Origin of the sequence: Marinobacter sp. ANT_B65, from assembly GCF_002407605.1 — a bacterium.
In the GTDB taxonomy this organism is placed as follows: Bacteria; Pseudomonadota; Gammaproteobacteria; order Pseudomonadales; family Oleiphilaceae; genus Marinobacter.
Genome location: NZ_NXGV01000001.1, coordinates 1,143,349 through 1,201,019 on the forward strand (window position 1 = coordinate 1,143,349; position 57,671 = coordinate 1,201,019).

At 52.8% G+C, this 57,671-nt stretch carries 45 protein-coding genes and 4 tRNA genes (1 of these 49 running past the window's edge); 36 read left to right on the forward strand and 13 right to left on the reverse strand.

Annotation, left to right across the window (positions count from 1 at the left end; translation table 11 throughout):
• Positions 1 to 69: 69 nt before the first annotated feature.
• The 4 genes from putP (at position 70) to CPA50_RS05405 (ending at position 5,655) form a co-directional block, all read left to right on the forward strand.
• The gene (gene putP / locus CPA50_RS05390) at positions 70 to 1,563 is read left to right on the forward strand and encodes a sodium/proline symporter PutP (protein ID WP_096781417.1); all 1,494 of its coding nucleotides are present in this window, start codon (positions 70 to 72) and stop codon (positions 1,561 to 1,563) included.
• A 164-nt stretch (positions 1,564 to 1,727) separates the two neighbouring features.
• On the forward strand, positions 1,728 to 2,735 hold the full coding sequence (locus CPA50_RS05395; RefSeq protein ID WP_096781418.1) for a TAXI family TRAP transporter solute-binding subunit: 1,008 nt from the start codon (positions 1,728 to 1,730) through the stop codon (positions 2,733 to 2,735).
• A complete protein-coding gene (locus CPA50_RS05400; RefSeq protein ID WP_096781419.1) occupies positions 2,735 to 4,912 on the forward strand; it encodes a TRAP transporter permease in 2,178 nt (725 codons plus the stop codon). The genes CPA50_RS05395 and CPA50_RS05400 overlap by 1 nt, the downstream gene beginning before the upstream one ends.
• The gene (locus tag CPA50_RS05405) at positions 4,909 to 5,655 is read left to right on the forward strand and encodes a sulfite exporter TauE/SafE family protein (protein WP_096781420.1); all 747 of its coding nucleotides are present in this window, start codon (positions 4,909 to 4,911) and stop codon (positions 5,653 to 5,655) included. The genes CPA50_RS05400 and CPA50_RS05405 overlap by 4 nt, the downstream gene beginning before the upstream one ends.
• A 94-nt stretch (positions 5,656 to 5,749) precedes the next feature.
• Here the strand turns inward: CPA50_RS05405 and CPA50_RS05410 are convergent, their stop codons facing one another.
• Positions 5,750 to 8,344: a bifunctional aconitate hydratase 2/2-methylisocitrate dehydratase gene (locus tag CPA50_RS05410; protein WP_096782340.1), complete on the reverse strand. Its 2,595-nt coding sequence runs from the start codon at positions 8,342 to 8,344 to the stop codon at positions 5,750 to 5,752.
• A gap of 193 nt (positions 8,345 to 8,537) precedes the next feature.
• Between CPA50_RS05410 and CPA50_RS05415 the strand changes: the two genes are divergently transcribed.
• The gene (locus tag CPA50_RS05415) at positions 8,538 to 9,164 is read left to right on the forward strand and encodes a tRNA-(ms[2]io[6]A)-hydroxylase (RefSeq protein WP_179397153.1); all 627 of its coding nucleotides are present in this window, start codon (positions 8,538 to 8,540) and stop codon (positions 9,162 to 9,164) included.
• Between the two features lie 3 nt (positions 9,165 to 9,167).
• Here CPA50_RS05415 and CPA50_RS05420 read toward each other — a convergent pair whose 3' ends face one another.
• Entirely contained in the window at positions 9,168 to 10,052 is an 885-nt protein-coding gene (locus CPA50_RS05420; protein WP_096782342.1) for a LysR substrate-binding domain-containing protein, read from the reverse strand.
• 144 nt (positions 10,053 to 10,196) lie between these two features.
• On the opposite strand from CPA50_RS05420, the gene CPA50_RS05425 reads away from it, so the two are divergent.
• Entirely contained in the window at positions 10,197 to 10,967 is a 771-nt protein-coding gene (locus CPA50_RS05425) for a ferredoxin--NADP reductase (protein WP_096781421.1), read from the forward strand.
• Between the two features lie 96 nt (positions 10,968 to 11,063).
• On the opposite strand, the gene CPA50_RS05430 is transcribed toward CPA50_RS05425, so the two are convergent.
• From CPA50_RS05430 to CPA50_RS05445, 4 genes are read right to left on the reverse strand one after another with little or no spacing between them, the layout of a single operon-like run.
• Complete coding sequence (locus tag CPA50_RS05430; protein WP_096781422.1) at positions 11,064 to 12,485, reverse strand: NAD-dependent succinate-semialdehyde dehydrogenase; 1,422 nt, start codon at positions 12,483 to 12,485, stop codon at positions 11,064 to 11,066.
• Between the two features lie 23 nt (positions 12,486 to 12,508).
• A complete protein-coding gene (locus CPA50_RS05435) occupies positions 12,509 to 14,287 on the reverse strand; it encodes an acyl-CoA dehydrogenase (RefSeq protein ID WP_096781423.1) in 1,779 nt (592 codons plus the stop codon).
• Between the two features lie 11 nt (positions 14,288 to 14,298).
• Positions 14,299 to 15,048 (reverse strand): acetoacetyl-CoA reductase, encoded by a 750-nt coding sequence (gene phbB / locus CPA50_RS05440; protein ID WP_096781424.1) that lies wholly within the window; start codon positions 15,046 to 15,048, stop codon positions 14,299 to 14,301.
• 28 nt (positions 15,049 to 15,076) lie between these two features.
• Positions 15,077 to 16,444: a malonyl-CoA decarboxylase gene (locus tag CPA50_RS05445; protein WP_096781425.1), complete on the reverse strand. Its 1,368-nt coding sequence runs from the start codon at positions 16,442 to 16,444 to the stop codon at positions 15,077 to 15,079.
• Between the two features lie 150 nt (positions 16,445 to 16,594).
• Between CPA50_RS05445 and CPA50_RS05450 the strand changes: the two genes are divergently transcribed.
• The 4 genes from CPA50_RS05450 (at position 16,595) to CPA50_RS05465 (ending at position 19,847) form a co-directional block, all read left to right on the forward strand.
• Positions 16,595 to 17,026: a MaoC family dehydratase gene (locus CPA50_RS05450; RefSeq protein WP_096781426.1), complete on the forward strand. Its 432-nt coding sequence runs from the start codon at positions 16,595 to 16,597 to the stop codon at positions 17,024 to 17,026.
• 14 nt (positions 17,027 to 17,040) lie between these two features.
• Entirely contained in the window at positions 17,041 to 17,586 is a 546-nt protein-coding gene (locus tag CPA50_RS05455; protein WP_096781427.1) for a hydrolase, read from the forward strand.
• Positions 17,587 to 17,681: 95 nt separating this feature from the next.
• Entirely contained in the window at positions 17,682 to 19,202 is a 1,521-nt protein-coding gene (locus CPA50_RS05460; protein WP_179397154.1) for a PAS domain-containing sensor histidine kinase, read from the forward strand.
• Between the two features lie 6 nt (positions 19,203 to 19,208).
• A complete protein-coding gene (locus tag CPA50_RS05465; protein ID WP_096781429.1) occupies positions 19,209 to 19,847 on the forward strand; it encodes a response regulator transcription factor in 639 nt (212 codons plus the stop codon).
• 69 nt (positions 19,848 to 19,916) lie between these two features.
• Here CPA50_RS05465 and CPA50_RS05470 read toward each other — a convergent pair whose 3' ends face one another.
• The gene (locus CPA50_RS05470) at positions 19,917 to 20,360 is read right to left on the reverse strand and encodes an acyl-CoA thioesterase (RefSeq protein WP_096781430.1); all 444 of its coding nucleotides are present in this window, start codon (positions 20,358 to 20,360) and stop codon (positions 19,917 to 19,919) included.
• A gap of 874 nt (positions 20,361 to 21,234) precedes the next feature.
• Between CPA50_RS05470 and CPA50_RS05480 the strand changes: the two genes are divergently transcribed.
• From CPA50_RS05480 to CPA50_RS05510, 7 genes are all read left to right on the forward strand, one after another.
• Positions 21,235 to 22,641, forward strand: coding sequence for a hypothetical protein (locus CPA50_RS05480; protein WP_202971737.1), 1,407 nt, complete (start codon positions 21,235 to 21,237; stop codon positions 22,639 to 22,641).
• A gap of 45 nt (positions 22,642 to 22,686) precedes the next feature.
• Positions 22,687 to 24,312, forward strand: coding sequence for an AMP-binding protein (locus CPA50_RS05485; protein WP_096781432.1), 1,626 nt, complete (start codon positions 22,687 to 22,689; stop codon positions 24,310 to 24,312).
• A gap of 307 nt (positions 24,313 to 24,619) precedes the next feature.
• Positions 24,620 to 25,513 carry a hypothetical protein gene (locus CPA50_RS05490; RefSeq protein ID WP_227519495.1) on the forward strand — a complete coding sequence of 298 codons (894 nt, stop codon included), beginning with the start codon at positions 24,620 to 24,622 and terminating at the stop codon, positions 25,511 to 25,513.
• Between the two features lie 262 nt (positions 25,514 to 25,775).
• Positions 25,776 to 26,801 (forward strand): amino acid ABC transporter substrate-binding protein, encoded by a 1,026-nt coding sequence (locus tag CPA50_RS05495; protein ID WP_096781434.1) that lies wholly within the window; start codon positions 25,776 to 25,778, stop codon positions 26,799 to 26,801.
• A gap of 90 nt (positions 26,802 to 26,891) precedes the next feature.
• The gene (locus CPA50_RS05500) at positions 26,892 to 28,079 is read left to right on the forward strand and encodes an amino acid ABC transporter permease (RefSeq protein WP_096781435.1); all 1,188 of its coding nucleotides are present in this window, start codon (positions 26,892 to 26,894) and stop codon (positions 28,077 to 28,079) included.
• Complete coding sequence (locus tag CPA50_RS05505; protein WP_096781436.1) at positions 28,079 to 29,164, forward strand: amino acid ABC transporter permease; 1,086 nt, start codon at positions 28,079 to 28,081, stop codon at positions 29,162 to 29,164. Before CPA50_RS05500 ends, CPA50_RS05505 begins: the two co-directional genes overlap by 1 nt.
• 10 nt (positions 29,165 to 29,174) lie before the next feature.
• Positions 29,175 to 29,954 carry an amino acid ABC transporter ATP-binding protein gene (locus tag CPA50_RS05510; protein WP_096781437.1) on the forward strand — a complete coding sequence of 260 codons (780 nt, stop codon included), beginning with the start codon at positions 29,175 to 29,177 and terminating at the stop codon, positions 29,952 to 29,954.
• Between the two features lie 123 nt (positions 29,955 to 30,077).
• Here CPA50_RS05510 and CPA50_RS05515 read toward each other — a convergent pair whose 3' ends face one another.
• Together CPA50_RS05515 and CPA50_RS05520 are read right to left on the reverse strand one after the other, a co-directional pair.
• Positions 30,078 to 30,803: a UDP-2,3-diacylglucosamine diphosphatase gene (locus CPA50_RS05515; RefSeq protein ID WP_096781438.1), complete on the reverse strand. Its 726-nt coding sequence runs from the start codon at positions 30,801 to 30,803 to the stop codon at positions 30,078 to 30,080.
• Complete coding sequence (locus CPA50_RS05520) at positions 30,800 to 31,309, reverse strand: peptidylprolyl isomerase (protein ID WP_096781439.1); 510 nt, start codon at positions 31,307 to 31,309, stop codon at positions 30,800 to 30,802. The genes CPA50_RS05515 and CPA50_RS05520 overlap by 4 nt, the downstream gene beginning before the upstream one ends.
• 134 nt (positions 31,310 to 31,443) lie before the next feature.
• Here CPA50_RS05520 and CPA50_RS05525 point away from each other — a divergent pair, with 134 nt between their 5' ends.
• The 3 genes from CPA50_RS05525 (at position 31,444) to CPA50_RS05535 (ending at position 36,836) form a co-directional block, all read left to right on the forward strand.
• Positions 31,444 to 33,114, forward strand: coding sequence for a glutamine--tRNA ligase/YqeY domain fusion protein (locus CPA50_RS05525; protein WP_096781440.1), 1,671 nt, complete (start codon positions 31,444 to 31,446; stop codon positions 33,112 to 33,114).
• Positions 33,115 to 33,130: 16 nt separating this feature from the next.
• The gene (gene cysS / locus CPA50_RS05530) at positions 33,131 to 34,519 is read left to right on the forward strand and encodes a cysteine--tRNA ligase (RefSeq protein WP_096781441.1); all 1,389 of its coding nucleotides are present in this window, start codon (positions 33,131 to 33,133) and stop codon (positions 34,517 to 34,519) included.
• A gap of 136 nt (positions 34,520 to 34,655) precedes the next feature.
• The gene (locus CPA50_RS05535; protein WP_096781442.1) at positions 34,656 to 36,836 is read left to right on the forward strand and encodes a malate synthase G; all 2,181 of its coding nucleotides are present in this window, start codon (positions 34,656 to 34,658) and stop codon (positions 36,834 to 36,836) included.
• Positions 36,837 to 36,916: 80 nt separating this feature from the next.
• Here CPA50_RS05535 and folD read toward each other — a convergent pair whose 3' ends face one another.
• Positions 36,917 to 37,774 carry a bifunctional methylenetetrahydrofolate dehydrogenase/methenyltetrahydrofolate cyclohydrolase FolD gene (folD, locus tag CPA50_RS05540; RefSeq protein WP_096781443.1) on the reverse strand — a complete coding sequence of 286 codons (858 nt, stop codon included), beginning with the start codon at positions 37,772 to 37,774 and terminating at the stop codon, positions 36,917 to 36,919.
• A 226-nt stretch (positions 37,775 to 38,000) separates the two neighbouring features.
• Here folD and CPA50_RS05545 point away from each other — a divergent pair.
• The 10 genes from CPA50_RS05545 to CPA50_RS05590 all read left to right on the forward strand — a co-directional run bounded on the left by CPA50_RS05545 (position 38,001) and on the right by CPA50_RS05590 (position 47,351).
• Positions 38,001 to 38,077, forward strand: a tRNA-Pro gene (locus tag CPA50_RS05545).
• A 32-nt stretch (positions 38,078 to 38,109) separates the two neighbouring features.
• Positions 38,110 to 38,186: transfer RNA gene (locus CPA50_RS05550), tRNA-Arg, on the forward strand.
• Between the two features lie 94 nt (positions 38,187 to 38,280).
• A tRNA-His gene (locus CPA50_RS05555) sits at positions 38,281 to 38,356 on the forward strand.
• Positions 38,357 to 38,428: 72 nt separating this feature from the next.
• Positions 38,429 to 38,513 (forward strand) — tRNA-Leu (locus CPA50_RS05560).
• 281 nt (positions 38,514 to 38,794) lie between these two features.
• Positions 38,795 to 40,099, forward strand: a complete 1,305-nt coding sequence (tig, locus tag CPA50_RS05565) for a trigger factor (RefSeq protein WP_096781444.1) — start codon at positions 38,795 to 38,797, stop codon at positions 40,097 to 40,099.
• 189 nt (positions 40,100 to 40,288) lie between these two features.
• Positions 40,289 to 40,924 carry an ATP-dependent Clp endopeptidase proteolytic subunit ClpP gene (clpP, locus tag CPA50_RS05570; protein WP_096781445.1) on the forward strand — a complete coding sequence of 212 codons (636 nt, stop codon included), beginning with the start codon at positions 40,289 to 40,291 and terminating at the stop codon, positions 40,922 to 40,924.
• A 78-nt stretch (positions 40,925 to 41,002) separates the two neighbouring features.
• Positions 41,003 to 42,286: an ATP-dependent Clp protease ATP-binding subunit ClpX gene (clpX, locus tag CPA50_RS05575; RefSeq protein ID WP_096781446.1), complete on the forward strand. Its 1,284-nt coding sequence runs from the start codon at positions 41,003 to 41,005 to the stop codon at positions 42,284 to 42,286.
• Between the two features lie 170 nt (positions 42,287 to 42,456).
• Positions 42,457 to 44,874 (forward strand): endopeptidase La, encoded by a 2,418-nt coding sequence (gene lon, locus CPA50_RS05580; RefSeq protein WP_096781447.1) that lies wholly within the window; start codon positions 42,457 to 42,459, stop codon positions 44,872 to 44,874.
• Between the two features lie 237 nt (positions 44,875 to 45,111).
• Positions 45,112 to 45,384, forward strand: a complete 273-nt coding sequence (locus CPA50_RS05585; RefSeq protein WP_044386154.1) for an HU family DNA-binding protein — start codon at positions 45,112 to 45,114, stop codon at positions 45,382 to 45,384.
• A gap of 116 nt (positions 45,385 to 45,500) precedes the next feature.
• Entirely contained in the window at positions 45,501 to 47,351 is a 1,851-nt protein-coding gene (locus CPA50_RS05590) for a SurA N-terminal domain-containing protein (RefSeq protein ID WP_096781448.1), read from the forward strand.
• Positions 47,352 to 47,430: 79 nt separating this feature from the next.
• Here the strand turns inward: CPA50_RS05590 and hexR are convergent, their stop codons facing one another.
• On the reverse strand, positions 47,431 to 48,309 hold the full coding sequence (hexR, locus tag CPA50_RS05595; RefSeq protein WP_096781449.1) for a transcriptional regulator HexR: 879 nt from the start codon (positions 48,307 to 48,309) through the stop codon (positions 47,431 to 47,433).
• A 215-nt stretch (positions 48,310 to 48,524) separates the two neighbouring features.
• Here hexR and zwf point away from each other — a divergent pair, with 215 nt between their 5' ends.
• Genes zwf through CPA50_RS05610 form a run of 3 tightly spaced genes read left to right on the forward strand, consistent with a single transcriptional unit; the run spans position 48,525 to position 51,397 of the window.
• Positions 48,525 to 50,012 (forward strand): glucose-6-phosphate dehydrogenase, encoded by a 1,488-nt coding sequence (gene zwf / locus CPA50_RS05600; protein WP_096781450.1) that lies wholly within the window; start codon positions 48,525 to 48,527, stop codon positions 50,010 to 50,012.
• Complete coding sequence (pgl, locus tag CPA50_RS05605; RefSeq protein WP_227519496.1) at positions 49,999 to 50,718, forward strand: 6-phosphogluconolactonase; 720 nt, start codon at positions 49,999 to 50,001, stop codon at positions 50,716 to 50,718. The genes zwf and pgl overlap by 14 nt, the downstream gene beginning before the upstream one ends.
• Positions 50,719 to 50,746: 28 nt before the next feature.
• Positions 50,747 to 51,397, forward strand: coding sequence for a bifunctional 4-hydroxy-2-oxoglutarate aldolase/2-dehydro-3-deoxy-phosphogluconate aldolase (locus CPA50_RS05610; RefSeq protein ID WP_096781451.1), 651 nt, complete (start codon positions 50,747 to 50,749; stop codon positions 51,395 to 51,397).
• Here the strand turns inward: CPA50_RS05610 and pyk are convergent.
• Positions 51,390 to 52,838, reverse strand: coding sequence for a pyruvate kinase (pyk, locus tag CPA50_RS05615; protein WP_096781452.1), 1,449 nt, complete (start codon positions 52,836 to 52,838; stop codon positions 51,390 to 51,392). The genes CPA50_RS05610 and pyk overlap by 8 nt on opposite strands.
• A 143-nt stretch (positions 52,839 to 52,981) precedes the next feature.
• Between pyk and edd the strand changes: the two genes are divergently transcribed.
• From edd to CPA50_RS05630, 3 genes are read left to right on the forward strand one after another with little or no spacing between them, the layout of a single operon-like run.
• Complete coding sequence (edd, locus tag CPA50_RS05620; protein ID WP_096781453.1) at positions 52,982 to 54,802, forward strand: phosphogluconate dehydratase; 1,821 nt, start codon at positions 52,982 to 52,984, stop codon at positions 54,800 to 54,802.
• Positions 54,799 to 55,803, forward strand: coding sequence for a glucokinase (gene glk, locus CPA50_RS05625; protein WP_096781454.1), 1,005 nt, complete (start codon positions 54,799 to 54,801; stop codon positions 55,801 to 55,803). Before edd ends, glk begins: the two co-directional genes overlap by 4 nt.
• A gap of 10 nt (positions 55,804 to 55,813) precedes the next feature.
• Positions 55,814 to 56,425: a uracil-DNA glycosylase family protein gene (locus CPA50_RS05630; RefSeq protein WP_096781455.1), complete on the forward strand. Its 612-nt coding sequence runs from the start codon at positions 55,814 to 55,816 to the stop codon at positions 56,423 to 56,425.
• On the opposite strand, the gene glpD is transcribed toward CPA50_RS05630, so the two are convergent.
• Positions 56,380 to 57,671: the 3' portion of a glycerol-3-phosphate dehydrogenase gene (gene glpD, locus CPA50_RS05635; RefSeq protein ID WP_096781456.1), read on the reverse strand. The gene runs 214 nt beyond the window's last position; the window shows 1,292 of its 1,506 coding nt (coding positions 215-1,506); the start codon falls outside the window, past its right edge — the gene reads right to left on this strand; the stop codon is at positions 56,380 to 56,382. The genes CPA50_RS05630 and glpD overlap by 46 nt on opposite strands.

Sequence of the window (57,671 nt, forward strand, 5' to 3'; positions counted from 1 at the left end):
TGGCATTCGTTGTCAGGCCTGTGCTTTGAGAGCGGATATAATCCGACTCATTAAAACCGGAGGAATTCCATGGCTATTGGTGTTTGGATCAGTCTATTTGCTTATTTTGCGCTCATGATTGCCATCGGCATTTATGCTATGCGCACATCTACTTCGTCATCCGAAGATTACATGCTTGGCGGCAGGGGGCTCAGTCCAAAGGTAGCTGCTTTGTCTGCCGGCGCCTCCGATATGAGCGGTTGGTTGCTTCTGGGGCTTCCGGGAGCGATGTATGTGTCTGGCCTTGCTTCAGCCTGGATCGGGGTTGGTCTTTTTGTCGGGGCGTTTATCAACTGGGTTATCGTTGCCCCACGCTTGCGCGCTCAGACTGTTCACTATGGTAATGCGCTGACTATCCCTGCCTTCCTGGCGAATCGTTTTCCTACTCAGGCACTGCCGCTGCGCACTGTATCGGCAGTTGTTATCGTACTGTTCTTCGCTGTTTATACCGCTTCAGGCCTGGTAGCGGGCGGCAAGCTGTTTGAAAGTGCGTTCGCCGGAATTTTCAGCTTTGGTGGTTTGAGTGATTACAGTGTGGGCATCATCATAACCCTCGGTGTGGTACTGGCTTACACTGTTGTTGGCGGGTTCCTGGCCGTGAGCATGACTGACTTTGTTCAGGGTTGCATCATGATGGTTGCCCTGGTTCTCATGCCCGCGGTTGTTCTTTTTGGAGAGGGCGGCGGAGGTTTCGCGCAAGCGACCCAAACGCTGAATGAGGTGGATCCGAAACTACTGTCCTGGACTCAGGGGCTGACATTCGTTGGATGGCTTTCAGCTGTAACCTGGGGTCTGGGTTATTTCGGGCAGCCTCACATCATTGTCCGCTTCATGGCGATCCGTTCGGTGAAAGAGGTGCCGACAGCTCGGAACATCGGTATGTCCTGGATGGCTATTTCATTGATCGGCGCGATCGGGCTGGGTATTTTTGGCCGGGCTTATGCGGTACGAAATGGAATGGATATTGCCGATCCTGAGACTATCTTTATCATTCTCGCTGATTTGCTGTTCCACCCACTGATTACAGGTTTCCTGTATGCCGCTCTGCTGGCAGCGGTGATGAGTACTATTTCCAGCCAGCTGCTGGTGTCCTCATCTTCTCTTACAGAAGATTTCTACCGCCTTTTCCTGCGTAAGGAAGCGGGTGACCGGGAGTGTGTCAACGTTGGCCGTGTATGCGTAGTGCTTGTTGGCCTTGTTGCTGCAGTCATTGCTTCAGACCCCAACTCTCAGGTTCTGGCTCTGGTTGGTAACGCATGGGCAGGCTTTGGCTCTGCCTTTGGTCCGCTGATTATCCTTGCTCTCATGTGGCCTCGTACTAATGGTGCTGGTGCTCTGGCAGGCCTGATCGTTGGTGCCGGTACGGCGATGATCTGGGTATCCCTGGGCTGGAATGGTGAGTTCATGGGCGGCCCTGGCGTCTATGAGATCATTCCGGGCTTCATTGCTTCCTTTATCGCCATCGTGGTTGTGAGTCTGGCAACTTCCGATGCAGACGAATATCAGGCAGTGGATCACAGCTAAAACAAGGGCAGAAATGCTTGGTATCGAAGGGCTCCTTGAGGAGCCCTTTTTTGTTTGTGTGCCGGGCATTGATACTCGACTGGTGAATCCGGTAGCGTACAGCTATCTTTAGAAGGTTACCTATTCAGGTGTGAATCAGAATAATGATAAAAAGGATCCGTTTCATGAGTAAAAACAGAGTTTTGAAATGTGCCTCGGGGCTGTTGGCAGCTGCAGTGGTGTCTTTTTCTGCCGGTGTTCAGGCGGAAGGTAATTATGTAATGGGCACAGCCACAACGGGTGGAACCTATTATCCCGTAGGTGTCGCCATTTCAACGCTTATCAAAGTCAAGCTTGAGCCTTCTACCAATATATCGGTTTCTGCGATCAGTTCGGCGGGCTCTGGTGAGAACCTCAAGCTTATGGATGAAGACCAGATTCAGTTCGGTATTCTTCAGGGACTTTATGGCGCTTACGCCTGGAATGGCTCAGGGCCGGTTTCCAAGGCATACAAAAACCTCCGGTCAGTTTCCATGCTCTGGCAGAATGTGGAGCACTTTGTTGTTACCCGGAAAGTCATGACAACTGGCACTATCGACGATATGGCCAACCTGTATGGCGAGAGCTTTTCTATCGGTGCAAGGAACTCGGGCACTGAAGGGTCAGGCCGCTTTATTCTCGGAAAAGTAGGTATTGATCTGGAAAAGGTAAACCTCGCATACCAAGGCTATGGTCCGAGTGCTGATGCCTTGCAAAATGGCAATATCGATGGCATGAACATACCGGCCGGTGTGCCCGCTGCAGCGGTAACAAGAGCTTATGCCAATATGGGGGATAAAATCACCACGCTGAATTTCACCCAGGATCAGGTTGCCCAGGTGAATAGCGATTTCGAACTCTGGACACCCTATACTATTCCTGCCGGAACCTATCCGAAGCAGGAGGAAGATATCAATACTATTGCCCAGCCCAATATTCTGGCCGTTCGTGATGACGTTCCGGAGAATGATGTTTATGAGATCACCAGGACCATCTACGAAAACCTTCCGTTTCTGAACAATATTCACCCTGCCACCAAGGCGATGGCTCTTGAGAAAGCCATTGCAGGCCTCCCGTTGCCGCTTCACCCGGGCGCTGCGCGCTTCTATAGAGAGCAGGGCGTGGATATTCCCGAGCGGTTGATTGCACAATAATGGTAGCTGGAAATACGCAAAACGAGCCTCTCATCGCGGTATGCGATGAGAGTGCCAGTGAGGCGAGTGAGCGTCTGGAGCACCGGCTGATCGGGCCGGTGGTCTTCTGGCTTGCTATCGGTACAGCACTCGTCCATCTCTATTTCAATACAATTTCCACACTGTCTGAACTGTGGAGTTCGGCTTTGCACTTCGGTCTTTTTGGCCTTATCTGCACCCTCACCACCCCCATGCTACGGCCCCGCTCTGCCAGAGGGCAGCGGTTCGTGCTGGGTGTTGATGTTATGTTGGGGCTGGCTGCTCTTGGTTGTGCTTTTTATCTGATTATCTTTGAGGATGATCTTTACCAGCGCGGTTTTAACTTCGATACGGGTGACTGGTTTGTCTCAATTGTTTCAGTAGCACTGATACTGGAGTTTGCCCGTCGTACTGTTGGCTGGTTTATTCCCGTTCTTTGTGTGGTTGCACTGACCTATGTGGCGTGGTGGGGGCAATATGTTGACGGTATTTTCAATTTCCCGGGACTGTCTTGGGAAACGGTTCTTTATCGCTCCTATATTGGCGGTCAGGGAATGCTGGGGTCCATCGCCCGGATTTCCTGGACCTATGTATTCATGTTTATCCTGTTCGGGGCCTTCCTGGTAAAGTCCGGGGCGGGGGACTTTATTATCGAGCTGGCGCGCTGTGCCGCAGGGCGGTTTGTGGGCGGCCCCGGGTTTGTAGCTGTGTTTGCCTCAGGCCTGATGGGCTCAGTCTCTGGTTCCAGTGTGGCAAACACGGTTTCTACCGGCGTGATTACCATACCGCTGATGCGTAAAGCCGGCTTCCCGGCAAGATTTGCTGCCGGCGTGGAAGCTGCGGCCTCTACGGGCGGGCAGCTCATGCCACCGGTGATGGGTGCTGGAGCCTTCATCATGGCCTCCTATACCCAGGTCTCCTATCTAACCATAATCAGTGTTGCTGCATTGCCGGCCCTTCTCTATTTTATTTCAGTAGCGATGTTCGTGCGTATCGAGGCGAAGCGCAGCCATGCGGTCAAGCTGGAAGACGATGCCGCGCCTTCGCTCAAAGAGGTCCTTAAAGGCGGCTGGCATTTCCTGTTGCCTCTGGTTGTTCTGGTCGCAGCGCTTGTTTATGGGTTCACACCGACCTACGCGGCGGGAATCGCCATTCTGTCGGTTGTTGTTGCGTCCTGGCTTTCGAAGCATCCAATGGGGCTTCGCGACATTCTCGATGCACTTGTGATGGGGACACGAAACATAACGACCACCGCGATTCTGCTTATCACAGTCGGGCTGATTGTAATGGTTGTATCTACCACAGGTATCGGCAATACCTTCTCTATCATGATTACTGACTGGGCGGGCGGGAGCCTGCTGTTAACGATCTTTCTGGTTGCTCTGGCGTCGTTGATTCTGGGAATGGGGCTGCCGGTAACTGCAGCATATATCGTGCTGGCCACACTCTCAGCACCGGCGATATACAACCTGATAGCGCAAAGCCAGTTGGTTGAGATGATGGTTAACGGGAACCTGCCAGAGCAGGCGAAAGCTATTTTCATGCTGGCCGCACCTGACAGATTCTCTTTGCTGGATGCGCCCATGGATGCAGCAACTGCGCAGCAACTGCTCTCTCTGGTGCCAGATACCTTCAGTAGTCAGCTTTTGGAGCAGGCGTTATCACCAGAAGCTCTGTCCATGCTGCTTGTGGCTGCCCATATGGTTATCTTCTGGCTGTCACAGGATTCAAATGTCACACCGCCTGTTTGTCTTACTGCGTTCGCAGCTGCTGCGATTGCAGGAACGCCTCAGATGCGAACGGGTTTTACCGCCTGGAAGCTGGCCAAGGGCCTGTATATAGTGCCGCTTCTGTTTGCCTACTCACCTCTTATTACTGGTGATTTCACTGAAATGATCCAGGTATTCTGTTTTGCTCTGTTTGGTATTTACGCGATCATTGCAGGCCTTGAAGGTTATCTGGAACACAAACTCAATCTTCTTGTCCGGGTACTTATGTTCCCTGTTGGTGCGCTGATGCTATGGCCCCACGGAAATCTGTTGCTGGATGGAGCCGGGTTGGTTATTTTTCTGTTTGTTCTTATCTGGAGTAGCCGTTGCGGAAAGCGTTTGGGTGGTGGTCACGCAGGTAGCAGTACAGGAATATCGAGTACTGAATGAATGTGACTGAAATAGCAGCGCTGCTTGCGCTGGGTGGCATAGCCGGGTTCATAAATGTGCTTTCTGCAGGCGGGTCGATGTTGACCCTGCCGCTTCTGATGTTTCTGGGGTTGCCCCCGCAAGTGGCAAACGGCACCAACCGGGTTGCAATCATTCTGCAGAGTACAACCGCTGTTGCGGGTTTCAGGCGCCTTGGACACGGCAACCTCCGGGTAAGTCTGCATCTGGCTGTGCCGGCAGTTCTGGGGTCGTTGTTGGGTGCCTGGATAGCGACATGGGTGCCAGATGCGGTCTTTGAGCTGGTGCTGATCAGCGCAATGATTGGTGCTTCGATATTCATGCTGCTGCCTCAGCCCAAACTGGATACCAATCCTTTGACCCCCGAGCGGCTTGGCCCGGTAATTTATGTCGCCATGTTTCTGATTGGCGCGTATGGGGGGTTTATTCAGGTAGGTGTTGGTGCGTTGTTTATCGTGGTGCTGTACCGCGTGCTACGTATAGATCTGCGCCAGGTCAATGTCTTCAAGGTGTCCATCATCCTGCTTTATACAGTACCCGCGTTGGCGGTTTTTGCGATTAACGGACAGGTTCGCTGGGGTATGGGGCTGATTCTTGCCGTCGGGAATATCGCAGGCGCATTTGTTGCTGTGAGGGTTAATCTGAGTGAGAAAGGTGGCCAGTGGGTCAAGTGGATTACCCTCGTTATGGCTGGGGCAATACTTATTCGCCTGATCATTTATTGACCAGAAATGCGGGGCTTGTTTCAACGCTTGAGCATAAAAAAACGCCAACCCGGAGGTTGGCGTTTTTACACAGCTACACCTTAAAGGTCAGTGCTCAAGCAACGTTCGCTTCAGCTGCCTTCTTGATGTATTTATCCATCTGGTCGAAGTTCAGATACTTGTAGATCTCTTTCGACATGCTGTTCAGATCTTTGGCGTACTCCATGTACTCCTGAGGAGTCGGGAGTTTGCCAAGTATCGCACCTACTGCCGCCAGTTCCGCAGAAGTCAGGTACACATTGGCACCATCGCCCAGGCGGTTCGGGAAGTTACGGGTAGAGGTAGAGAGAACCGTAGACTTCGCAGCCACACGTGCCTGGTTACCCATGCACAGTGAACAGCCCGGCATTTCGGTGCGCACACCAGCTGTGCCGTAGATGTTGAAGTAGCCTTCTTCCATCAACTGAGCCTGATCCATCTTGGTAGGTGGAGACATCCACAGGCGGGTTTTCAGAGGTGCCTTGTTCTGCTCAAGCAGCTTGCCAGCTGCACGGAAGTGACCGATGTTGGTCATGCAGGAACCGATGAATACTTCGTCTACCTTGTCGCCAGCCACTTCGGACAGGAAGCGGGCATCGTCCGGGTCGTTCGGGCAGCAAACGATGGGCTCTTTGATGTCTGCCAGGTCAATCTCGATAACGTGAGAGTACTCTGCATCCTTGTCAGCACGCATCAGCTTGGGATCTGCAATCCAGGCTTCCATCTGCTGTGCACGACGTTCCAGTGTACGTGGGTCGCCGTAACCTTCGGCAATCATCCAGCGCAGCATGGTGATGTTTGAGCGCAGGTATTCGGCAACAGACTCTTCAGACAGGTTGATGGTACAACCAGCAGCAGAACGTTCTGCAGATGCGTCGGAAAGTTCGAATGCCTGCTCAACGGTCAGTTTCTCAAGGCCTTCGATTTCCAGGATGCGGCCCGAGAATTCGTTGATTTTACCTTTCTTCTCAACGGTGAGCATGCCTTGCTTGATACCGTAAAGAGGAATGGCGTGTACCAGGTCACGCAGCGTGATACCGGGCTGCATTTCGCCTTTGAAGCGAACCAGTACAGACTCTGGCATATCCAGTGGCATAACGCCTGTGGCCGCCGCGAATGCAACCAGACCTGAACCTGCCGGGAAAGAAATGCCCATCGGGAAACGGGTGTGGGAGTCACCACCGGTACCGACAGTGTCGGGCAGCAGCATGCGGTTCAGCCAGGAGTGGATGATGCCGTCGCCAGGGCGCAGGGCAACACCGCCACGGTCACGCATGAAGTCCGGCATGGTGTGCTGCATTTCCACGTCGATGGGCTTCGGATAAGCTGCTGTGTGGCAGAAAGACTGCATGACCAGATCAGCCTGGAAACCGAGGCAGGCCAGATCTTTCAGTTCATCACGGGTCATTGGGCCGGTGGTGTCCTGGGAGCCCACAGTGGTCATATGAGGTTCGCAGTAGGTGCCTGGGCGAACACCTTTACCTTCTTCCAGGCCGCAGGCCTTGCCGACCATCTTCTGGGCCAGAGTGAAGCCTTTGGTACCGGCTTCCGGATCGTGAGGCAGACGGAACATGTCCGTGGCACCCAGACCCAGAGCGGTACGTGCCTTGGCAGTCAGGCCACGGCCGATGATCAGAGGAATACGGCCGCCAGCCTGAACTTCGTCCAGAATGACGTCAGATTTGAAACCAAACTCGGAGATGGTTTCTCCGGCTTCGTTCAGGATTTTGCCTTCGTATGGACGGATTTCGATCACGTCGCCCATGTTCATGTTGTCTACAGGTGCTTCGAATACCAGCGCACCGGCATCTTCCATGGTATTGAAGAAGATCGGGGCAACCTTGTTGCCAATGCACACACCGCCAGCGCGCTTGTTCGGCACGCCAGGGATATCGTCACCGAAGAACCACAGAACGGAGTTGGTAGCAGACTTACGGGAAGAACCAGTACCTACAACGTCACCGACAAACGCAACGGGCAGGCCTTTGGCTTTGATTTCATCAATCTGGCTCATCGGGCCGGTAACGCCGGGCTCTTCCGGCTTCAGACCATCGCGTTCCATTTTATAGGCAGCGCGGGCGTGCAGCGGGATGTCCGGGCGGGACCATGCATCCGGAGCCGGAGACAGATCATCGGTGTTGGTTTCGCCGGTAACCTTGAAAACCACCATTTTGGTGCTTTCCGGTACCTTGTTCCTGTTGGTGAACCACTCAGCGTTGGCCCAGGATTCAACGACAGATTTGGCAACTGCATTGCCAGCGTCCATCTTTTCTTTGACGTCGTTGAATGCGTCGAACATCAGCAGGGTGTGCTTGAGTTCTTTACCGGCCAGTTCGGCCAGTTCGGCGTTATCCAGCAGATCAACCAGAGTGGCGATGTTGTAGCCACCCTGCATCATGCCCAGCAACTGAACGGCTTTTTTGTTGTCGATCAGTGGGGAAGAGGCCTCACCTTTGACAATCGCGGTCAGAAACGCAGCTTTAACGTAGGCAGCTTCGTCTACACCCGGCGGGATACGGTTTTCCAGCAGGTCAACCAGAGTTTCTTCTTCGCCTGCCGGCGGATTTTTCAGCAGCTCAACCAGAGCGGCGGTCTGTTCAGCATTCAGCGGCTTGGGGGGAATATTCAGAGCCGCACGTTCTGCAACGTGTTCACGGTAGGCTTCTAACACGATCTGGACCCTCATCAGTTGGTATGTCCCGCGCTCTGACAATGCGCCTGGCGGGAGTTTATTGGCGGAAAGACCTTTAGTTGGCGCTGTATTCTATAGGAAACCCCTTATAAAGTTAAGTTGGACAGAGGTCGGAGAAGTCTGTTAGCTACGTTATAATCCTGCACCCAATTTATTGATATAGCGGCTCATCATGAATAACAAAACAGGTACTGTGGCCCAGGCGCTGCAAGAGATTCACGAATTTCTGCCTTGCGCTACACCGCAACAGTGGATTGATAACGCTCTGGCCAATCAGGATCTGATGCTGATAGATCATGCCCACTGCGAAAAAAAAGCGGCATCCACTGCACTCAGCCTGATGTACCGGTATGTAGAAAACACCAACCTGCTTAACAAAATGTCTCGCCTGGCCCGGGAAGAGTTGCGTCACTTCGAGCAGGTACTGGCCATTATCAACAAGCGGGAGATCGTGTATTGCCACCTGACTCCTGCGCGCTATGCTGCAGGGTTGCGCAAGGACGTGCGTACGGATGATCCGGGCCGTTTGGTGGATGTCATGGTGGTTGGCGCCATCATTGAGGCCCGTTCATGCGAGAGGTTTGCCGCACTGGTCCCGTTTCTGGATGATGAACTGGCAGATTTTTACAGTAGCCTGCTCAAGTCCGAGGCCCGCCATTATCGTGACTACCTGGCTCTGGCCGAACAGGCTAACTGTGGTCCCGTGGATGAAAGGGTTGCAGAGTTTCTGTCCATTGAAGAAAAGCTGATTCTGGAGCCGGATAGTGAGTTCCGGTTCCATAGCGGACCCGTTGGCTGAGCTTCAGTCGAGTGCGCGGCACAGGCCAATCCATGCGTCAATTCCGGCACTCCGGTATTTCTGTTTGTGCAGAATGAAATAGAACTGCCGCTCAAAATTCCTGTTTTCGGGCGTTTCCAGAGGCACCAGACTGCCGCGTTTAAAGGCGTCGGCGAGGACGACCTCTGACAGGCATCCTATGCCCAGGTCGGCTTCCACCGCCCGCTTTATTGCTTCGGTGTGTTCCAGTTCAAGAAGTACGTTCAGGTCCGGAAGCAGGCCGTGCATGCCCCTGTCAAAGCTCTGACGGGTTCCTGAGCCCTGTTCTCTCATGATCCAGGTAGCCTTCCTGAGGTCTTCGTCCGATACCTTCTTTTTTGCCGCCAGAGGGTGAGTCGGGGAGCAGAATACCACCAGTTGATCGCCTCGCCAGGGTAAAACCTCAAGTTCCGGGGATTGCAGTTCACCTTCAATCAGGCCGATATCCAGTTCGTAGTCCTTGACTCGCCGGGCGATGGTGCTCGTATTGGCAACTTCAAGGGACACACGTGGCCGGGTAGGGGTATTCATGTATTGGGCCATAACGCCTACGGCCAGATAGTTACCTATGGTTAAGGTGGCGCCGACTTTCAGGGCACCTACTTCAGAATGTTTACTGAAAGCCTGTTCAAGCTCGGTTGCCTGGGCAAGAACAGCTTCCACTTTGGGCCGGTAGAGCCGCCCGAGTTCGTTCAGTTGCAAGCGTTTGCCAACACGGTCGAATAACTGGATATCGAATTGGTTTTCCAGTTCCTTGAGCGCGCTGCTGGCAGCCGACTGGGACATGGACAGTGATTCCGCGGCCCGGGTAATGTTCTGGAATTGTGCTGCCGCCAGGAAGACTTCGAGTTGTCTGAAGCTGTATTTCATAACAAAACGCTCTAAATCGATATAGTCGAATAAGGTTATGGGAATAACCTGTTTCATCGATAGGTTAGTGATGGGATAAGCTTCAGGCAATTCATATTTGCAACATTCGCCGTCGAAAACGTACTGAATGGGCTAGAGACTTAAATGAGCAACCTGATAAAAGAAACTGTAACCAGTGTACACCACTGGAACGATACTCTGTTCAGCTTCAAGACCAGTCGCGACCCGGGGTTCCGTTTCAAAAATGGCCACTTCGTGATGATAGGTCTGGAAACTGACGGCAAGCCATTGATGCGCGCATACAGTATCGCCAGCGCGAATTATGAAGAGGAGCTGGAGTTCTTCTCCATCAAGGTGCAGAACGGTCCGCTTACGTCCCGTTTACAGAAGATCCAGGTTGGCGATGAGATTCTGGTCAGCCGCAAACCAACCGGCACCCTGATTCTGGATAATCTTCTGCCAGGTAAAAACCTCTGGTTGATCAGTACGGGCACGGGTCTTGCTCCTTTTATGAGCATTATCAAAGATCCGGAAGTTTACGACGCCTTTGATAAAGTCATCCTGACCCACGGAGTGCGTTACGTTTCAGAGCTGGCCTATAAGCATGAGATTGAAGAATTACCCGAAAACGAATTTTTCGGTGAGATGGTGAAGGGCAAGCTTGAGTACTATCCCACGGTTACCCGGGAGCCATTCCGTAATGAGGGCCGGCTGACGGCGGCCATGGAAAGCGGCAAGATAACCCGCGAGTTGGGCCTGCCGGACTTCGATCCCGAAAATGACCGGTTCATGATCTGTGGCAGTCCCAGCATGCTCAAGGATACCTGCGCCATACTGAACAAGATGGGCTTCAAGGAAGCCCGTGGTGGTGAGATGGGGCATTATGTGATTGAAAGGGCTTTCGTGGAGAGCTAGGAAGCACGGAACGTTATGCCTGTACCAAGAGGGGGCAGGGTGTCGCCCCCTCTTGGTCCTGAGCGTTATCTGTAATGCTGGCTTCGGGCCGGCCCGTCAGATGGCCAGTCCGCCCAGTTTGGTTTCGAGATATTCTTCTATACCTTCCTGGGCGCCTTCACGGCCAAGGCCGCTGTTCTTCATACCGCCAAACGGCGCTGCAGCGCTGGTCGGATTGATGTCGTTAATACCAATAATGCCGAAGTCCAGTGCTTCAAACGCCCGCATAGCCGTTGTCATGTTGTTGCTGTAGATGTACGCCGCCAGGCCGTACTCTGTGTCGTTGGCCATGGCGATTACATCGTCTTCCGAGCGATAGGTGATCACCGGAGCGACCGGGCCAAAGGTTTCTTCCCGGTAGATTTTCATGTCCGGCGTTACACCGGATAGCACGGTTGGTGCGTAGAAATAACCGTCTGACAGGCCGTTGTCCATCAGTCTCTGGCCACCGGTTTCTATCTTTGCGCCTCTGGCAACGGCGTCTTTCACCTGGCTTTCAACCTTCAGAATGGCCTGTTCATTGATCAACGGGCCAATGCCCACGCCTTCGGACATACCGTTGCCGGCCACCAGACGGCTGGCGCGGCTGGTGAGTTCTTTAATGAACGGTTCAAGGTGATCTTCGTGTACGAAAATACGGTTGGGGCTGATGCAGGCCTGGCCAGTGTTCAGGAACTTCACCAAAGACAGGCCTTTGGCTGCATGCACCGGATCCGCATCAGGGAAGACAACGGCCGGTGCGTGGCCGCCAAGTTCCATAGATACACGCTTCATGTTGGCTGCCGCCAGGCCGTTGAGCTTTTTGCCTACAGGGGTAGAGCCGGTGAAGGTCAGCTTGCGGACTCTCGGGTCGGTACAGAAAGCATCACCCACCCTGGAAGGGTCCTGCACGGTCAGCATGTTAACCACGCCGGCCGGAAAGCCTGCTTCGGCAAAGATCTCTATCATGGCTTTAGCGCACAAGGGTGTGCTTTCAGCCGGTTTCAGGATCACGGTACAGCCAGCCGCCAGTGCGGGTGCGAGCTTGCGGGTAATCATGGAGATCGGATAGTTCCAGGGCGTAATCGCGCCGACCACACCGACCGGAGACTTCTGCACTATAAAGCGCTGGTTTTCGCGGGAGGAAGGGATACTTTGCCCGTAAACGCGTTTGGCTTCTTCGGCGAACCATAGCAGGAAATCTGCGCCGTACTGAACTTCGTTGAGGGATGCTTTCAGGGGTTTGCCCTGTTCCCGGGTCATCAGCTCAGCCAGTTCGCGCTTTTGCCTGATCATCAGTTCCCAGGCCCGGTAGAGCAATTGGGAGCGGTGATAAGCGGTAGTTTTTTTCCATTCTTTAAAAGCACAATTGGCGGCCGTAATGGCCGCCTCAATATCCTGGTCTGTGCAGTCGGGGATCTGCCCGATGATTTCACCCGTTGCCGGGTTTGTTACCGGGAACTCAGCGCGCCCGGTTAACCATTCTCCGTTAATGTACATGAGGTTTTACCTCTTGGCTGTTATTAAAATTCTGTCTCTGGCAGCGCCATGATAGCGTCGTCACCTGAACGTAACGCGCTCAGGTGCGCTGAACAGCGCGGCAGAATGTGGTCCATGAAAAAGTTCGTGGTCGCCAGTTTATTGGCAGCAAATGAACTCTGGTCAGTCTGCTGGTTCGCGGCCGCAGTAGAAGCTTTCAGCATCAGCCATCCCGCAGTCACGATAGAACTCAGCATCAGGTAGTCGAAGGCAACAGCTCCAGTAAACTGGTCGTCATCACCACGCTCCAGAATCATTCTGGTGGCATCTTCAAGGAAGGCGACCCCTTGGTCAAATCTGGCCTGGCGCTCTGCTGTGAGCACTGAGCTGCTTTGTAGCGGTCCGGTGAGCGGGCGCATATCATCAATCAGCTCGGCCATCGCCTTACCATGGTCACGAACGGTTTTCCGGCCGATCAGGTCAAGGGCCTGAATGCCGTTGGTGCCCTCGTATATCGGCAGGATGCGGGCGTCACGGTAGTGCTGTGCTGCTCCGGTCTCTTCAATAAAGCCCATGCCGCCATAACATTGGATGCCCAGAGAAGTGACTTCCTGGGCGATTTCTGTGCACCAGCCTTTAACCAGCGGTGTCAGCAGGTCGGCCCGGCGCCTGTAGCGGTCTTTAATGTCATCTGGCAGGTTGTCTGCGTTAGCGTAATCAACGGCCACGCAGCCTGTGTAGGCGAGCCCGCGGGCTGCCTCGGTCAAGGTTTTCATGATCATCAGCATGCGGCGCACGTCCGGGTGCCTGATGATCGGGGAAACACCCTGTTCGCCGGGGGCTGTGCCTTGAGTTCGCTCGAAGGTATAGCCCCGCGCATGCTGGTAAGCGCGTTCGGAAATGGAAACACCCTGCAGGCCTACAGTCAGCCGTGCATTGTTCATCATGGTGAACATGCAGGCCAGGCCGCGATTCTCTTCGCCTACCAGATAACCGATGGCGCCTTCATTATCGCCATAACTCATGACGCAGGTGGGGCTGGCGTGGATGCCGAGCTTGTGCTCCAGCGAGACCGCCTGGCAATCGTTTCTTTTTCCGGGTTCCCCGGAGGCATCCGGCAGATATTTGGGTACCGCAAACAGTGATATACCTTTGACGCCGGGAGGGGCGTCGGGCAAGCGAGCGAGTACAAGGTGGATAATGTTCTCCGCCATGTCGTGCTCACCCCAGGTAATGAAAATCTTTTGGCCTTTTATCCGGTAAGCATCGCCATCCGGGCGGGCCTGGGTGCGAATGCCTGACAGGTCTGAACCGGACTGTGGTTCGGTCAGGTTCATGGTCCCTGTCCATTGCCCGGAAATCATTTTGGGCAGCAACTGCTCTTTCAGCACATCGCTGGCGTTCTCGGAAAGTGCTTCTACGGCGCCTTGAGACAACAAAGGACAGAGCCCCCACGCCATGTTGGCGGCATGCCACATTTCCTGAACCGGAATGGCCAGAGAGAATGGCAGGCCCTGACCACCGAACTCCGGGTCAAACTGCAGACTGGCCCAGCCGCTTTCAGCGTATTGCTGGTAAGCCTCCCTGAAGCCTGCTGGTGTGACCACCTTGTGGTCAGAATCCAGCCGCACACCGGTTTGGTCACCGGTGACGTTGGTTGGGGCGATGACTGAACCGGCAAAGCGGGCAGCTTCTTCAAGAATGGCTGCAACAACATCCTCGGAGGCATCTTCGTAGCCACAGGCTTTCGCCATTTCTGAAAAGCCGGCGACTTGCTGCAGGGTAAACGCCATCTCACGGGTGGGTGCTCTGAACTCTGTCATGATTTACTCCCTCAGGCCATGTATTGGCCGCCGTTAACCGACATATTAGTGCCGGTCACGAAGCTGGCTTCATCAGCCGTCAGGTAGGCTACTGCTCTGGCGATGTCTTCAGGCTTGCCAAGGTGGCCAACCGGGATGCCCGCAACAATATTGTTCAGTACTTTTTCAGGTACCTGACGAACCATTGGTGTGTCGATGTAGCCCGGGGAAACCGAGTTGGCGGTTACACCTTTTCGGGCACCTTCCTGAGCGATGGACTTGGTGAAGCCATAGATACCGGCTTTCGTGGCCGCATAGTTGCACTGGCCGAACTGACCCTTCTCACCATTCAGGGACGAAATGTTCACGATACGGCCAAAACCGCGCTCGCACATGTTTTCGAACACTTGCTGACACATGTTGAACATGGAGGTCAGGTTCACGTTGATGACCTGGTTCCACTGTTCTGGCCGCATTCTCTTCAGCGGTGCATCGTTGGTGATGCCTGCGTTGTTAACCAGAATGTCGACAGGGCCCAGATCCTGCTCAACAGCGGCGACGAATGCTTTGCAGCCTTCAAAGTCGGTGACGTCCAGCGGGTAGATGGCTACGTCGATGCCTTCTTCACGCATAGTGGCCTGCCAGTCATTAGCCTGGGCTGTGAAGTCTTCACCGGGCAGGTGGGTGCCAACCACTTTACGGCCCTGAGCTGCAAGCGCCTTGCACATAGCGGTACCCAGACCACCGGTTGCTCCGGTCACAACTGCGATGCGATTCGTCATGGTGTTCTCCTTCCTTTTGGTGGATGGTTTATTTCAAGAGTTTCTTGATATTGGATGACTGGGAAATGATTCCCTGTGAGGTGTACTGGTTACTGCGCTGAACAATTTTGGGAAGCTCATACAGGTAGTTGACCATCAGTCCCGCGGATTGCTTGAGCCCTTTTTCAGCTGTGTCTGCCATCCAGTTGAGCCGTGCAATCTGGGCGCCGTTGCTCAGATGGAAGTGCCCCACAGGATCGTTGGCGCGGGAGGTACCTGGTTTAGTTGAGCACAGGTAGGCTGCTGCCAGCTTCATGATGGCTTCTTGCTGGACCCCGGTGGTGTCAGCCTGGCTTACCCGCACCGGATCACGCGGTGGCGGGGAATTAAGCCACTGTTCGCCACCAGGCATCTTGATCAACTGATCAGCCGGCGTGTTTTCCAGCCAGCGACGGAAGCCCGGAATAGGTGACAGGGTGGCGAACTGCTTCAGCTGAGGGAATTCCACCTGCAGCTTGCTCACCACTTGCTTGATCAGAAAGTTACCGAAGCTGATACCGGCCAAGCCTTGCTGGGCGTTGGAAATCGAGTAAAAAATTGCCGTGTCAGCCTTGTCGATGTCCTGAGTCGGGGCCTGCTCGTCCAGCAGCTTCTGAACGTTGTCAGCCAGGCCGTTAACCAGGGCCACTTCTACGAAAATCAGTGGCTCGTCGGGCATGTTCGGGTGAATAAAGGCGAAACAGCGGCGATCGAAATCAAGCCGGTTCTTCAGGTCGCTCCAGCTCTTGATTGCGTGCACAGCTTCATAGGCAATCAGCTTTTCAAGCATGGCGCCGCTGGAATTCCAGCTGATCTCTTCCAGTTGTAGCAGACCGATGTCGAACCAGGTGGCGAGCAGGTCACGGAGGTCGGTTTCCAGTGGCTTCAGTTCCGGATAATCCTTACAAAGCCGAAGCAGTTCTTCGCGCATGTCCACCAGAAACTTGACCCCGGACGGTACGCCGTTGAATTGTTTCAGAAGGGCCGTTCGGCTGGGAATCAATGCCTTGCGTAAAGACTGGGCGGCCCGGGTTTTCTCGCTGGCCTTGGCGTTGTGCCATTGATCGATGGCACTTTCTACGCTGGCTTCATCTACACCATAGTGCTCTGCAAGCAGGCCCAGGAAGCGGGTTCTCCCGGTAGCAGACAGCTTCAGATAAGCGCGTCCCAGAAGTGCCGCCCGCTTGCGGGCTTCTACCTGACCGCCGTTTTCGGAAAGACAGTCGTCTATCCATTCTCTGACGATAACGACATCAGGCTCCGGAAGGTCTTCGGCAATGTTCATTATGTCTGAACCGCGACGGCCTGCGGATTCCAGTCCGCCCGGAACCAGTTTCTTGAAGGCTCTTTCAAAAATGCTTACAGGTTGCCTCTGCATAACCGTGATTCCCTATGTACAAAGCGGTGTTGTCTTTGTGAATGAAAGAAGGCTACCAGAGCAATTTGGAAAAACCAAGTAAAAGTACTTGGTTTGGTGGATACAAACCAGTAATGTAGTCGGCGTATTGATCAACTAGAGGGAAATGCTATGCAAGAACTACACGGTTATTACCTGGAAGACCTGGAAGTGGGAATGGAGGCGCTCTACGCCAAGACCATTACTGAAGCAGATGTGGTGTTGTTCGCCGGTATCAGCGGTGATGACAACCCGGTACATATTAATGCCGAGTATGCCAAGACCACGCCCTTTAAAGAGCGGATTGTTCACGGCATGTTCAGCGCGGCCCTGATTTCTGCAGTGCTGGGTACACGCTTGCCAGGCCCCGGTGCTATCTATATAGACCAGCAAATCAAATTCAAAGCGCCGGTTCATATTGGTGACACAGTTGTTGCGTCTGCCAAGGTTATTGAAATCAATGCAGAGCGTCGCCGGGTAAAACTGGAGACCATCTGTAAAGTAGGTGACACAGTGGTTGCAGAAGGTGTTGCTACGAATATGGTTGATCGCCGTCCGGCGTAAGTCTGGAGAAATTTATGTTAATGGATCAAGAGAATTGCATCGTTGCCGTGATCGATGTGCAGGCCCGGTTATTGGGGGGGGTGCATGAAAACGAGAAACTGGTAAACAACTGCAGCTGGCTGGTGCGCCTGGCTGAGTTGATGAATGTGCCTGTGCTTGGGTCCGAGCAATATCCTGATGGTCTGGGCCATACGGAAGAAGGACTGCGCGAACTGGTGGGACCCGCTAACATATACGGCAAAACCTTCTTCGCGTGCATTGACGATCCTGGCTTTGAAAAAGCATTTGAGGCTCAGGGTCGCAAACAGGTTGTCCTGTGTGGCATGGAGTCGCAGGCTTGTGTGATGCAATCCACGATCAGGATGCTGGAGAAAGGGTTGGAGGTTTTTGTGGTAGCGGATGCCGTTTCCGCACGTAACTCTTATGACACTGAAGTAGCACTGCGTCGGATGGAGCAGGCGGGGGCCAGAATTGTCACTAAAGAAATGGTCGGGTTTGAATGGCTTCGACGTTCCGATGCGGCTCAATTCAAGGCATTCAGCAAGGAATTCCTGCGCTAGTAAGTCGCGGGGCCCTGGCTCCTGTGGTCAAGGGCCCCGGAGACCGTCAGAATAGAGTTGGTTAACGCAACCGAGCTCCCGGGACTCCCATTGTCATGAAAAACCGCACACCGGAAGAAGGGCTGACCGCTCTGACCGACGACGCCGAACGTAACCGTCTGCTGGCGGAAATGGCGGAACAATCCACCGATATGATCTCCCGACATACGCCGGAAGACTGGCGGTTTATCTATGTATCCCCTGCGGTTACGCATTTGCTTGGGTACACAGTCGAGGAGATTGTTGGTATCTCGGCTTACGATCTCTACCACCCCGATGATGTAGAAGATTTCCGGTTGCGGGCGCCTACAGTGAATTATGACCGGGGCCTGTATACCCATACCTATCGATTTCGCTGCAAAGATGGTCACTACACCTGGCTGGAAAGTACCAGCCGGACAATCCGTGACCCTGAGACCAACGGTATTCGGGAGATCCTGGTAGTTTCCCGGGATGCTTCCCACAGAATCAAGGCCGATAAAGCAAACCGCCGGTTGGCACGAGTGCTGGAAAGTACCCAGGATCTGGTTATCTTCGCAAATCTGGACTTTACCGTTTCACATCTGAACGAAGCTGCCCGAACTGCTCTTGAGCTGGAACATACGGATTACAGCGCGTCTCCTCTTTCCTGGTTTGTGACGGAGAAAGGTTTAGCTTTATTGATGGACGAGGGCTTTCCCGCAGCGAGACAAACGGGAAGTTGGCGGGGAGAGCTGGCCATGCGCAGCCTGAATGCCGTCCGCATACCTGTCATGCTTGAACTTCTGGCTCACCGTTCCCTGCACGGGGATATTGAGTACTTCTCGCTGGTTGCCCATGATCTCACTGAGAAAAAAGCCGCAGAAGAACAGCTCAAGCAGTACCAGGCCGATATTGACCACGCCAGCCGCCTGGTCACTATGGGTGAGCTGGCATCTAGCCTGGCCCATGAGCTGAACCAGCCGCTGGCGGCAATGGTGAACTATCTCCGGGGTATTGAGCGGCGTTTTGCCCATAAGCCCACGCTCTCATGGAGCGACGTGGAGTTACCCATCAGCCGCAGTATCCGGACAGCGTTGAGGGCGGGTGAGATTATCCATCGGATGATGGACTTCACCCGTAAACAGGAGCCGGTTATTACCAGCCTCAATTTAACGGAATTGATTCGTGAAATGGTCGATTTCTGCGAAAGCATGGCGGAGCGGAATAACGTGCGCATGGCTTTTGAGCCGCCCTCCGACCTGCCAGCAGTCAGGGGGGACAAGATTCAGTTGGAGCAGGTGTTATTGAACCTTATTGTTAATGCCATAGAAGCCAGCGCCTCATCCGAAGATGAAGATGTTGCCACAGTACAGATCCGTGTTGAGCCCTGTGGAAGTAGTCAGCTGCGGGTTGAGGTGGAAGATCAGGGGCAGGGTATTTCGGATGCGGACATGTCCCGTCTTTTTGACCGCTTTTTCTCAACCAAGGACACTGGGCTTGGAATGGGGCTGGCCATCAGTCGTTCATTGGTAGAGAATCTTGGGGGCGAACTCTGGGCAGAAAATATACCTGCAGGCGGGGCTCGTTTTTCATTTACGCTAAATATTACTGACTGACCACCCATGACTTCTAAAAACGATGCACAGACAGTTTTTGTCATTGATGACGACACGGACGTAAGAGATTCTTTGCAGTGGTTGCTTGAGTCTGTCGGCCTTAAGGTTCAAACCTACGAGAATGCATTGGCATTTTTCGAGGGTTTCGATACAGGCTCCAGCGGTTGCATTGTGATGGACGTGAGGATGCCGGGGCTCAGCGGGATTAACGCCCAGAAAAAATTGTCAGAGTACAACATTGATCTGCCGGTAATCATGATTTCGGCCCACGGCAATGTGGACATGGCTGTGACAGCCCTGACTCAGGGCGCTGTAACGTTCATCGAAAAGCCGTTTGATGATCAGGTACTGATTGACCACGTTCATGATGCCCTGGAGAAAGATCGGGCTCGATTTGTTCAGCGCCTTTCACAGTCTCGTATCCGGGAACGTTACGACAGCCTGACACGAAGAGAACGCCAGGTTCTGGAACTGATCGTTAAGGGGCTTTCGAACCAGGAAGCCGCTGATGAGCTCGGCATCAACAGGAAAACAGTTGAGGGCCACCGGGCGAACATGACTGCAAAAATGAAAGTGGATTCGTTTGCGGAACTGGTGCAGGTAGCTATAGCGCTGGGATTGGTAAAGGGTGTTGCGAAGCCCTGAGCCCGGCTGCTCAGGGGGCACAGCCGGGTTGTCATTTAATCGGGCAACCGGGTACGGCAAAACCGTAACTTACAACCCGCTTGCCGCTTTCAGGTGAGAGAGGTTTTGCCGGGAAGCATCGGGTAAAGAAATCGGCTTCTGGGTGTTATTGTCAATGCAAACAATCACTGATTCAGCGGTTGCACAGCACACGCCGTTTTGAAAGATACCTTGATATAGCTGTATGGAGCTGTTGCCGACGCGTGTGACAGCTGATCCGATATCTACAGTCCCAGGCCAGTGAATTTCAGCGCGCAGCTGTATGTTGATGTTGACGATTACGAAGGAGGTGTCGGGAGTGACAAGTGGTGCTTCTGAATCGTAGATCAGTTCAACCCGACCCGTTTCAAGAAAGGTTGAAAATACTGCATTGTTAACATGACCCTGCCGATCTGTGTCTGCGTAGCGTAGTTTGTCATATGTACGAAACGGGAACTGATCCAGAGTCCAGTCTTTGGTCGCGCCAGCTGGCATTTCTGATTTCCTCTTTGTATTTGTAGGCTAACGGGAGACGAGCATTGCGCACGGCAGTGAGTATGTCAAATTCCCATTCCGAGCGATTATTCCCGGCCTGACCTGATACCAGCTCAAGCTGGCGCAGACAGTTCTGTGCGCGGTACTTCAGAAACCAGAGTATTCCCCAAACCGTGCTGGTCGACAGGGCTGGCGCTCTTTTTTCACTGCGCGGCCCAGCTCAGGTCCTTGTCGCTTTTGGCTAAGGCCAGGTGGATATACGGTTTAGTCGAGTAAAAATAATTGATTAAGTTTCAAAAAACCAAGTATACATACTTGGTTTTGGTCTATGCTGTTCTTTCCAAATAACAAAATCAAGGGGTTCGGCCTATGACAACTGAGCACGCGACTAAAAGGACGCTTACCAGCAGCTGTCACAGAAGGTCGTGATGAAGGCCAGTGGTTAAAAGTATTTTACGATGAAACCCGGGAAAAGGCCGGTCATAGCGGCATTGACCTACCGAGCTTTGAGGACTTCAACGCGAAGGGCTGGTTTGAAAACTCGATGCCGAAAGAACCTCAGATTCTGATGAAAGCCTTCCGTGAGGACCCTGTGGGCAACGCTCTTCGAACGCCCAGTGGGAAAATAGAGATTTTTCTGAGACTGTCGCGGGCTTTAGCTATGAAGAATGCCCGGGCTTTCCGTTCTGGAGATGCCTTCTCGCCGCCGGTAATCAGCAGTGAATGTCGGTGATACCTACAAAATAAGCAAGTAAATATACTTGTTTAACCAAGTAATAACCATTGATTATGTGAGTTGCAGGACCTAGTATTGAGCTGGGGGTAATTCCTCCCTTCGTAATTTTTAAATTCAGTTGGATGGAGAATAAAAACAATGTCCTTGAAAAAAAGACCAACGGGCGGTGAGCAGCCGTCGGCGTTAGGGGCGTTACACTTACGCGTCCCCTTCGTGCACTACAAAATTGAAATCCCGGATATTCTGCAGGGCGCAATTCTGTGCGTTGTTCCCTTGAGCATCACGGCTCTTATGACTTCCGTATTGGGTATTCCTTTCGAGATTGCGGTTGCCTTTGTGCTGCTGAACAACATGCTTTACCTGGTGCATACACACTTTGGTGATCCTACCGTTGCGGGCTGGATCACTGCAGGTATTCCTCTTTATATCGCATTCCTGATGGGCTACCCGGAGGGGGAGGCCAGAATACTGGCGCTCATTGCATTGCAGTTAACCGTCGCTGTGGTTTTCCTTGGATTGGGGGTCTTCAAAGGTGCCGACGCCCTGGTACGCAAGATGCCTATGTCACTCAAGTCGGGCATTCTTATCGGCGCAGGTATTTCTGCAGTGATGGGTGAGTTCGCTGCTGACGGCCGTGTCTGGACCATGCCTGTCACCATTCTGACCGGTGCGGTTCTCGGTTTCTTCATGCTGTTTTCTGAAACGGCGGGTCCGCTGCGTGCGCGTTACGGTTTCTTCCGCTTTGTAGCTCAGTACGGCATCGCCGTGCCCTTCCTGATCGCTTATGTGTTCGGCCTGCTTATTGGTGAGGTTGAGATGCCGGTCATTGAGTGGGGCTTCACTTCCATACCACTGGGTACGATCCTTCGGGAATACAGTGTGATCGGGTTGGGTATGCCGCCACTGCAATACTTTATTGATGCTATCCCGCTGGCGTTGGCTGCCTACATTATTGCATTCGGCGATATTCTGGTTATGGATTCACTGTTCAAAAATGCCGACAGTGTCCGTAAGGATGAAAAGCTGGTCTTCAGCCCGCGTCGTAACAGCATTATCGTAGGTATTCGTAATGCAATTCACGGCCTTTTTGCACCATTTATCAGTTTGTCTGGACCTGCCTGGACGGGTGGCCAGGCTCTGGTCATTAATCGTTATATGAATAACCCGCGCTCTGCCATGGATAGCTACTGGGGTGGTGCAACCAGTATTTACTGGGGCATGACCATTGCCATAGTACTGGTACCCGTGGTTACTCTGTTCAAACCAGGCCTCAATATTGGTATGGCATTGACTCTGCTGATTCAGGGTTACCTGTGTGGCTATCTGGCTATCGAAATGCTGGATCGCCAAACCAATCTTGAGCGGGGTGTCGCAATTATTGTGGGTTCTGTTCTCGCGGTTAAAGGCGCAGCCTGGGGGCTTGGTATTGGCTTGGTTCTGTGGCTTGTCCTGGAAAAGAACTGGTTTGCAGATGTCTACGTGGCGACACACCATAACGATGATGAGCCAGCAGCTGATGCTGAAACAGTAACTGAACGAAGTTAACGGCGGCTGAGCTTGTCAGACAGAACAAAAATGAGGTTAAACACAATGGAAAATATGTTTGAGCTTGGGCTCGATAAGGTAGAGGCGAACTATACGCCGCTGACGCCGGTCACATTTATTCAGCGGACAGCACTGGCGCATCCAACGCGCACAGCAGTTATCCACGGAAGCATCCGCCGGAATTGGGCTGAAACCTATGCACGGTGTCTGAAAATGGCATCAGCTCTGCGCAAACTCGGTGTTCGTAAAGGGGATACGGTTGCAGCTTTGTTGCCGAACATCCCTGAAATGCTGGAGTTGCATTTTGCGGTTCCGATGATCGGAGCCGTATTGAATGCCCAGAACACGCGGCTTGATTCGAAGACCATGACGTTCATGCTCAATCACGGGCGAGCCAAGGTGTTCTTTACCGATAAAGAATACAGCGACCGTTCCCGCGATGCCCTTGTTGGTTGTGATGCCAGGCCTATTGTCATTGACGTTGATGATCCCAACTTCGACGGCGGTGAGCTGATTGGCAAGATGACCTATGACGCTCTGCTGGCCACCGGCGATGATGATTTCCAATGGGATATGCCAGACGATGAGTGGCAGGCTATTGCCCTGAACTATACGTCAGGTACTACCGGCAACCCTAAAGGCGTTGTGTATCACCATCGCGGTGCCAATCTGAACGCCATGAGTAACGTCATTGGCTTCGGCCTGCCATCAGGTGCGGTCTATTTGTGGACTCTGCCGATGTTCCATTGTAACGGCTGGTGCTATCCCTGGGCGGTCACGGCTGTCGCTGGCACGCATGTGTGTCTGCGCTCGCCGCAACCGAAGGAGATATATGAAGCTCTGGCAGAGCATGGCGTGACTCATTTCTGTGCCGCGCCAGTTGTTCTGAACATGATGATTAATGCTCCGGACGAGCACAAAAAACCATTCAGTCAGCACGTCACGGCCGCAACCGGTGGCGCGGCGCCCCCGGCTGCCACGATTGAAGCAATGGAAGCAATGGGGGTGCAGGTGGTTCACCTGTATGGTTTGACGGAAACCTATGGTCCCAGCCTGATTTGTGAATTCCAGGATGAATGGAAGTCCATGGATGCCAAAAACAAGGCAGCAAAGATGGCTCGCCAGGGAATCCTGTCATTGTCCATGACGGACATGATGGTGGTCGACCCTGTAACTTCTGAGCCCGTACCTAAAAACGGTATGACGATTGGTGAGCTGTTTGTCCGTGGTAACTCTGTGATGAAGGGTTACCTCAATAACCCTGAAGAAACTACTAAAGCGTTTAGTGGTGGATGGTTTCATACCGGTGACCTGGGGGTGTGGCACAGCGATGGTTATGTGGAAATAAAAGATCGCTCTAAAGACATTATAATTTCCGGTGGAGAGAATATTTCGACCCTTGAAGTTGAAAGTACGCTTTATGATCATCCGGCTGTACTGGAAACTGCTGTTGTGGCGGCGCCCGATGATCACTGGGGTGAAGTTCCCTGTGCATTTATTACGCTGAAACCTGGCAATGAAGGCCTGACGGAGGCTGATATTGTGGCCCATTGCAAAGCGAATCTTGCCGGCTTCAAGGTGCCCAGGAAAATCCTCTTTGTGGATGATTTACCGAAGACATCGACCGGAAAATTGCAGAAGCATATGCTGAGGAATCAGCTTACGACGTAAGGAGTGAGCCTGTTTTGATGCAGTGAGCAAATTCCCCTGGCCGACGCCGGGGGTTTTTTGTATGGCAGGTATGAAATACATATGAGGATAGGGAGCAGGAAGCCCTTGACCGAGACCAAAATAAGTACGCTTTGGCACATTGAAGTGGGGAATGTTGTTGATCATAAACAGACAATGATATCTCATGATGTGCGTATGAATGCTGAATCGATCCGGGTGGGTCAACGTGCGCACATCCCCGGCTGGATCGGTCGGTAACCACAATCGACACTGTTGATGAGGTGATGCATTGTTTTACAGGATATTTTTGCTGATTTTTCTGGGGAGTACCCTGTTGGTTTCCGGGTGTTATTCCGGAAACGATTCCGGCAGCAGTGAAGCAGAACCCGGCAGTCCGGGCGAGACCTCCAGAGAGTCTCAAGAAACTGTCAGTGACATCTCCCTTGTCCTGAAGCCAGCGCAACTGGACTGGGTTGGCCAGAAAATATTTCAGAACGAATGTGCGGGCCAGTTTCAATGCCTTGTTCACTGGAACGATGGTGAAGCCTTTCCGTCTCTGGGTATTGGCCATTTTATCTGGTACCCGGCAGGGCTAGACGGACGGTTTGTAGAAAGTTTTCCCGCGCTCATTGAGTACATGAAACAGCGCCAGCTAAACATTCCGGTGTGGTTGAGAGAGCTGGAGCCGTTTGATGCCCCCTGGTCAGACAAGGAATCTTTTGAGGCTGTCGAAAACTCTGTCAGGGTCGCTGAATTACGGGAATTTCTGGCGGGAACCCAGGGCATACAAGCAGAATTTATTGTCCGAAGGGCCAGAACCTCACTCAGGCAGGTTGTTGAGTCGGTGCCTGAAGGCCGGCAGGAGCAATTGCAATTCGATCTGGAAGCTTTGAGCCGTACTCCAGGCGGAACCTATGCCCTGATGGATTACGTGAACTTCAAGGGAGAGGGCCTCTCAGGTGCCGAACGTTACAAAGGCGAGGGTTGGGGACTTCAGCAAGTACTTCTGACTATGGAGCCCAACCCGGAGATTACGACGTTGGAACGATTCCGGCTGGCTGCGGCAGAGGTTCTCACCCGAAGAGCCGACAACGCAGATAATCCTATTGAGAAAACCCGGTGGCTAAAGGGCTGGCTGAAACGCCTGGAAACCTATGTGGAACCCGACGAAATTATCAATTCTGCAGAAAAAATCCGCTAAATATTAGATACATTTCCGAACTCTGATCTACCTTGTAAGAACAGGCTCCTTCCTGTTGTCTCAAAATGGCGCATCGTTTGCGATGACGAGTGCCATTTTGGGGCCGGATCGCTGTTCAGGCGGCTCCGGAGTGGCAGTCGGAGCCTGGGGAGAAAAAATAATTTATAACAAACAATAACTTGCCCTGCGTGGCTCGTAATTTGCTGGATTGATTCCCCGGTAGTTATTACGAAGTAACCCGCAAACGTTCGGAGAAACGACAATGAAAGGTATGACATCACTAGCCCTTGGTATGACGCTTGTTGCCAGCGCGCTCACGACGACAAACGCTCTTGCCGCAACAACTCTGGAAAGCATAAAGGATAAAGGCCACCTCCAATGTGGTGTGACCAGCGGTCTTCCCGGGTTTTCCCAGCCGGATGAGAAGGGTGCCTGGACGGGAATTGATGTTGATACATGTCGCGCAGTAGCCGCAGCCGTTTTTGGCGATTCCAGGGCCGTTGAATTTACACCACTGACCGCCAAAGAGCGTTTCACTGCATTGCAGTCGGGCGAAATTGACATGTTGTCCAGAAACACGACCTGGACTCTTACAAGGGATACCTCGCTCGGGCTCAACTTCGCGGGTGTGAACTATTACGACGGCCAGGGATTCCTTGTTAACAAGGACATTGGTGTTGACGATGCAACGCAGCTTGATGGCGCCACTGTGTGTATTCAGGCGGGTACAACCACGGAGCTGAATCTTTCAGACTATTTCCGGACCAAGGGCATGGAGTTCAAGCCTATTGTGTTTGATACATCCGAGCAGACAGTCCAGGGCTTTGCCGCTGGCCGTTGTGATGTTCTCACATCTGATCGCTCCCAGCTCGCCGCTTTGCGGTCCAAACTCTCGGACCCGGATAGTGCAAAGATCCTGCCGAACACTATTTCAAAAGAGCCTCTTGGGCCTGTTGTACGTCAGGGTGATGACCAGTGGTTCAATATCGTCAAGTGGGTCTTGAACGTCCAGATCAACGCAGAGGAACTCGGCATTACTATGGCAAATGCTGATGACATGCTGAAGTCGGATAACCCGAATGTACAGCGCCTTTTGGGCACGGACGGCGACATGGGCGCCAAACTTGGTCTTCCGGATGACTTTGGTTATGCCATCGTGAAGCAGGTCGGTAATTACGCCGAAATGTACAACCGCAATGTGGGGCCTGACACGGCTCTTGGTCTTGAGCGCGGCATCAATGCTCTCTGGACAGATGGCGGCATTCTCTACGCACCGCCGGTACGCTAACGCCTGAAAGGCTGCGCTGGAGGTGTTTTTGTGATGCCTCCGGCGTTAACTCTGATGCTGTGTTTTACAGGGAAGCTTTTGGGATAGTGCATGAAAAAACAAATCGTTGATTCCAGACCCGCAGGGCCGAAGCCCTGGTACGATCCGCGGGTTCGAGCTCTATTTTTTCAGGTTGTTTCGCTGGCCGTGGTTTTCTGGGTTGGCTGGGTACTGATCGACAATACGCTCTCCAATATGCAGAGCCGGGGTATCAGTACTGGTTTCGGATTCCTTGGTGAATCTGCCGGCTTCGGCATCATTATGCATTTGGTGCCATACGACGCCACTATGTCGTACGGTCGAACCTTCTGGGTCGGCCTGACCAATACATTGCTTGTGTCGTCCATGGGTGTCGTTACAGCAACCATTCTTGGTTTTGTGATTGGTGTTGCACGTCTGTCCAGCAACTGGCTGGTAGCCAAAATTGCACTGCTGTATATAGAAATCATCCGGAATATTCCCCTTCTGCTACAGATATTTTTCTGGTATTTCGCGGTTCTTAGTAACCTTCCATCGCCCAGACAAAGCGTGGAGGTTGGCGGTGCACTGTTTTTGAATAACCGCGGCCTGTATCTGCCTGCGCCGATGACCCAGGACGGCTTTGGCCTGGTATGGGGGGCTGCACTGGTGGCTATTCTGGCCGCTGTAAGCATCCGGATATGGGCAAAGAAACGTCAGCTGGCGACCGGGCAGATCCTGCCGACCTTCAAGCTGAGTGCTGCGATTCTTATCCTGTTGCCGCTTGTGGCGTTTTTCGTGGCAGGACAGCCGCTGGAATGGGATTTGCCGGCGCTCAAGGGATTTAATTTCGGCGGCGGGATTACGCTGATTCCCGAGCTTGTGGCTTTGTGGATTGCGCTTTCCCTCTACACTGCGAGCTTTATCGCGGAGATCGTACGCTCGGGCATTTTGTCTGTGAGCCGGGGGCAGACTGAGGCGTCCAAAGCCCTGGGTCTGCCAAGCGGGCTGACGTTGAGGCTGGTGGTTATTCCTCAGGCCATGCGGGTAATCATTCCGCCTCTGACCAGCCAGTATCTCAACCTTGTGAAGAATTCCTCACTTGCAACCGCTATCGGCTACCCGGATCTGGTTGCTGTGTTTATGGGCACCACGTTGAATCAGACTGGCCAGGCAGTGGAGGTGGTGGCCATTACAATGGCTGTCTATCTCACCATCAGCTTGCTGATTTCACTGTTCATGAACCTGTATAACCGGGCCGTTGCGATCAAGGAGCGATGATGACTGAATCGATGATCAAACCCCCTAAAAGAAACCTCGGGCCAGTCAAGTGGATGCGGACGCATCTGTTTTCCAGCTGGTACAACTCCCTGCTGACTCTGGTGGTTGGCTACCTGCTGGTTACCAGTGTAGGGCCCTTGCTGAACTGGGTGATACTGGACGCCACTTTTCAGGGTAATGGTCCGGACGATTGTGTTGGGGCAGGTGCCTGCTGGCTGTTCGTTAAGCAGCGTCTGAATTTCTTCATATACGGATTCTACCCGGACGAACTCCAGTGGCGGGTCGATATCATGTTCGCCCTCTTGGCGGCCGCCTTTGTTCCCCAGTTTATCGAGCGTTTCCCTGGCCGGAAATGGCTCGGAATCTTCGGTATGACGGGGCTGCCGGTTATAGGCTACGTGTTGATCCCGGGCGGTGTTCCGGGGCTTGAAGAGGTGGGCAGCTCGAAGTGGGGCGGCCTGATGCTCACGCTCATCCTGGCCTACATCGGGATACTGGCATCTCTGCCTATCGGAGTTCTGCTTGCCCTCGGGCGCAGGTCGGATATGCCTATTATCCGGGGGTTATGCGTGGTGTTTATCGAAGTCTGGCGGGCAGTGCCGTTGATTACAGTACTGTTCATGGCGTCTGTGATGCTGCCTTTGTTTCTTCCCGATGGCGTGAGCTTCGAAAAACTGGTTCGGGCTTTGATCGGCATTACCTTGTGGCAGTCAGCCTATATGGCTGAAGTCATAAGAGGTGGCCTTCAGGCTATTCCCCGGGGGCAGTATGAGGCGGCTGATGCTCTGGGCCTGGGTTATTGGCGCAAGATGGGGCTGGTTATTCTGCCTCAGGCGCTGAAGCTGGTTATTCCCGGCATTGTGAATACATTTATATCACTGTTCAAGGACACCACACTGGTGTTGATTATTGGCCTTTTCGACATTCTTGGCGCGGTCCAGTCAACGATAGCGGACCCCGCCTGGCAGAACGTTGCGATAGAGGGGTATGTCTTTGTGGCCTTCTGTTTCTGGGTGTTCTGTTTTGGTATTTCCCGATACAGCCAGAACCTTGAACGAAAGCTTGATACTGGTCACAAAACCTGATGGTGAGACTATGACACAACACACCGAATCCAAGAATGTGCAGACTGAGAACAAGCCGGGCATCATTCGTGTGGAAGGCATGCACAAATGGTATGGCGACTTCCATGTTCTCAAAGACCTGAATCTGGCAATTGACCAGGGGGAGCGTATTGTAATCTGTGGCCCTTCCGGCTCCGGGAAATCCACGTTCATCCGCTGTATCAATCGCCTTGAAGAGCATCAGCAGGGCAGGATCATCGTTGATGACGTTGAGCTGACCGATGATGTCCGTCACATAGACAGCGTTCGCCGGGAAGTAGGAATGGTGTTTCAGCACTTTAATCTGTTTCCTCATCTCACTGTGCTGGAAAACTGCTGTCTGTCGCCAATATGGGTGCGCAAGGTGCCCCGGCGGGAAGCTGAGGCATCTGCCATGGAGTATCTTGAGCGGGTGAAAATTCCGGACCAGGCTAACAAGTTTCCGGGTCAGTTATCGGGCGGTCAGCAACAACGGGTAGCCATTGCCAGAGCTCTGTGCATGAAACCCAAAATCATGTTGTTTGATGAACCTACGTCGGCGCTTGACCCGGAAATGATAAAAGAAGTGCTGGATGTCATGATTGAGCTCGCTGGAAGCGGCATGACGATGATCTGCGTTACCCATGAAATGGGATTTGCCAAGACTGTAGCAGATAGGGTGATCTTCATGGATGCTGGAGAGATAGTAGAAGAGGCCCCGCCCAGCGAATTTTTCAGCAACCCCAGAGAAGCGCGCACCCAGCAATTCCTGCAGCAGATTCTGCAGCACTGACGAACCTGCACTCTTCCGGGGACTCTTACCGGGGCTCCGGAAGAATGTGCTGATCAATATCCATCTGCGGGGCGGGTATGCAAGGACAGGCTTTGGTCAGGTGCACTGGTCATGGCGGAAGTGTCAGAGCGGCGCCTTTTTCAGCTCGGGCTCTTGCCCGGGCTTCGCATACAGCCACCACAGGTTTTCATCCCAGTCTCCCAGAACAATCCGTTTTGCGGTTTTGCCGTTTACTTTCAGACTATGCTCAGCGGGCCGGTGTGTGTGGCCATGAATCAGTTGAGATACATTACTGGCTTCCATGACACGTACGACTTCCCCGGGCGTGACATCCATGATGTCCTCGGCTTTGTCACGATTCGTCGCCATGCTCATTTCCCTGAGTTGCCGGGCCATCTGCTGACGATCTTTGAGAGGGCGGGCCAGAATCAGTTTTTGTGTCTGTGGGTTACGCATGTTGGCGCGGAACTTCTGATACTGGACGTCAGCTGTACAAAGGCTGTCGCCGTGCATCAGCAGGGTAGGGGTGCCGTACAGATTGATCAGCGTGGGATCGTCCAGCAGCGTAGCACCGGCTCGCTTGCAAAAATCTTCGCCCAGTAAAAAATCCCGGTTGCCGTGCATCAGGAAGATCCTGGTGCCGTTTGTGCTCAGTGTGTGCAGTGCTGTGGCGATCTGATCCTGCAGAGGTGTTCGTTCATCGTCACCGATCCAGGCTTCAAAAAAATCACCAAGGATGTACAGCTGTTCTGCGCCGGGAGCTTCTTTCTCCAGAAAGCGAAGAAACGCCCCGGTAATGTCGGGGCGAGACTCTTCCAGGTGAAGATCGGAAATAAACAGCGTGGTCACGCTGCGCCTCCGTCCTCTATAACACTGGCTTTCACAATTACCACGTCTTCAAAGGGTACGTCCTGATGTCCTGCATTCATGGTTGTGCGTACAGCGCGTATAGCGTTGACCGTGTCCATGCCTTCTGCAACCTTGCCAAACACGCAGTAGCCCCAGCCTTCAGCATTTTTGGCGGTGTGATCCAGAAAACCATTGTTTTCCACATTGATGAAAAACTGCGCTGTGGCCGAGTGTGGATCCATGGTGCGAGCCATGGCGACAGTACCTTGCATGTTGCTCAGGCCGTTATCTGCCTCATTCTGAATGGGATCACGGGTTTTCCTTGCGGTCATGCCTGGCTCAAAGCCGCCGCCCTGAATCATGAAGTTGCTGATTACCCTGTGAAAAATAAGGCCATCGTAGAAACCGTCGCGAACATACTGTTCAAAGTTTTTTGCGGTTTCAGGGGCTTTTTCGTAATCCAGTTCGAGCTTGATGTCGCCGTGATTGGTTGTCAGCAGAATCATCAGGGGGTCCTGTTCGTTAGGTTGGAATCGGTTAAGCGGTTATTGTACGCAAGAGTTTCCGGTGATGCATGAGTCCAGATCTGATTTATGAGTATAATAGCCGGTTTACGACCCACTTTTTTAATAGAGATTGTATGAGCGCCGAGTCGAAGAAAGCCCATAACTTTATTCAGAGCCTGATTGAAGACGCCATCGCCAAAGGAGAGCAGACTGCCCCGGTGGTGACCCGTTTCCCGCCTGAGCCCAATGGTTACCTGCATGTCGGCCACGCCAAATCTATCTGCCTTAACTTTGGTATAGCTGAGACATTTTCCGGTGAGTGCAATCTGCGGTTTGACGACACCAATCCGGAGAAGGAAAGCCAGGAATACATTGATGCCATCAAAAAGGATGTCGAATGGCTGGGTTATACCTGGGCAGGAGACGTGCGTTATGCCTCCGATTATTTTGATGTCATCTATTACTTTGCAGAAGAGTTGATCGAGAAGGGCAAGGCATACGTGTGTGCGCTGTCCGCTGATCAGATGGCGGAATATCGTGGCAATCTTAAAGAGCCGGGAAAAGACAGCCCCTACCGTGACCGTCCTGTTGAGGAAAACCTTAAGCTTTTCCGCGATATGCGCGATGGTAAGTATCAAAATGGTGAGATGGTATTACGGGCCAGAATCGATATGGCGTCCCCTAACATGAATCTGCGGGACCCTATCCTTTATCGTATTCGTTACGCCGAGCATCACCAGACGGGCAATAAATGGTGCATTTACCCGATGTACGATTTCACTCACCCCATCTCGGATGCCATGGAGGGGGTCACCCACTCCCTGTGTACGCTTGAGTTTGAAGATCATCGCCCTCTGTATGACTGGGTGCTGGACAATATAACCGTCCCCTGTCATCCGCGGCAGATCGAGTTTGCCCGTCTCAATCTGAATTACACCATTACCAGCAAGCGCAAGCTCAAGCGGCTGGTGGACGAGCGTCTGGTCGATGGCTGGGATGACCCGCGCATGCCTACCATTTCAGGCATGCGTCGCCGTGGATACACCCCGGAATCCGTGCGCGCATTCTGTGACATGATTGGTGTGAACAAGGCCGGCGGCACTGTAGATATGGGCATGCTGGAATTCGCCATCCGCGAAGATCTTAACACCCGTGCTCCCCGCGCCATGTGTGTTATGAACCCGTTGAAAGTGACACTTACCAATTACCCTGCTGACAAAACGGAAACTCTGGTTTTGCCGGTCCATCCACAGAACCCTGACATGGGCCAGCGTGAAGTTACCTGGAGTCAGACCCTGTATATCGATCGGGAAGATTTTATCGAAGAGGTACCACGTAAGTGGAAACGTCTGGCGCCTGACCAGGCTGTTCGTCTGCGTGGCGGCTATGTGATGACATGCAAGGAAGTTGTTCGGGATGCCAGTGGCGAGATTGTGGAACTCCGTTGTGAATATGATCCGGCCACTCTGGGAGTCAACCCCGAAGGCTACAAGCCCAAGGGCGTTATTCACTGGGTTTCCGCGACCGACAGTGTCAGCTGTGATATCAATCTCTATGACCGCCTGTTTAACCATGAGTCACCGGACAGCGACAAGGACGGCGATCTGATCGACCACATTAATCCTCAGTCGCTTGCTGTTCTCAAGGATGCGAGGGTAGAGCGAAGCCTGGCGAAGCCTCAAACCGATCTGCCTTATCAGTTTGAGCGGGAAGGGTATTTTTTCTGCGATCAGGAGCTGACCGCCGCAGCCGGCAAGCCGGTATTCAATCGCACCGTTACCTTGAGGGATTCCTGGGGTAAGTAATCGGGAGGCCAGAGCTTTGATCAGAATTTACAATACGCTTACTCAGCAGAAAGAAATCTTCACGCCTATCGAGCCGGGAAAGGTTCGTATGTACGTGTGCGGGATGACGGTTTACGACTACTGCCATCTAGGCCACGCCCGGGTACTGGTGGCGTTTGATGTAGTAACCCGTTACCTGCGCAATCGTGGCTACGACGTGACTTACGTGCGTAATATCACCGATATCGACGACAAGATACTCCGACGGGCTGAGGAAAACGGTGAGCCCTATACTGAGCTTACAGAGCGCATGATCGCTGCCATGCATGAAGATGAGGCCCGTCTTGGGGTTCTTTCTCCCAGTGCAGAGCCGCGGGCGACGGATTACATTGCTGACATTATCGCCATGATAAATACGCTGGTTGAGTCGGAGCATGCCTACGCTGCCGGTAACGGAGACGTGTATTTTTCCGTTGAGTCGTTTAAGGACTACGGCAAACTCAGCAAGAAAAAACTGGAAGATCTGCTGGCGGGGGCGCGCATTGATGTACAGGAAGCCAAGCGCAGCCCTGCTGATTTTGCGTTGTGGAAGGCCGCCGGTGAAGGCGAAGTGAGCTGGCCTTCGCCCTGGGGGAATGGCCGCCCGGGCTGGCATATTGAATGTTCCGCCATGTCGAACCATTGCCTGGGCGATACGTTCGATATTCATGGTGGCGGGCCGGATCTTCTGTTCCCTCACCACGAGAATGAAATTGCACAGTCTGAGTGTGCGACAGGCCACAGGTTCGTAAATACCTGGATGCATGCGGGTGCGATTCGCGTGAACAAGGAAAAGATGTCCAAGTCTTTGGGCAACTTTTTCACAATACGGGAGATTCTTGAAACCTACCCGCCTGAGGTGGTGCGTTTCTTTCTGGTCTCCAGCCACTACCGTAGCCAGGTGGATTACTCCGAAGATAACCTTGCGGAAGCCGGGCGATCACTGGCGAGGCTTTATCATGCTTTGCGCGGTATTGAACCAGCGAATTCCAGCGATGTGCCTGAGACGGATCACGACCGGCGTTTTGTGGAGTTGATGGATGATGACTTCAACTGCGCAGGTGCAATTTCGGTACTGCATGCATTAGCCAACGATATCAATCAGCACCGTCGTGAGGGCCGGGATGAAGACGCGCAGAAGGCTGCGGCTGTCATGATCCGGCTTGGTGATGTGCTCGGCCTGTTACAGCAGGATCCGGATGCTTTTTTTCAGGCAGATGCCGGCGGCGAACTGACCGCTGCGGATATTGAAGCCAAAATTCAGGCTCGTGCTGATGCCCGTAAGGCCAGAGACTTTGCCGGCGCTGATCGCATCCGGGAAGAGTTGTTGGAGCAGGGCGTCATACTGGATGATTCACGGGAAGGAACGAGCTGGCGGCGCAGCTGACGCTGTTACCAAGGTCGTGTTGTATTCGGGTATATGACGTTATACGGAATTTCCCGTACAATGCGGCCACCAATTTTACCAGGCCCGACCGCTGAGCGGCTTTCGGGGCAGGGCTAACCCACTGAGGCTAAGAACGATGACAGAGCGCGTACAACTCGGCGGCATTCAGGTCGCAAAGAATTTGTATGACTTCGTGAATAACGAAGCAATTCCGGGTACCGGAGTGGATGCCGAAAAATTCTGGGCGGAATTCGACAAGATCGTCAACGATCTGGCACCGCGTAACCGCGAGCTTCTCGCCAAGCGTGATGCTATTCAGGAAAAAATGGACAGCTGGAACCGGGATCACAAAGGCAAGAAGCTGGACATGGCTGCCTACAAATCCTTTCTGAAGGATATTGGATACCTGGTGGACGAGCCGGCAGATTTCCGGATTTCTACTGTCAATGTTGATCCTGAAGTTGCGACCATGGCTGGCCCTCAGCTCGTGGTTCCGATTATGAATGCCCGCTTCGCACTTAATGCGGCAAATGCGCGCTGGGGTAGTCTGTACGACGCACTGTATGGCACCGACGCCATTCCTGAAGAAAACGGTGCGGAAAAAGGTCGTGGTTACAACCCTGTGCGCGGCGCCAGGGTTATTGAATTTGCACGTAACCTGCTGGACAACTCTGCTCCGCTGGCTGCTGGTAGCCACAAAGATGCGGCCCTGTATCAGGTTGCCGGAGGCAAACTGGTCGTCAAAATGCAGAATGGCGACGTTACCGGCCTGAAAGATGAATCCGGGTTTGTTGGTTATACCGGTGCTGCGGATGCTCCCAACGGCATTCTTCTGGTCAAGAATGGCATGCATTTCGAAATCCAGATCGATGCCAGCCATCCGATCGGCAAAGATGACGGAGCACACGTAAAAGACGTGCTGATGGAGTCTGCGCTGACAACTATTATGGATTGTGAAGATTCTGTCGCCGCAGTTGATGCTGCTGATAAGGCTCTGGCTTACAGCAACTGGCTTGGCTTGATGAAAGGTGATCTGGAAGAAAGCTTCGAAAAAGGTGGTCAGCGCCTGACCCGGAAAATGAATCCGGATCGTGTATACACTGCAGCCGATGGCAGCGAACTGAAGCTGAAAGGCCGTAGTCTGATGTTCATTCGTAACGTCGGTCACCTGATGACCAATCCTGCTGTGCTGCTGAAGGATGGTTCCGAGGTTCCTGAAGGGTTGATGGACGGCATTCTGACCGGCCTGATTGCTATTCACGACCTTAAAGGCGGCGGTCGTTTTCAGAACAGTACTGCGGGCTCAGTCTACATCGTGAAGCCGAAGATGCACGGCCCTGAAGAGGTAGCGTTTACCAATGAATTCTTTGGTCGCGTTGAGGATGCTCTGGGGCTGCCGCGTTTTACTATGAAAGTCGGCATTATGGATGAAGAGCGTCGCACCACGGTTAACCTTAAAGCCTGCATTCATGAGGCCAGGGATCGTGCGGTATTCATTAATACGGGCTTCCTTGATCGCACAGGTGATGAAATACATACATCTATGGAGCTTGGTCCTTTTATTCGCAAAGGCGAGATGAAGCAGGCTGCATGGATTGGTGCCTACGAGCAGTGGAACGTGGATGTTGGCCTGGAAACCGGCTTCCGGGGCGTTGCCCAGATTGGTAAAGGCATGTGGGCCATGCCGGATCTGATGGCAGACATGCTTGTGCAAAAAATTGGTCACCCCAGGGCTGGCGCCAGCACTGCATGGGTGCCTTCGCCTACGGCGGCCACCCTGCACGCAACTCACTATCATCAGGTGTCTGTGGCAGATATCCAGAAAACTCTGGAGAGCCGTCCTCGTGCCAATCTTGATGACATACTTACCGTGCCGGTAATGGACGATCCGTCCAAGCTGACAGAGGCTGATATCCAGCAGGAACTGGACAATAATGCCCAGGGTATCCTCGGTTATGTTGTGCGCTGGATTGATAGTGGTGTTGGTTGTTCCAAGGTGCCCGACATCAACGATGTTGGCCTGATGGAAGACCGGGCTACTTTGCGTATATCGTCACAGCTTCTTACTAACTGGCTGTACCACGGTATCTGCACAAAAGAGCAGATTGAAGAAACCATGCAGCGTATGGCGAAGGTTGTTGACAAGCAAAATGCCGGCGACCCGGAATATCGGAGCATGGCGCCGGACTATGCAGGCAGCATAGCCTTCCAGGCTGCCATGGATCTTGTTCTGAAAGGTCGCGAGCAGCCGAATGGTTACACTGAGCCACTGCTACACGCTTATCGCCTGAAGGCGAAAGAGAAGTTTGGCCAGTAAGAGCGGCTGAACAACAAAAAACCCGCTTCGGCGGGTTTTTTGTTGTGGTTCAGTTGTTCTGAGGCCAGAACGTTCCGGCGTTATTCGTTATGCAGTTCGTTTGCCGCGTACAGGGTGTTTTGCAGAAGTGTTGCGATGGTCATGGGGCCGACACCTCCCGGTACGGGAGTGATATACGCAGCGCGGGCTGAGGCGGCTTCAAAGTCGACATCACCTTGTAGCTTTCCATTTTCCATGCGGTTGATGCCTACATCAATTACCGTTGCGCCCGGTTTTACCCAGTCCCCCTTGATCAGCCCTGGTTTGCCTACAGCTGCAATCAGAATGTCAGCATCACGTACATATTTTTCCAGATCCGGTGTAAAGCGATGGCAAACTGTAATAGTTGCACCCTTGAGTAGTAATTCCATAGTCATCGGGCGGCCCACAATGTTGGATGCGCCCACAATGACCGCGTGCTGGCCTTTGTACGGGGTGTCAATGCTGTCCAGCAGGGTTATCACGCCCGCGGGAGTGCAGGGTCTGAGGGCCGGCTTACGCTGCACCAGGCGGCCGATGTTATATGGGTGAAAGCCATCAACATCTTTATCCGGGCGGATTTTCAGCAGAATGGGGTCTGCATCCAGGTGGTCGGGCAGAGGAAGTTGCACCAGAATGCCATCTACAGCCGGGTTTTCGTTCAGCTCATCAATCAGCGCTTCCAGGGCTTGCTGGGAAGTGTCTGATGGCAGGTCGTAGGATAGCGAGAGGATGCCGGCGGCATCACAGGCTTTGCGTTTGTTACCTACGTATATTTCAGAGGCTGGGTCGTTTCCCACCAGTACCACGGCCAGGCCCGGGGCTCTCAGTCCCTTTCTGGTGCGGGCTTCCACACCGGATGCGACCTGTTGTCTGACTGCTGCAGCAATTTCTTTTCCGTTGATCAGTTTGGCGCTCATGATTCGTCTTGTCGGTTGGGCATTGGTTAAATAAGAGAGTGTGGATTGTCTCACGCTTGCGGCTTAACTCCAATTGGCGAAGAATGGTGTATTGGTGGTGTTGCGGAAAAAAATGCTCCTGAAATTGCTGATTCGGGAGAGAATTTCATTTTCCTTGTTGACGGGACCATTCGGCGACGGTAATATGCGCGCCAACTTTGCTGAAGCACACATAGTTCAGTTTAAACGGGGTATAGCGCAGTCTGGTAGCGCGCCTGCTTTGGGAGCAGGATGTCGGGAGTTCGAATCTCTCTACCCCGACCATTTTCTGGATGTTCAGCTAGGCCGACGGTCAAGCGCCCGTAGCTCAGCTGGATAGAGCATCGGCCTTCTAAGCCGAGGGTCGCAGGTTCGAGTCCTGCCGGGCGCGCCATTAAAGCAGCCGGCTTGATCAAAACCTGGGTAGCCGTCAGTAAAGTTGAAGATCAGTAGTTGTTCTGAATATACCGGAAGTATATTCCGATGTGGTGGACGTAGCTCAGTTGGTAGAGCTCAGGATTGTGACTCCTGCGGTCGAGGGTTCGATCCCCTTCGTCCACCCCACTTTTTAAAGGTGTTTCCGCAGTTTTCAGGTTTATGACCTTCGCGGTCAGCACTCCGTTTTAAAAGATTTCAGCTCCGGTGGTGGAATTGGTAGACACGATAGGTTTAGGTCCTGTTGCCGCAAGGTGTGGGGGTTCAAGTCCCTCCCGGAGTACCAATTTAAAAGGCTCTTGGAATTGTTCCTGGAGCCTTTTTTTATTTTAAGGCTGATGTGGGTCTCTCCCCCTTTGTTTTTCTGTTTTTGCCCCCAATTCCTTCCATGAATCGTCGTTGTGATCACAAACCCTGAAACTACCCGAGGCAGGTGATTCTCTCGTCAGGGTAAACCGTGATAAACTACCGGCTTTTAATTTTGGGTCCTTTCTTGGGAAGCTGTTCAGGAATGGACTTTGGCTTTAATTTAATTCACATACCGAACCCGAAATTTGAGGATCTTCCATGCAAGTGTCTGTAGAAACGACGTCCAACATCGAGCGTCGCATGACGATTGGTGTGCCCGCCCAGGAAATTGAACAGGCAGTTCAGAAACGCCTGCAGGAAACCGCTCGCACAGTGCGTCTGAATGGTTTCCGCCCTGGAAAGGTGCCCATGAGCGTGGTCAAGCGTCGTTTCGGTGATAGCGTGCGCCAGGAAATCGTCGGCGAAATCATGCGCGACAACTACATCAAGGCGCTGCAGGAGCAGGACATTAACCCTGCAGGCTGGCCCAAGCTTGAGCCGAAAACCATGGAAGCCGGCAAAGACCTCGAGTTTGTTGCAGTTTTCGAAGTTCTTCCCGAAATCGAACTGGGCGACCTGAGCAAGATCTCAGTCGAGAAGCTGACCTCTGAAATTACCGACAAGGATATCGATACAATGATCGATAACCTGCGTCGACAGCAGGCCACCATGAAGAGCGTCAAACGCAAGTCCAAGAACAAGGACGTGCTGACTATCGACTTCAAAGGCTCAATTGACGGCGAAGAGTTTGAAGGTGGTGCCGCTGAAGGCCACAAACTTACTCTGGGTTCTGACCAGATGATTCCGGGCTTCGAAAAAGCTATCGTTGGCGGCAAAGCTGGCGAAGAGCTTGAAATTGAAGTGACTTTCCCTGAGGACTATCACAACGAAGACCTCAAAGGTAAGCCGGCAAAATTCGAAATCAAGATCCATGAAGTAGAAGAGCCGCAGTTGCCGGAACTGAATGCTGAATTTTTCACCAAGTTCGGTATTGAAGCTGAAGACGAAGCCACTTTCCGCGAGGAAGTGAAGAAGAACATGGAGCGTGAGCTCAAGCAAGCCATGTCCAACAAGGTCAAGAATGACGTTGTTGATGGTTTGCTGGAAGCGACTGAAATCGACATTCCGGCAGCTCTGGCTGACCAGGAAATTGATCGTCTGCGTCAGGAAGCTGTTCAGCGCTTCGGTGGTCAGATGGATTTTCAGCAGTTGCCGAAAGAAATCTTCCAGGAACAGGCTGAGCGTCGCGTAAAAACCGGACTCTTGTTCCAGGAAGTCGTAAAAGTGAACGACCTGAAAGTAGATCCGGCCAAAGTTGACGAAAAGATCCAGGAGATCGCGTCAACGTATGAACAGCCTGAAGAGGTTGTTGCGCACTTCAGCAGTAACCCCGAGCAGAAAAGCCAGATCGAGTCTTCTGTGCTGGAAGATCAGGTTGTTGATCATGTGCTTTCACAAGCTACGGTTACAGAAAAGAAAGTTAAGTACGAAGAAGCTATTCAGGCAGGGCAGCCCCAGCGCTGATAGTGGTGGTGTGACGGCGTCGGGGGTGGGTTCCGCTCCCGGCCCCCGTTGGCCGAACGGAGTTAACAGCCGGCACGCCCGGCTGTTTTCATCTTGATTTCTGGCTGGCAAAGTACAAGATGCAAGAATACTGAAGATGCCGTGGATTTAAACCACGCCCCATTTTTCCATAAGGAGTTCAGGCGCATCATGATGCAGAAACCAATTGATGGTCCGGCAATGGTTACCAGTTCCGGCCTGGTGCCGATGGTTATCGAGCAGACTGCCCGTGGGGAACGTTCGTTCGATATTTATTCCCGACTGCTTAAGGAGCGGGTTATCTTTATGGTTGGGCAAGTGGAAGATCACATGGCCAACCTGATCGTGGCGCAGCTTCTGTTCCTTGAATCTGAAAACCCGGACAAAGACATTCATCTGTATATCAATAGCCCCGGTGGCTCCGTGACTGCAGGTATGTCCATATACGACACCATGCAGTTCATCAAGCCTGATGTTTCAACATTGTGCGTAGGGCAGGCTGCGAGTATGGGAGCCTTCCTTCTGGCTGGCGGTGCCGCTGGCAAGCGTGCTTGTCTGCCTAACTCACGGGTCATGATTCACCAGCCTCTGGGCGGTTATCAGGGGCAGGCAACGGATATTGAGATTCACACCCGTGAAATTCTGAAGATTCGTCATACACTGAATTCAATCCTGGCTCATCATACTGGCCAGGACCTGGAAACTATTTCCAGGGATACGGATCGTGACAATTTCATGGATCCGACACAGGCAAAAGAGTACGGGCTGATTGACTCGATACTTGATAAGCGTGTGTCGAATAAATAATACTGGTAGTAATTGCATCACCCCTGGCCGGCGCATTGATATCTGAAACGCCGGCAAAACGAGATCAGAGGTATTTCAATGGCAGATGAAAAAAACGGCAGAGGCGACGATAACGGCAAGTTGCTCTACTGCTCGTTTTGTGGAAAGAGCCAGCATGAAGTCCGTAAGCTCATTGCAGGGCCTTCGGTGTTCATCTGCGACGAGTGTGTCGACCTGTGTAACGATATTATCCGTGAAGAGATTCAGGAGAATGCACAGGAGGAACCGAGTGATCGTCTTCCGACACCGGCTGAAATCCGCAATACGCTGGATGAATATGTCATCGGTCAGGACCGCGCCAAGGTTGTTCTCTCGGTCGCAGTCTATAACCATTACAAGCGCCTCCGTTACGGTGAAGGTAAAGGCGATGTCGAGCTTGGCAAAAGTAACATTCTGCTGATAGGCCCCACAGGTAGTGGTAAGACTCTGCTGGCCGAAACTCTGGCGAGAATGCTCAATGTGCCCTTTACCATTGCGGACGCCACTACGCTTACCGAAGCAGGCTATGTAGGTGAGGATGTTGAGAATATCATCCAGAAACTACTTCAGAAGTGTGACTACGATGTAGAGAAGGCTCAGCGGGGCATTGTTTACATTGATGAAATTGACAAAATTTCACGTAAGTCCGATAACCCCTCAATTACTCGCGATGTTTCGGGTGAGGGTGTTCAGCAGGCTCTGCTGAAGCTGATTGAAGGCACGGTTGCCTCTGTTCCTCCCCAGGGTGGGCGCAAGCACCCGCAGCAGGAGTTTTTGCAGGTCGATACCGGCAATATGCTGTTCATCTGTGGAGGAGCCTTTGCAGGCCTGGATAAAGTAATCCGGGACCGTACCGAGAAGAGCAGTATCGGTTTCTCGGCAGCTGTTGCCACCCGGGACGACTCCAAGAATATGGGAGACGTCATCAAGAATGTTGAAACGGAAGATCTTGTCAAATATGGCCTGATCCCCGAGTTTGTTGGTCGTTTGCCAGTGGTTGCAACGCTCAATGAGCTTGATGAAGATGCGCTGGTCCAGATTCTTACGGAGCCTAAAAACTCTCTGACCAAGCAGTATCAGAAGTTGTTTGATATGGAAGGTGTAGAGCTTGATTTCCGTGATGAGGCCTTGCGTGCTGTTGCTGGCAAGGCTCTGGAGCGTAAGACTGGAGCCCGTGGGCTTCGCTCCATTATGGAAGCGACCTTGCTTGATACCATGTACCAGATTCCGTCAGAGCATGACATCTCAAAAGTTGTGATTGATGAAAGCGTTATCCTGGGGGACTCCGAGCCTTTCAAGATATATGCGAACGCAGATCACGCTAAAGCAGTGCCTGATGACTGACGACTTTCTTATTGCTGAGTGATAAACAAAAAAGGGGCGGGAACGCCCCTTTTTTGTTGGTTTGTACCTGTAACGCTCAGTGTTGTGTTGTTTGGTAAAGATATTGCAATTGTGACAGCCGCCCCAATGAAGGGTGATATGCTGAATGAAACACCGTCAGAGGATTCCTTATGACCCGGATACCCGAAGATATCGTGCAAGAATACCCCATGCTCCCGCTCCGTGACGTGGTGGTGTTTCCGCACATGGTGGTCCCTTTGTTTGTGGGCCGCGAAAAATCCATCCAGGCTCTGGAAGCTGCGATGGAAGGAAGCAAGGAAATCCTCCTGGTAGCCCAACGGGATGCTTCCACGGATGAGCCTGGCCCAGGTGATGTTTTTGAAATGGGTACCTTGGCGACTGTGCTGCAGATGCTGCGGCTTCCCGACGGCACAGTAAAGGTGCTGGTTGAAGGTAATGCCCGGGCTGCGTTGAGCAATATTACAGAGTCGGATTACCTTTCCGGTGGCGCGACGCTGATGGATGAGGAAGGCTTGCCTGAGCGCGAAGAAGAAATACTCCTGAAAACCTTGATGGATGAGTTTGAAAAGTACGTGAAGCTCTCCAAGAAGGTACCTGCGGAGGTTTCCAATGCCTTGTCCGGAATTGAAGAGCTGGAGCGCCTTGCAGACACAATGGCCGCCCATCTTGATATGCGCATCCCGGAAAAACAGGAGCTGCTCGAAGCACTCAACGTTAACAGCCGTGTGGAACTGCTGCTGGGTAAGCTTGACGGGGAAATCGACCTGATTGAGGTTGAAAAGCGAATCCGTGGCCGCGTCAAGAAACAGATGGAACGCAGTCAGCGAGAGTACTACCTGAATGAGCAGATGAAGGCTATCCAGAAAGAAATGGGTAACCTCGGCGAAGGTAATAACGACTTCGAAGAGCTTGAGCAGAAAATTGAGGAAGCTGGCCTGCCTGAAGAGGCCCGCAAAAAGACGGAATCAGAGCTGAACAAGCTGAAGATGATGTCACCCATGTCTGCTGAAGCCACAGTGGTCCGTGGCTATATTGACTGGATGCTGGCAGTTCCCTGGAAAAAACGTAGCCGTGTGCGTCACGATATTGAAAAAGCCAGGGAGATTCTCGATAAGGATCATTACGGCCTTGATGAGGTCAAGAAGCGCATTCTCGAATACCTTGCCGTACAGAGTCGTGTGAAAAAGGTAAAAGGGCCAGTGCTGTGTCTTGTGGGGCCTCCTGGTGTCGGTAAAACATCCCTGGGGCAGTCCATTGCCCGTGCCACAAATCGTAAGTATACGAGAATGGCTTTGGGTGGAGTGCGTGATGAGGCTGAAATTCGTGGCCACCGTAAAACCTATATTGGTGCACTGCCTGGCAAACTGCTGCAGAAGCTTGCCAAAGTGGGTGTTAAAAACCCGCTGTTTCTGTTCGATGAAATCGACAAAATGGGTATGGATCACCGCGGAGATCCAGCCTCTGCATTGCTGGAGGTTCTGGATCCTGAGCAGAACCACACATTCAACGATCATTATCTGGAAGTAGATTATGATCTTTCGGATGTCATGTTCGTGTGTACATCCAATTCCATGGATATTCCGCCTGCGTTGCTGGATCGAATGGAAATTATCCGGATCCCGGGTTACACCGAAGATGAAAAGGTAAATATCGCATTGCGTTATCTGTTACCCAAACAGATTAAAGCGAACGGACTGCGCAAGGATGAACTGACGCTTCCGGAAGCAACCCTGCGTGATCTGGTCCGTTATTACACTCGCGAGGCTGGTGTCCGTGGGTTGGAGCGTGAAATTGCCAAGATATGCAGGAAAGTTGTTCGGGAGCATGTGGAAGCCGGTGACAAGGCGACCGTAACTATTGAACCGGAGATGCTTGAACACTATTCCGGTGTGCGTAAGGTCAGCTTTGGGCTGGCTGAAGAGACCAATCAGGTTGGCCAGGTTACCGGCCTGGCCTGGACTCAGGTAGGCGGTGAACTGCTTACGATTGAGTGTGCTCTTACCCCGGGCAAGGGCAGGGTTGTTAAAACCGGTTCCCTTGGTGATGTGATGCAGGAATCCATTCAGACTGCCCTTACGGTTGTCAGAAGCCGTGCTCAAGGCTTGGGAATTGCAGATGATTTCCATGAAAAGCACGACTTGCACGTGCATGTACCTGAGGGAGCGACGCCAAAAGATGGCCCCAGTGCCGGTATTGGTATGTGCACAGCACTTGTTTCTGCGTTGACCAGAATTCCGGTCCGTGCGGACGTTGCAATGACCGGTGAAATTACCCTTCGGGGTAGGGTTCTTGCCATTGGAGGGCTGAAGGAAAAGCTCCTGGCGGCTCATCGGGGTGGTATCAAGACAATTATTATTCCTGATGAAAATGTCAGGGATCTCAAAGAGATACCAGATAACATCAAGGCGTCTCTGGAGATTTGTCCGGTCAAGTGGATTGACGAAGTTCTGGATATTGCTCTGGCTTACGCACCTGAGCCACACACGTCTGATAAACCCTCGAAAGCGGGTTCGGGCAAGCCGCACGATGATGAAAATGACAGTGCAGAGCGCATAAATACACATTAAACCCAAGTGAGTTGTTGACATGCCAGAGAGCCCATTGGTATAACTGTTTCGCCGTGAAGCAGCCAATACCAAGGGCTCCCGCGCAGTATGTGCCTATTCCGAACAGCGGTTGAATGCCGAAAGGAATAAGAAAACCGAAGAATGGAATTCTCCGACCGCTTATGCGATAGTCGAGAACGTCCGAGAAAAAACAATCCGACCTATAACATCTTCAACCTGAAAGCGAAGGGGTTTAGTGTGAACAAGTCCGAACTAATCGATGCAATTGCAGAATCTGCAGATATTTCCAAAGCCGCCGCTGGCCGTGCTCTGGATGCGATGACCAACTCTATCACCGGTGCCCTCAAAAAAGGCGATCAGGTTACTCTGATCGGTTTTGGTACTTTCTCAGTGAAAGATCGTGCTGCGCGCACAGGTCGTAACCCGCAAACGGGTGCCGAGATCAAGATTGCGGCCTCCAAAGTGCCTGGCTTTAAAGCAGGTAAGGCCCTGAAAGACGCCGTTAAGTAACGGTTCTTTCTGCGGCGACTCCTGTTAAAAGGAGCCGCCAAGAAGAATTCAAGGCGCATTCCGACAGGGTGCGCCTTTTTACGTTAAGTGCACCGGCAGAGAGGTTCGGGAGAAACATGCTTCAAGATATGCGGGAAAATTCCCAGGGCACTATTGCAAAGATCATTATCGGTCTGTTGATCGTGTCTCTCTCCATTTGGGGAATGGATGCCATTGTTGGTGGTTTCTCCGGCGAGCCGGAAGTGGCAACTGTTAATGGTGAAGATATTACCGAGCGGGAATTCCTGCGAGTTGTCCAGATGGAAAGCCAGCGTCGTCTTTCCAGTATGGAGCAGCCCGATCCGGCTATGTTGGATGAGGATCAGATACGTGCAGACGTGCTTGATTCCCTGATTCAGGAGCAGGTTCTTACTCAGGATGCCAGTGCTCAGGGTCTTGCACTCAGCGATGCGGATATCGATGCTCTGATCACCCAGATGCCCCAGTTTCAGGTTGATGGGCAGTTTAATCGTGATCGTTTCGTTGCTTCGGTACGTAACCTCGGCATGGGTGTTGGTGAATTCCGCGAAGCCATGCGCAAACAGTACGTGGTCAATCAGATTCGCAGCGGCATTATGCAGAGCGGACTTGTTGCAGACGCCAACGCTTCGCAGCTTATGCGTATCCAGAACCAGACCCGGAACTTCCGCGTTGTTCAGGTGCCCGCAAGTGCAGTTGCTGATGAGGTTGAGGTTACAGACGCAGAAGTTGAGGCGTTCTATCAGGATAACAAGGATGCATTCAGGCAGCCGGAGCAGGTCGATGCTGCCTATATAACCTTGTCTCTGGGAGCTCTGGCAGAGAAGATCGAGATTGACCAGGAGGAGCTTCAGGCATACTACGAGCAACGCTCTGGGGATCTGGCCCGTGAAGAGCGCCGTGCATCCCATATTCTGATTGAGGATGGTGCCGACGCCGGGCAGACCATGGCGACCATTCAGGAGCGTCTGGAAGCGGGTGAGAGCTTTGAGGAGTTGGCGAAGGAGTTCTCTATAGATACTGTGTCAGCCAAAGATGGTGGTGACCTTGGTTTTGCTGGCCGTGGCGTGTATGACGAAGCCTTTGAAGAAGCTTTGTTTGCTTTGGACCAGGGCCAGGTTTCCGGTCCGGTGAAAACCGGCTTTGGTGTGCATCTGATTCGTCTGGATGATGTTCGCCGGTCAGAGGTTCCTGCAATCGAGGAGCTGGAACAGCAATTGCGTGGTGAGCTTGCCCGTGAGCGTGCTCAGGAAAAGTATGCAGAAGTGCGTGCAGAGCTGGCTGACTCAGCCTATGCAGCAGACGATCTCGCCGGCCCGGCCGAAGAGCTTGGTCTGGAAATTCGCGAGGCCAGGGGTGTGACCAAAGATGGCGGTCAGGCACCGTTTGACCACGCGGGGCTGGTTCGTCAACTGTTCTCTGAAGACGTTCTTGAAAGTGGGTATAACACTGAGCTGATCGACGTTGGTGATAGTGTTTCTGTTGTGGCCCGGGTCCGCGAGTACCGTGAGGCGCAGCAGTTGGCGCTTGAGGATGTTCAGGACAATATTCGTGCAAACCTGGAAGTTCGCAAAATCCGGGAAATACTGGAAGAGCGTGCTGAAGCGATTGTTGCCGGTCTTGAGGCGGGTGAATCTCTGGATGCTCTGGGTGCAGGTGAATGGGAGCAGTTTGAAGATCAGGAAAGGAACGCAGCTGGAGTGGATGCGCAGATCATGCAGACAGTTTTCTCTCTGGCCCGTCCCAATGAGGAGAAAGCGAGCTACGGCACCGCAATTACGCGAAGCGGAGTTGCTGTGATTGCGCTGGATGCTGTTAACGAGGGTGATGCAGAAGGCGGGGTGGATCTGGATCAGTTGCGTAGTTTCATGGCGTCCCTTGAGGGGCAGCGTGAATACGCAGCGTATCAACAGTTTCTGCGGGACACTGCCGAAGTATCCCGTCCATAAGGAAACTACTTCAATATTAAAAACCCGGGCAACGCAGGTTGCCCGGGTTTTTTGTTGCTGCGTGTCTGGTGGCTGGCCTTCAGTCAGGATTTGAAGGAAGGCGGGTAGGCATAAGGCTGTCTTTGATTTTCTTTAGATGCCCCAGGAAGTCCGCGCCGCGTTTCAGGGTAACGCCGGTAGCCAGGATGTCGATCACGGTCAGGTGGATAATTCGGGAAGACATCGGCATGTAAACCTCTATATCTTCTGGTGCGGTGACTTCCAGGGCGACGGTGCACACTTCTGCCAGCGGGGAGCCCGGCGTTGTGATGCCAATAACGGTCGCGCCGTTGTCCCGGGCAATCCGGGCGATATCGACGGTTTCTCTGGTGCGCCCGGTATAGGAAATCATAACGATAACATCCCCGACGCTGGCGCCCGCGGCGACCATGCGCTGCATGAGGGCGTCGTCATAGGACATGACCGGCAGGTTAAAGCGGAAAAACTTGTGCTGTGCATCCAGTGCTACAGATGCAGAGCCACCCATACCAAAAAAGTTGATCTGTCTGGCCTGAATCAGGTAGTCAATGGCGGTTGCCAATGCCCGTGGGTCCAGCGCCTGACGGGCTTTGTCGAGATTGGCAATGGTGCTCATCATGATCTTGTCGGCAAACTCCGCAACCGTATCGTCAGGTTCTATATTCTGGCCAATATAGGGTATTCCCGTGGCAATACTTTGTGCGAGCCTGATTTTGAAATCCGGGAAACCTGTAGCCGAAAACCCTCGGCAAAACCGGTTAACTGTTGGCTCGCTGACGTTAGAGGCCCGGGCCAGTGCCGCAATACTGTAGCGGGTGGCGGCGCTTGGATCTCGCAGAATAGCCTCTGCTACCTTGCGCTCCGACTTATTCAGAGTGTCCAGCCGGGACTGGATGTCTTCCAGCAGATTCTCGTCACGATGTGCCTGGTTTACAGCCATCAAAGCTACTCCCTGAACCCTTGGTGGGATGGTTGTTCAAAGCGGACTGAGTATACCGGGATTTTAGCGTATTTTGGGTAGTAAACGTATCAATAGTCTGATGGAGCTCTTGGATTAATCCGGAAGTGGTGTCATTATTTGGATAAAATTACTACATTTAAGTTTGTTAACAGGTTCGTACTTCTATGGCCTGATTCACCGGAGAGGCATACCCGATGGTCGACAGGATTACAAACCGTTGTGACATCATGCTGTTCGGGGCTTTGGGTGACCTTGCGCAGCGCAAGCTGTTCCCCGCTTTTTATCAGCTTGAGCGAGCGGGTCTTCTGGCGAGTGACAGCAGAATACTGGCCCTTGCTCGGCGGGAACTGGATACCGCAGAAGTTCGCAAGTTGTTGCTCCATAAGCTGGAGCAGAGCGTGAAGCCAGAGGAATTCGAGCGCCAGGTAGCTGAGGCCTTTCTGCAACGGGTTGAGTATCAGATACTGGATTTTCAGGACGAGAATGCATTCGGGGTTCTCAACAGCTGGCGCGAAGGAGGAAACTGCGAGAGTAGCAATGAGTTAATCGTTTATATGGCCACCCCGCCGGCCATGTACGGTGTTATTGCCCGCAATCTTCGCTCAGCCAGTTGTTGCACTGAAAGGACCAGGGTTGTTGTCGAGAAGCCTATAGGTCATGACCTTGAATCTTCCCGGGTCATAAATGACGAGCTTGGAGAGGTCTATAAAGAAAGCCAGCTCTTCCGGATCGATCACTATCTGGGCAAAGAAACCGTTCAGAATCTGATCGCATTGCGCTTTGCCAATAATCTTTTTGCGTCCCAGTGGGATCAGAACCATATTTCTCATGTGGAAATAACGGTTGCCGAGAGCGTAGGTATTGAAGGTCGCTGGGGCTATTTTGATAAAGCGGGTCAGATCCGGGACATGATTCAGAATCACATGCTTCAGTTGTTGTGCCTGATTGCCATGGATCCGCCCTCTGATTTATCCGCCGACAGTATCCGTGATGAAAAGGTGAAAGTGCTCAAAGCTCTTCGCACAATTACACCAGACATGATGGAAAGTTATGTTGTACGCGGACAATACACAGCTGGTACCAGTATTGGAAAGCCGGTTCCCGGATACCTGGAAGAAGAGGGGGCCAACAAGAGAAGTCAGACAGAGACCTTTGTGGCACTGAAAGTGGAAATTGACAACTGGCGCTGGTCAGGTGTTCCATTTTATATACGTACGGGCAAGCGCCTCCCGGAAAAGCTGTCTCAGATTATTATTCACTTCAAACCGGCTCCCCACTATATTTTTGATCCTGACCAAAAGCATCTGGCGAATAACAAGCTGATCATACGTTTGCAGCCGGACGAAGGCATGTCACTCAAAATACTCACCAAAGACCAGGGGTTGCACAAAGGTATGCGGCTGCGACAGGGGCCTCTGGAGCTGACGTTTTCAGAAACCTTTGAATCCGAGCGAATCCCCGATGCCTACGAACGTCTGTTGTGGGAAATAATGAAAGGTAACCAGTACCTGTTCGTGCGGCGTGACGAAGTTGAGTATGCCTGGCGCTGGGTAGACCAGATTATCCGGAACTGGAGTGATGGCGGTGATCCTCCCAAGCGATACGCTGCAGGAACCTGGGGTCCGGTAGCCTCCATTGCGATGATTACCCGTGATGGAAGGAGTTGGTATGAAGATGCCTGATATGGTTTGGCCTGCCGGGGTGGAGTTTCACTCGGGTGAGTCAGCGCAACAGGTGGCGATGATGCTTGCCGGCACGGTTGCAGAGTTTCTAAAAGGCCGGCTTTTGGTGGCGAAACGCGCAAGTCTTGCGGTTTCAGGTGGATCTACGCCTTTGTCATTTTTCCATGCGCTGTCCCTCAAAGACCTGGACTGGAGCAGGGTTGATGTTGTTCTGGCAGACGAACGCTGGGTGGATGAAACCGATGCGGCCAGTAATACCCGGCTTGTAAAAGAAAATCTGTTGCGGAATAACGCAGAGGCGGCGACGTATTTTCCTTTAAAGCGGCCAGGGGAGACTCCTCAAGATGGTTTGGTGGCAGTCAACGCCGGGCTGGCAAATCTGACTCGTCCTCTTGATGTGCTGATTTTGGGTATGGGGAATGATGGCCATACGGCGTCCCTGTTTCCGGATGCCCCTGAACTTGTTCCTGCTATGGACATAGACAGTCGGGAAGTGGTTGCTGCTATGACGCCGCCATCCCAGCCACAGCCGCGCATCACACTAACCTACGCGTTTATGCGCGATGCCCGTTTTACAGCACTTCACCTTAAAGGAGGTGACAAGCTGGAAACGCTGAAGCAGGCATTAAGGCAGCCGGATGGTCTGTTCGCTATGCCTGTGCGCGCCTTCCTGAAACCCGGCTTGCAGGTTTTCTGGAGCCCTTGAGTCCTTTAAATTACTTACGGAGAGATGTATGAGCCAGGTGTCGGGCTTTCACCGCGATCGGATCAGGTCTGTCTTGAGGGCTTCACCATTGATGCCTGTTATCACTATAAAACATCCTGATGAGGCAGTGCCGCTATGTCAGGCCCTGTTTGATGGCGGGATTCGGGTGATGGAAATAACCTTGCGCACGGAGCACGGACTCAAAGCGATTAAAAGTGTGCGCGAAGCTATCCCTGAAGCCTGGGTAGGTGCTGGAACGGTGACATGCCTTGCCCAGTATCGCCAGGCAGAAACCGCTGGCGCCCAGTTCATCGTTACTCCTGGTGTCACTGAAGCGCTTCTTGAGTTTGCTCTCACTTCCGAGGCACCTCTTTTGCCCGGTATTTCAACAGCCTCCGAACTTATGCTTGGTTACGGTATGGGGTATCGTGAATTTAAATTTTTCCCTGCAGAAGTAGCGGGAGGATCTCCCGCACTGAAAGCCTTTAGCGGTCCATTCCCGGACGCAACCTTCTGCCCGACGGGTGGGATCCGCCGGGACACTGCCAGGGACTATTTGTCCTTGGGCAATGTGCAGACTGTTGGTGGCAGTTGGCTAACGCCAGCGGATGTTGTTGCCAGGAAAGATTGGGCGAAGATCACCGACATCGCCCGGGGTAGCCTTTCAGAGATCAGCTGATCTCTGAACCGACCCGCACAATTTTCATTGTGTTGGTTCCACCTTGGGCATTCACGTAATCACCTTTGGTGATAACTACCAGGTCGCCCTTGCTTACCACTTTCCGGTTAACCAGCTCCGCTATTGCCAGCGCGTTGGTTTGCTCATTCAGAATCTTTGCCGAATCAAATGGTATTGTTTGAACGCCACGATACATCGCAACCCGGTGCTGGGTAGTGTGGTGCCGTGAATATGCAAAGATTGGCAGGCTGGACTTGATGCGGGACATCAGTCTGGGTGTCGCGCCAGTTTCAGTCATGCAGATGATGGCCGTGACACCATTAAGGTGATTTGCCGCATACATGGCGGACAAAGCAATAGCTTCATCGACCAGCTCCATGCTTTCGTGAATCCGGTGATTGGACTGGTGCATTGTCGGATGTTTTTCTGCACCGATACATATGCGCACCATTGCTTCTACAGCTTCTACCGGATAATCACCCACTGCTGTCTCTGCAGACAACATAACCGCATCTGTGTAGTCCATCACAGCGTTCGCCACATCAGATACCTCAGCCCGTGTTGGCATAGGGCTGGTGATCATGGATTCCATCATCTGGGTTGCGGTAATGACGGCGCGATCCAGTACCCGGGCGCGGGCAATAATGTGTTTCTGCACACCTACAAGTTCCGCATCTCCGATTTCGACGGCGAGATCGCCGCGAGCCACCATTACCACATCTGACGCTTCGATAACCGCATCCAGCGCGGCAACGTCGTGGGCAAGTTCTGCCCGCTCGATTTTTGCGACCAGGCCGGCATCGGAGCCGGCTTCTTTGAGTAGCCGGCGAGCCGTGTGCATATCTTCGGCAGTGCGGACAAAAGATACCGCGACATAGTCGGCCCCAAGGCGTGCGGCTGTGACAATATCCTGCTTGTCTTTCTCGGTCAGCGCATCGGCAGAAAGCCCGCCGCCACGTTTGTTGAGGCCCTTGTTGTTTGAGAGCGGGCCGCCGATCAGAACAGTGGATGTAATGCTGTGTTCAGCAACTGACTTTACTTCCATTTCGATGCGGCCATCGTCCAGAACAAGAATGTCCCCTGGCGTAACGTCATCAATGAGCTGTTCATAATCAATGCCTACACGCTCGTCTGTACCTGCTTCCTTGTCCATTGCAGCATCCAGGACAAAAGTTTGCCCTGCTTTCAGGATAACTTTATTGTCAGTAAAGCGGGCAATGCGGAGTTTGGGGCCCTGCAGGTCTGCAAGCAGGGCAACAAAACGGCCTTGAGCCGCGGCTGCCTGACGAACCCTTTGTGCGCGGTTGATGTGTTCTTCTGCGCTGCCGTGGGAAAAGTTGAGGCGGGCGACATCAATACCTGCGGCTATAATGGCAGCCAGCGATTCGGAAGAGTCTGTGGCGGGGCCTAAGGTAGCGACAATCTTGGTACGCCTGAGCATGTTGTTATCCTTTAAGGTTTGATAGGTAGTAAATGTATCAACAAAATGTGAATTAATTATGACATAAGGGTGATGATAGCAAAAAAAGAACGTAAAATTACGTTCTTATGTCATTAAATCTGCTTTGAGCAAAGGAGCCTGATATGCATGCTGTCGTAGACAGAGTCACCCGGCGAATCATCGATCGCAGTCGACTATCCCGGCAGAATTATCTGGCTCGAATGACTGAACTGAAATCCCGTTCACCGCATCGCAATGTGCTTTCCTGCGGTAATCTTGCCCACGGTTTTGCTGCCTGTCATCAGGATGACAAAGACACACTGAAGCTGATGAGCAAGGCCAACGTGGCCATAGTGTCAGCATACAATGACATGCTCTCCGCGCATCAGCCCTACGCCACCTTTCCGGATATTATCCGTGAGGCAGCTCATGGAATGGGCTCTGTGGCCCAGTTTGCCGGCGGCACACCCGCCATGTGTGACGGGGTAACCCAGGGGCAGCCAGGCATGGAGCTCAGTCTGTTTTCACGGGATACCATCGCCATGAGCACCGCAGTCGCTCTGAGCCACAACATGTTTGATGCCACGCTCTTGCTGGGAATCTGTGACAAGATAGTTCCCGGGCTGCTGATTGGTGCCCTGAGTTTCGGTTATTTGCCCGGTATTCTTGTACCCGCAGGCCCTATGCCTTCAGGACTGCCAAACAAGGAGAAACAACGTATCCGTCAACTCTATGCAGAGGGGAAACTGGGCAAAGAGGAGTTGTTGGAGGCTGAGAGCAAATCCTATCATAGTCCGGGCACCTGCACCTTTTACGGTACAGCCAACAGTAATCAGCTGCTGGTTGAGGTCATGGGGCTGCACCTGCCGGGAGCGGCGTTCGTAAATCCAGGTACACCATTGCGGGATCAACTGACGCGGGCTGCAACGGAACAGGTTATCCGGTTGTCCAGGCCTCAGGGCGGTGAGCTGGGCCTGGGAGATATGATTGATGAGAAAAGCATCGTCAATGCACTGGTAGCACTTCTGGTGACCGGAGGCTCCACGAATCACACGCTGCACTGGGTTGCAATTGCCCGCGCCGCGGGCATTGTGATTGACTGGAATGACTATGCGGAGCTGTCTTCTGTAGTTCCATCCATGACTCGTATCTACCCCAATGGCGAGGAAGATGTGAATGCCTTTCATGATGCCGGAGGCACACCTTTCCTGATTCGTGAACTTCTTGATGCTGGCTACCTGCACAACGATGTAGAGACGGTTGTCGGGCATGGTCTTGAAAGATATACCCGTACACCTGCGATGGATGGTGACAGGCTGGTCTGGCAACCGGCGCCTTTGAAGAGCCTGCACCCGGATGTATTGAGTACGGCTTCTGAACCCTTCGCGCCCGACGGCGGGCTAAAGGTGCTGGATGGCAATCTGGGCCGGGGCGTTATCAAGGTATCTGCCGTTGCGCGGGAACATCACAAAATTGAAGCCCGGGCAGTAGTTTTCAATGATCAGAACGAACTTAAAGCCGCCTTTGATGCCGGTGACCTGAACAAGGACTGTATCGTGATCGTTCGGTTTCAAGGCCCTAAATCAAACGGCATGCCTGAACTGCACAAGTTGACGCCCTATCTTGGAGTATTGCAGGACCGGGGGTTCAGGGTTGGTCTGGTAACTGATGGCCGGATGTCGGGGGCGTCGGGGAAGGTTCCGGCGGCAATTCACGTTTATCCTGAAGCGCTTGAGGGAGGGCCTCTGGCACGGGTTCGTGACGGTGATCTGATATCTCTGGATGCTGACAGGGGAACTTTGTCTGTTGTTGTCGATGAGGCAGAATTTGCAGAGCGTGAGCCGGCCAGGCCGGATTTGTCAGCCTATCATCAGGATTATGGCAGAGAGCTTTTTGGCTGGATGCGGCGTTCTGTGGGCACGGCTGAAGAAGGAGCCTGTGTTTTCTGGAATCACGAAGCATGAATTCTGCCGGTTATGCGTTAGTCGGCGATATCGGTGGGACCAATGCCCGTTTTGCGCTCGTAGAGCCTGGTAGTGTTCAGCCTCTGGCGACTATGATTCTATCCTGCGGGGATTACGCCACTCTGGATGATGCAATAGATCACTACTTGACGAAAGTTGATGTTGGTTCGGTGCGTGAAGCATGCCTGGCGGTTGCCTCTCCGGTGCGCGGTACTGCCGTGAAAATGACGAATAGCAACTGGCAGTTTGATACTGAAAGTGTACGCAGGCAATTTGGCTGGACAGGGTTCAAGGTAATTAATGACTTCGCTGCGATGGCCCTGGGGATTCCCCACGTTGTGGAAAAAAATCTGGTTCACGTTTGTGGCGGACCGGGTGAGGGTTGTCGTCCACGGCTTGTCATTGGTCCGGGTACAGGACTCGGTGTATCCGCCCTGGTCCCGGTCAAAAATGGCTGGATCCCTCTGGTGACTGAGGGGGGGCATGTAGATTTCGCTCCTGCAGATGACACAGAGATGGCCATTCTGAAAATTCTCAAAGCGAGGTTCGGCCGGGTGTCTGTGGAACGGATTTTATGCGGTGAGGGACTGCTGAACCTCTATCGCGCTCATGCCGGGATTCAGGGTGTAGGTGCACAGCTTCCCACGCCAGAGGCAATTACAGCGGCAGCAATGACATCGAATGATTCACTGGCGCGGCATACTCTCAATCATTTCTGCCAGCTGCTTGGCAGGGTGGCGGGCAATGCGGTCCTGACGCTTGGAAGTACCGGAGGTGTGTATTTGTGTGGAGGTATCCTTCCGGGGATACAGGATTTCCTTCTTGCCAGCCCGTTTCAGCAGGGTTTCGAGGATAAGGGACGCATGCGCCCTCTGCTGGAATCGACGCCGGTTTACCTTGTAACCGAGGCCTGTACAGGCCTTCTGGGCGCAGCGGAGGCTTTGGAGAATCCTGAAGTACAGGGTTTCGGGAAAACGCATTTTATGCAATTGCCGGGGTGACCCAGAGACAATGAACAATACTCTTGATTCGCTGCCTTTTGACGAACTTGTCCGTCGGGTACGAGCCTGTACTATTTGTGCGGAAGCCTTGCCTTTCGGGCCCCGGCCGATTGTGCAGCTGTCACCGGCGTCGCGAATTCTCGTGGTGGGGCAGGCTCCGGGAAGGCGGGTGCATGAAACAGGTCTGCCATTCAATGACCCCAGTGGGGATCGTCTTCGGCAGTGGATGGGCATCACGCGGGAAACATTTTACGATGACCAGAAACTGGCAATTCTTCCCATGGGGTTCTGTTATCCCGGTACAGGGAAATCCGGTGATTTACCGCCGAGGCCTGAGTGTGCGCCCGCCTGGCGTAACGCCTTACTGAACCGCTTGCCTAATATCGGGCTCACTCTGGTGATAGGTCAGTATGCCCATGCCTGGCACATCCCGGGCGGTAAGAAATCCGTTACGGAAAATGTCAGGAACTGGCGTCATTATTGGCCGGAATTGCTGCCTATGCCCCATCCCAGCCCGCGTAATAATCTGTGGTTGCGTCGGAATCCCTGGTTTGAAACTGAAGTAATTCCTGAACTTCAGGCTCGGGTTGCCAGACTTTTTTCTGTTGAGGATGACAGGTAGTTTTCCAGTGCACGAGTCTGTGTACCGGACGCGTAAAGCCCTTGCTTGGTGCGACGCCAGAGTATGTCCTCTGCTGTCATTGCCCATTCCCGTGATACGAGATAGTCCACCTCCTTCCGGTACAGGTTGCCGGTAAAAAGAGTCCCCATATCCTTAACGGAAGTGGTGCCGTCAAGAAAGTTTCTGCATGCCGTGCCATAGGTTCTTACATAACGCTGCGCAAGCTCCGTAGGCAGCCATGGGAATTCTTTTTTCAGCTGAACCTGAAACGATGCTTTGCTGTTGAAGTTTCCGCCCGGCAGCACTGCATCATGGGTCCAGGGAGTGCCAGCGGTAGGGAAAAACTCGCAAAGCTTGTCTGTTGCGACCTCTGCCAGCTTCCTGTATGTGGTTATTTTGCCACCGAAGATTGACACCAGTGGTGCCTGGCCTCCGTCGTCATCCAGTTCATAGGAGTAATCCCGTGAGGCTTTCTGTGCGTCTTCCTCATCATCTATGAGCGGTCGCACCCCGGAATAGGACCAGACAATGTCTGCAGGGGTTATCTGGTGCCGGAAATAAGTGTTTACAATCTTCAACAGGTAGTCGATTTCATCCTGTGAAATGCGGGCGAGAGACGGATCCCCGTCGTAGTCCACGTCAGTCGTGCCTATCAGGGAAAACTGTTCTTCATAGGGGATTACAAAGACTATACGTTCATCTTCGTTCTGCAGAATATAGGCTTCATCATTGATGTTCAGGCGGGGAACTACAATGTGACTGCCTTTTACCTGACGGATCTGTTTCGGAGCCGGGGCAGTAATGGTGTCTGCAAAGAGCATACTGGCCCAGGGGCCCGCTGCGTTCACTAGCGCTTTTGAAGAGATCTCTGTTTCTGCACCTGAAATAGTGTCTTGTAATCTTATAGTCCAGCCGCCTTTCTCACGAAAGGCCTTGGTGCAGCATGTTCTGGGTCGGATAGAGGCTCCCAGCTGTTCAGCTTTGCGAGCCATGAGCACAACCAGGCGCGCGTCATCTACCCAGCCATCAGAGTACTCGAACCCCTTGGTGATCTCCGGTTTCAGGGGGCTGTCACTACCAAAGGTGATGGCCCGTGAACCGGGCAGCAACTCTCGCCGTGCAAGGTGGTCGTAAAGGAAAAGGCCTGTGCGAATCATCCAGCCCGGACGCAGGTGCGGCTGGTGGGGGAGTCGAAAGCGCATGGGCCACATAATGTGGGGTGAATTGCGCAAAAGGGCTTCGCGCT

What these genes read in the sequence shown, in the direction of transcription:
- CPA50_RS05470 (WP_096781430.1), bottom strand. Translation starts at nt 20,360, where the DNA reads ATGCCAGCTGGCGCGACCAAAGACTGGACTCTGGATCAGTTCCCGTTT.
- CPA50_RS05505 (WP_096781436.1), top strand. Translation starts at nt 28,079, where the DNA reads ATGACTGAATCGATGATCAAACCCCCTAAAAGAAACCTCGGGCCAGTC.
- CPA50_RS05500 (WP_096781435.1), top strand. Translation starts at nt 26,892, where the DNA reads ATGAAAAAACAAATCGTTGATTCCAGACCCGCAGGGCCGAAGCCCTGG.
- CPA50_RS05435 (WP_096781423.1), bottom strand. Translation starts at nt 14,287, where the DNA reads ATGACAGAGTTCAGAGCACCCACCCGTGAGATGGCGTTTACCCTGCAG.
- CPA50_RS05525 (WP_096781440.1), top strand. Translation starts at nt 31,444, where the DNA reads ATGAGCGCCGAGTCGAAGAAAGCCCATAACTTTATTCAGAGCCTGATT.
- CPA50_RS05400 (WP_096781419.1), top strand. Translation starts at nt 2,735, where the DNA reads ATGGTAGCTGGAAATACGCAAAACGAGCCTCTCATCGCGGTATGCGAT.
- CPA50_RS05485 (WP_096781432.1), top strand. Translation starts at nt 22,687, where the DNA reads ATGGAAAATATGTTTGAGCTTGGGCTCGATAAGGTAGAGGCGAACTAT.
- edd (WP_096781453.1), top strand. Translation starts at nt 52,982, where the DNA reads ATGCATGCTGTCGTAGACAGAGTCACCCGGCGAATCATCGATCGCAGT.
- CPA50_RS05455 (WP_096781427.1), top strand. Translation starts at nt 17,041, where the DNA reads ATGTTAATGGATCAAGAGAATTGCATCGTTGCCGTGATCGATGTGCAG.
- CPA50_RS05495 (WP_096781434.1), top strand. Translation starts at nt 25,776, where the DNA reads ATGAAAGGTATGACATCACTAGCCCTTGGTATGACGCTTGTTGCCAGC.
- CPA50_RS05445 (WP_096781425.1), bottom strand. Translation starts at nt 16,444, where the DNA reads ATGCAGAGGCAACCTGTAAGCATTTTTGAAAGAGCCTTCAAGAAACTG.
- CPA50_RS05420 (WP_096782342.1), bottom strand. Translation starts at nt 10,052, where the DNA reads ATGAAATACAGCTTCAGACAACTCGAAGTCTTCCTGGCGGCAGCACAA.
- CPA50_RS05450 (WP_096781426.1), top strand. Translation starts at nt 16,595, where the DNA reads ATGCAAGAACTACACGGTTATTACCTGGAAGACCTGGAAGTGGGAATG.
- putP (WP_096781417.1), top strand. Translation starts at nt 70, where the DNA reads ATGGCTATTGGTGTTTGGATCAGTCTATTTGCTTATTTTGCGCTCATG.
- lon (WP_096781447.1), top strand. Translation starts at nt 42,457, where the DNA reads ATGACCCGGATACCCGAAGATATCGTGCAAGAATACCCCATGCTCCCG.
- hexR (WP_096781449.1), bottom strand. Translation starts at nt 48,309, where the DNA reads ATGGCTGTAAACCAGGCACATCGTGACGAGAATCTGCTGGAAGACATC.
- CPA50_RS05425 (WP_096781421.1), top strand. Translation starts at nt 10,197, where the DNA reads ATGAGCAACCTGATAAAAGAAACTGTAACCAGTGTACACCACTGGAAC.
- clpP (WP_096781445.1), top strand. Translation starts at nt 40,289, where the DNA reads ATGATGCAGAAACCAATTGATGGTCCGGCAATGGTTACCAGTTCCGGC.
- folD (WP_096781443.1), bottom strand. Translation starts at nt 37,774, where the DNA reads ATGAGCGCCAAACTGATCAACGGAAAAGAAATTGCTGCAGCAGTCAGA.
- CPA50_RS05395 (WP_096781418.1), top strand. Translation starts at nt 1,728, where the DNA reads ATGAGTAAAAACAGAGTTTTGAAATGTGCCTCGGGGCTGTTGGCAGCT.
- zwf (WP_096781450.1), top strand. Translation starts at nt 48,525, where the DNA reads ATGGTCGACAGGATTACAAACCGTTGTGACATCATGCTGTTCGGGGCT.
- CPA50_RS05480 (WP_202971737.1), top strand. Translation starts at nt 21,235, where the DNA reads ATGTCCTTGAAAAAAAGACCAACGGGCGGTGAGCAGCCGTCGGCGTTA.
- pyk (WP_096781452.1), bottom strand. Translation starts at nt 52,838, where the DNA reads ATGCTCAGGCGTACCAAGATTGTCGCTACCTTAGGCCCCGCCACAGAC.
- CPA50_RS05510 (WP_096781437.1), top strand. Translation starts at nt 29,175, where the DNA reads ATGACACAACACACCGAATCCAAGAATGTGCAGACTGAGAACAAGCCG.
- glk (WP_096781454.1), top strand. Translation starts at nt 54,799, where the DNA reads ATGAATTCTGCCGGTTATGCGTTAGTCGGCGATATCGGTGGGACCAAT.
- pgl (WP_227519496.1), top strand. Translation starts at nt 49,999, where the DNA reads ATGAAGATGCCTGATATGGTTTGGCCTGCCGGGGTGGAGTTTCACTCG.
- CPA50_RS05460 (WP_179397154.1), top strand. Translation starts at nt 17,682, where the DNA reads ATGAAAAACCGCACACCGGAAGAAGGGCTGACCGCTCTGACCGACGAC.
- CPA50_RS05630 (WP_096781455.1), top strand. Translation starts at nt 55,814, where the DNA reads ATGAACAATACTCTTGATTCGCTGCCTTTTGACGAACTTGTCCGTCGG.
- CPA50_RS05535 (WP_096781442.1), top strand. Translation starts at nt 34,656, where the DNA reads ATGACAGAGCGCGTACAACTCGGCGGCATTCAGGTCGCAAAGAATTTG.
- CPA50_RS05465 (WP_096781429.1), top strand. Translation starts at nt 19,209, where the DNA reads ATGACTTCTAAAAACGATGCACAGACAGTTTTTGTCATTGATGACGAC.
- CPA50_RS05590 (WP_096781448.1), top strand. Translation starts at nt 45,501, where the DNA reads ATGCTTCAAGATATGCGGGAAAATTCCCAGGGCACTATTGCAAAGATC.
- CPA50_RS05520 (WP_096781439.1), bottom strand. Translation starts at nt 31,309, where the DNA reads ATGATTCTGCTGACAACCAATCACGGCGACATCAAGCTCGAACTGGAT.
- tig (WP_096781444.1), top strand. Translation starts at nt 38,795, where the DNA reads ATGCAAGTGTCTGTAGAAACGACGTCCAACATCGAGCGTCGCATGACG.
- phbB (WP_096781424.1), bottom strand. Translation starts at nt 15,048, where the DNA reads ATGACGAATCGCATCGCAGTTGTGACCGGAGCAACCGGTGGTCTGGGT.
- clpX (WP_096781446.1), top strand. Translation starts at nt 41,003, where the DNA reads ATGGCAGATGAAAAAAACGGCAGAGGCGACGATAACGGCAAGTTGCTC.
- CPA50_RS05405 (WP_096781420.1), top strand. Translation starts at nt 4,909, where the DNA reads ATGAATGTGACTGAAATAGCAGCGCTGCTTGCGCTGGGTGGCATAGCC.
- CPA50_RS05415 (WP_179397153.1), top strand. Translation starts at nt 8,538, where the DNA reads ATGAATAACAAAACAGGTACTGTGGCCCAGGCGCTGCAAGAGATTCAC.
- CPA50_RS05430 (WP_096781422.1), bottom strand. Translation starts at nt 12,485, where the DNA reads ATGTACATTAACGGAGAATGGTTAACCGGGCGCGCTGAGTTCCCGGTA.
- CPA50_RS05610 (WP_096781451.1), top strand. Translation starts at nt 50,747, where the DNA reads ATGAGCCAGGTGTCGGGCTTTCACCGCGATCGGATCAGGTCTGTCTTG.